The sequence below is a fragment of the Lysobacter dokdonensis DS-58 genome (genome assembly GCF_000770795.1).
GTDB lineage: Bacteria > Pseudomonadota > Gammaproteobacteria > Xanthomonadales > Xanthomonadaceae > Noviluteimonas > Noviluteimonas dokdonensis.
The window spans coordinates 114227-168854 of the sequence record NZ_JRKJ01000008.1 but is presented as its reverse complement, the minus strand read 5'-3'; the positions used below and the strand labels follow the sequence as shown (position 1 = coordinate 168854).

Sequence of the window (54628 nt, the reverse complement as noted above, 5' to 3'; positions counted from 1 at the left end):
GTCGGCGGACTGCCGGATGGCGTTCTCGCCCTCGGCGCAGAAGCTGCGTTCGTCGGTCAGCGCGTACTGGATGCCGTCCTCTTTCATGACGGCCAGGTCGTTGGCGTGGGCGGCCGGGGCGGTGAGAAGCGCCGCGAGCAGGAGCGTTCCGAAGATCCGTTGCATGCCGGGTTCCATTGTCCGAGGCCGCGACGATAGCGCACGATGCGCGCGATGTCCGAGTTCGACACCCGCCTGCTGTTGCAGACCCCGACCCTCGCGGTGCGCGAGGTCGCATGCGCCGGCACGCATCGGCATCTGAGCGAGGCCGAGCGTTCGGCCGTGACCGAGCTCGTGTTCCCGTATCGCGGGACCTACGTCGTGCATGTCGGCGACGAAGAAGCGGTGGCCGACGCGAGCCAGGTGTTGTTCTTCAATCGCGGCGAAAGCTACCGCGTGAGCCACCCGAACCCCGGCGGCGACGCAAGCCTCGTGGTCTCGGTCGACGAAGCGCTGCTGCGCGAGATCGCGCCGGCGCACCTGCTGCGCGAAGGCGATGCGCTCGCCTTCCGACTGCATCGCCTGCGCATCGACGCACGCGCGCAGGTGCTCGTCGCCCTGCTCCGCCACAGCCTGCGCGAAGGCATCGCCGAACCGCTCGAAGGCGAGAGCCTCGCGCTGACGCTGGTGCAGCGGGCGATCGGACCGCGAACGACGCATGCGGCGGCATCCAGCGTCGGGCGGCAACGCTTGGTGGATCGCGCGAAGCTCGTGCTGATGCGCGACCTCGCGCGGCGTTGGACGCTGGCGGGCGTGGCGTCGGAAGTCGGCGTGTCGCCGGTGTATCTCACGCAGAGTTTCCAGATGGTCGAAGGCATGCCGCTGTATCGCTATCAACTGCGTCTGCGGTTGGCGCGCGCGCTCGACCTGCTGAGCGAAGTCGATGACCTGACGACGCTGGGCCTGTCGCTCGGATTCTCCAGCCACAGTCACTTCAGCGCGGCCTTCCAGCAGGTGTACGGCCGCTCGCCTTCGGAATTCCGGCAAAGCGCGCTGCGTCGCTAAAGATTCCGAAAGCGCGGCAAGACCCCTGCGCGGTGCAATACGCCTACCCGCTACGGGTATGCCCACCGGAGATCACGATGTCCCCGCAAAAGACTTGCGCCGCCTGCGATTACCCCCTGGACGAAAACGCCATCCAGGTGAAGATCGGCGGCCAGACCGTCGAAGTGTGTTGCGAAGAATGCGCGACCAAGTTGAAGGAAGCGCACGTGTCGGCGAAGCAGGAAGGCTGACGTTCCGTTCGAGCCCCTCTCCTCCGGGAGAGGGGTCGGGAGCGGCCCACCTCACTCGGTGCGCTGTGCGTCCTTGTAGGCCTGCATGTCGCCTTCGAGGCGGCCGAGCACGGTGCCGAATTCTTCGCTGCGGTTGATGTCGCGCGTGCCGGCGAAATACTCGTCGACGACCTTGTCGCAGGTGGCGCCGTCCTGCTCGCCTTCCGGAAACCAGGATTCCATCGTCGCGATCGCGTCGGCCTTGGCCTGGGCCATGACGCCGTCGCGGTATTGCGTGCCGGCCGCTTCGCCCTGTTTCACCTGGACGATGGCGCGCTGCAATTGCACGTACGCCTTGGCCGCGCCCACCGTGTCCGAGTTGTGCTGCCACCAGCGGTTGCGGGCTTCGTCCGCGCGAAGGGCGTGGGCGATGTCCACGCCGCTGCAATGCTTGGCGAGCACGTTGGTCAGCATGGCGCGCGAGAGCGCGTAGCCGGCCGCGGCGTCGCGCGCGGCGTTGACGGCGGGCAGGAAGCCGCCGTCGCTGGAGTAACGGCTGTCCATCACCACTTCGGTGGTGTCGGCGGCAAAAGCCGTGCCGCCCGTGCAGAGCAGCGCCATCGCAAGAACCAATCCCCGTTGCATCGTACTTCCCCGGTGGCTTCCCCAAGCCGTTGACCGACGTTATCGCGCGAAGTTCACGCGCACAACACGCTTTTGATGCGTTGTGCGTATTCAGTGTGCAAGCGGCCGCAGTTATCCTTCCTGATACTGGAATCCGGAGGCATGCATGGACACCTACTTCCACAATCCGCGTTGCACGAAGTCCCGTGGCGCGCTCGCCCTGCTCGCCGAACACGGCGTGCAACCCGACGTCGTCGCTTACCTCGACACACCGCCGAGCGTGGACGAACTGCGCGAGATCGTCCGCAAGCTCGGCCAACCCGCCCGCGCCCTCGTGCGCACCGGCGAGGAGGCCTACAAGGAACTCGGGCTGGCCGATCCGTCCGTCACGGACGAGCAACTCATCGCCGCGATGCACGCACATCCGATCCTCATCGAGCGCCCGATCTTCGTCCGCGGCGACCGCGCGGTCATCGGACGCCCCATCGAGAACGTCCTGCAGCTCCTCTGAGCGGGTGTAACCTTCCGAGCATGTGGGTCAGCCTCCTAATCGCCGCGGGGTTCGTGCTGGTCGCCTTCCTGGTCGCCGCCCTGCCCGCCGCGTGGATGCGCCGGCGCCACGGCGCGGAGCACGTCGGGGAAACGCGGGATCTCGCGCGCGACATCGCCAATCGGCTGGGCGTGTTGCACGGGTTGATCCTCGGCCTGGTCTTCGGGCACGTGGTGGCGCAGGCGAGCGACCTGCGCGCGGTGCTGCGCACCGAGGCAGCCGCCGTCGAACACGTGTACTACCTCGCCCGCGATTACCGCGCGCCCGCGGTGGAAACGGCGGCCGCGCGTTACATCGACGCGGTGGTCGACCAGGACTGGCCCGCGCAGGAGGCCACGGGCGAAGTGAGCGGCGCCGGCTGGGTCGCGGCGCGCGCCTTGCAGGCGGCCGTGCTGTCGCTCTCGCCCGGCACGGGCCGCGAATCCGCGCTCGTCGAGGCGATGCAATCGGATCTGTGGACCATCGAGCGGCAACGCCAGGTGCGCGGTTACCAGTCGGCCTCGCGCGTGCCCTTCGAATTCTGGTTCGCGGCCATTTCCGGTCTCGCGCTGATCGGCGGCCTGACATTCATCTACTCGACGTCGCGCACGCACCTGGCGATCGTCGGCGCGTACGCGATCTACTCGGGGCTGGTGCTGTACATGATCTTCGACCTCTCGCGTCCGTTCGCGGGGCTGTTGACGGTCGGGCCCGAGGCCTTCGAACAGGCCCGCGGCGCCATCCGTTCCGGACTCTGATGGCCATGGACGACCTCGACAATCCCATCCACGCCGCATTGCGCACCTTGCACCACGGCATCGCGGTGCAATCGGGCGTGGCGTTGCGTTACCCGTCGGCGTACGCGCCTTTCCTCGCCGTGCCCGACGAAACCAGCGACATCGACGATGCGTTCGACGCCCTCATCGCACCGGTCGAAACCGTCTACCTGCTCGGCAAGGCGCCCAGGCACGTGCGCGGGACCAAACTGCACGAGTACCCGCCGCTCGCGCAGATGGTGTGCGACGCGCCGCTGCCCGCCGTCGACGGCCCGCCGATCATGCCGCTCGGCATCGAGCACCGCGACGACGTGCTCGCGCTCACCGCGATCGTCTACCCGCACTACTTCCGCCCGCGCACGATGGAGATGGGCCGCTACTACGGCATCTACGAAGGCGGCCAGCTCGCGGCGATGATCGGCGAACGCCTGGGTTCCACCACCACGCGCGAGATCAGCGCGGTGTGCACGCACCCCGACTGCAACGGCCGCGGCTACGCGCGCCGGCTGATGGCGTTCCTGACGAATGATCTCATCGCCTCGAACATCCAGCCCTTCCTGCATGTCAGCCACGAGAACGAGCGCGCGAAGGAAATGTACGAGCGGGTCGGGTTCCGCCTGCGGCGCGACATCGGGTTCTGGTCCATCCGGCACGACAGCTAGATCGATTTGCCGATCCGCATCGCGCTGACCTTCGCCGGCGCATCGAACGTATCGCTACGCGCGTCGTGCCAGAATTGCTTGAACACCGCGTGTTCGGGCACCTTGCTGAGCAACTCGCCGGGCGTGAGGAAGCGGTAGATCGCCGCGAGCGAACGCACTTCGATCGGCGAGACACGGCGCAGGATGTGTTCGGGCCCGAGCTGGCTCGGATGTTCGAGGCCCGCGGCGCACAGCAGGTCGCGCAACGCGTGCATCGTGTTCTGGTGGAAGTTGTGGACGCGCGTGGCCTTGTCGGCGAGATCCAGCGTCTTGAAGCGGCGCGAGTCCTGCGTCGCCACGCCCGTCGGGCATTTGTCCGTGTGGCACGACAGCGACTGGATGCACCCCAGCGCGAACATGAAACCGCGCCCGGCGTTGCACCAGTCGGCACCCATCGCCATGGTCTTGGCCATGTCGAAGGCGCTGACGATGCGGCCCGCGGCGCCGATGCGGATCTTGTCGCGCAAGTCCAGGCCAACGAGCGTGTTGTGCACCAGCATCAACGCTTCGTGCATCGGCACGCCCACGTGGTCGATGAACTCCGAGGGCGCCGCGCCCGTGCCGCCTTCGGCGCCATCCACGACGATGAAATCCGGTAGCAACCCGGTTTCCTGCATCGCCTTGGCGATGCCGAACCATTCCCACGGGTGCCCGATCGCGAGCTTGAAGCCGGTGGGCTTGCCGCCGGAGAGCTCGCGGAGCTTCGCGACGTATTCCAGCAAGCCGATCGGCGTGGAAAACGCCGAGTGCTTCGCCGGCGAAACGCAATCCACGCCCGGCGCGACGCCGCGCGTGTCCGCCACTTCCTGCGTCACCTTCGCGCCCGGTAGCACGCCGCCGTGGCCGGGCTTGGCGCCCTGCGAGAGTTTCACTTCGATCATGCGCACCTGCTCGCGCTGCGCGTTGACCGCGAACTTGTCGGGGTCGAAACCGCCTTCGGCGTTACGGCAACCGAAGTAACCCGAGCCGATCTCCCACACCAGGTCGCCGCCATTCTCCAGGTGATACGGCGAAATCGAGCCTTCCCCGGTGTCGTGGTAGAACTTGCCGCGCCGCGCGCCTTCGTTCAATGCCCGGATCGCCGCGGCGGACAGCGCGCCCCAGCTCATCGCGGAAATGTTGAAGACGCTGGCCGAATAGGGCTTCGCGCAATCGGGACCGATGTCGATGCGGAAGTCGTCGGACGCGATCGACGCCGGCGACAGCGAATGGTTGATCCATTCGTAATCGACGTCGTAGACGTTATGCAGCGTGCCGAAGGGACGCGTGTCGCGCACGTTCTTCGAGCGCTGGTAGACCAGTGCGCGCTGCTGGCGCGAGAACGGGGTTTCGGCGATGTCCGATTCGATGAAGTACTGGCGCATCTCCGGGCCGATGGATTCCAGGCCGAAACGGAAATGCGCGAGCACCGGGTAGTTGCGGCGCAGGGTGCTCTTCTTCTGCAGCAGGTCGGTCGTGCCGATGGCGGCCACGCCGGCGGCGATGATCAGCGCCCAGGCCCAGGTGGGGTCGCGCAGGGTGGCGACACCGAAGATCACGGTGAGGATGAGGCTGGCGATGTAGAGGAAGTAGCGACTCATGCAGCGGTTCGTCCTCCGGTATTACAGCCGTGCGTCCACCGCGTCCTTCGGGAACACGCCCTTGATGTCGTAGTAAACCGTGCGCGCGTGCCCCAGCCGGTGCAGGCCTTCGACGCCCATCGCCTTGAAGTCATCATGCGCAACGGCGATCACGACCGCGTCATAGGCGCCCGCGACTGGGTCTTCCACCAGGCGCACGCCGTATTCCTGCATCGCTTCGCGCGGGTCGGCCCACGGGTCGTGGATGTCGACCGTCGCGCGGTAATCCTCGAGCTCGCCGGCCAGCTCCACCACGCGCGTGTTGCGCAGGTCGGGGCAGTTTTCCTTGAACGTCAGGCCGAGCAGCAGGATGCGCGCGCCAGCCACCGTGAGGCCGCGCTGCACCATCAGCTTGACGACTTCCGCGGCCACCTGCTGTCCCATCGCATCGTTGATGCGGCGGCACGCGAGCAGGATGTCGGGGTAGTAGCCGTGCGCCTGCGCTTTCTGGATCAGGTAATACGGGTCCACGCCGATACAATGCCCGCCGACCAGGCCCGGACGGAACGGCAGGAAGTTCCATTTGGTCTTCGCCGCTTCGATGACTTCGGTGGTGTCGATGCCGAGACGATGGAAGATCAGCGCGAACTCGTTGACCAGCGCGATGTTGACGTCGCGCTGCGTGTTCTCGATCACCTTGGAGGCTTCCGCCACCTTGATGCTGGAGGCCTTGTGCGTGCCGGCGGTGATGATCGTGGCGTACAGCGCGTCGACGAAATCCGCGGCGTCGGGCGTGGAGCCCGAAGTGACCTTCGGGATGTTCGCCAGGCGCCGTTCGCGATCGCCCGGGTTGATGCGCTCGGGGCTGTAGCCGACGGTGAAATCGTGGTTGAAGCCCAGGCCGGAGGCGCGTTCGAGTTCGGGAACGCAGATCTCTTCGGTCGCGCCGGGGTAGACGGTGGATTCGTAGACGACGACGTCGCCGCGCTTGAGCACCGCGCCGATCGCGCGGCTGGCGCTGATCAGCGGGCTGAAGTCGGGCCGCTTGTGTTCGTCGATGGGCGTGGGGACGGTGACGATGAAGACGTCGCAGTCCCGCAAGTCCGCCGGTGATGCGCTGTAACGCAGGCGCACGGCCTGCGCCAGTTCATCGGAGGTGACTTCGCGGTTGTTGTCGCCCTGCCCGCCCTGCAGCGCGCCGATGCGGGAGGCGTCGATGTCGAAGCCCAGCGTGTCGTGCGCACGCCCGAACGCCACGGCGAGCGGCAACCCGACGTAGCCAAGGCCGATGACGGCGATGCGCGCCGATGCCACGTCCCGCATGGAATGCCCCCGTTGGATTGCGGGCGGGAGTTTGGCACGCGGCCCCGGTCAGGGAAACAGGCCGTCCGCGGGACATGCGAGGGGTTCGATCAGTTGTGCGCCCTGGTTGCGCACGTTGCCGACCGCCGCGCCGACTTCATGGAACACCAGCGCCGGCTCGGGCACGGCGTGCGCGATGGCCATCGCCTGCTCCGCGTCGCCGTGCAGCCAGTCCTGCAGGACCTCGGGCGGGAGGATCAGCGGCATGCGGTCGTGCACGGGACGGATGACCGGATCGGCCGCGCGCGTCACGATGCTGTAAGTCAGCAACGACCCGCCGGCGCCGTCCGACCGCGTTTCCCACACGCCGCCGAACAACATGACCGGCGACTCCGCCAGGCGGATCCAGTGCGGGCGTTTCTTGCCGTCGATGACCGGCCACTCGTAGTAGCCCGATGCGGGGACGATGGCGCGGCGTTGCTTCCACGCGCCGCGAAAGGCGGGCTTTTCCGCTACCGATTCCAGGCGCGCATTGATGGTGGCGAAGGCGAGCTTGGTGTCCTTCTGCCAGGGCGGCAGCAGGCCCCATCGCATCTCCTGGACGAGGCCGCCGTCGCCGTGGGCGACGATGACCGGATGCGGATCGGTCGGTGCGATGTTCCAGGCCGGCGCCGGATCTTCGGCCGGCACGACCAGGTCCAGCATGTGCGAGAACTCGCGCACCTGCTGCCACGTGAAGTCGCGGGTGAATCGGCCGCACATGCCGTGATGCTAGCGCACGCGCGCGCCGATCATCGCAAACTCAATGTTTGCGGTCCCCTTTGTCGCCCTGCCCCGGCTCGGATTCGTGCTCGGCGTGCTGGCGCTGGTCCTGCGAGAGCGAACGCCCGAGATCGTCGGATTCGGCGAAACGGCCCTTGTTGTCGCGCCGCTGCAGGCGCTTGTCGCCCGGATTCGGTTCGTTGAGTTCACGCTTGCCCGCCATCACGATCTCCTTCGCGTGCCTTGGATAGCGTCCAGATACCGCGCCCACGCGTGCACGATCCGTGACGGAATGAGCCTCACCGAATACCGCCGCAAGCGGCACTTCGAGAAGACACGCGAGCCCGCGCCGGAGGCCGATTCGCGCGTTAAAAAATCGCGTGGCGGCAAATTCGCGAAGGTGCCCGAAGTGCACCGGCCGATCTTCGTCGTGCAACTGCACCATGCCTCGCGCAGGCATTACGACTTCCGCCTGCAGGTCGGCGACACGCTGAAGAGTTGGGCCGTGCCGAAAGGCCCGAGCTACGACCCCACGGTCAAGCGCATGGCGGTGGAAGTCGAAGATCATCCGCTGTCGTACGCGACGTTCGAGGGCGACATCCCGGAAGGCGAATACGGCGGGGGCCACGTGGCGCGTTTCGACGAGGGCGTGTGGACCACGCCCTACGATCCGGAAGCGCAGCTCGCCAAGGGGCATCTGCGCTTCGAACTGTTCGGCGAGAAGCTGAAAGGCGAATGGCACCTCGTGCGTTCGGGCAAACCCGCACGGCAGTCGCAGTGGTTGTTGTTCAAGGAGAAGGACGCCTACGCGGGAAAGGTGGAAGCCGACGATCTGCTGGACGACGTTACGCCGCCCGGCGGCACGAAAGCCGCGAAGAAGGCCGCGAAGAAAGTCGCCAGGAAGGCCGTCAAGACCATCGCGCCGAAGCGCACGCGCAAGGTCGACTGGGCCGCGAAGGCGCGCAAGCTCACGGGTGCGAAGACGGCGAAGCTGCGCAACGAGGCGTTCCCGCCGCAGCTGGCGAAACTCGGCGATGTCGCGCCCAACGGCGCGCAATGGATCCACGAAGTGAAGTGGGACGGCTATCGCCTGGTGGCCACGATCGTCGACGGCAAGGTGCGCATCTGGTCGCGCAACGCGATCGAATGGACCGACAAGGTGCCCGAACTCCGCGCCGCGCTCGAACAACTCGGCGTGCAAAGCGCCGCGGTCGATGGCGAGCTCATCGCCGGCCGCGGCACGCAGGCGGATTTCAACCTGTTGCAGTCGACGCTCTCCGGCGAGGAACAGGGCGGGCTCGCATACGTGCTGTTCGATCTGCTGCACCTCGACGGCGTCGATGTGCGCAAGGCGCCGCTGGTCGAACGCAAGGCGCTGCTCCAGGACTTGCTGGGCAAACCGACCCCGCACCTGTCCTTCAGTTCGCACGTGCCGGGGGACGAAGGCGCGGCCGCGTTCGCGCTCGCGTCCGAGCAACAGTTCGAGGGCATCATTTCCAAGCGCGCGGATCGGCCGTATGTCGAAGGGCGCAGCGATGACTGGCGCAAGACCAAGCGCCTGGACTCCGACGAGTTTGCGGTGGTCGGTACGACGAAGGGTCAAGGATCGCGCACCGGCTTCGGTTCGTTGCTGCTTGCGCGGCCGGACAAGGAACATGGCTGGGTGTACGCGGGTCGCGTCGGCACGGGGTTTTCCGGCGAGCAGTTGCGCGAGCTGTCCAAGCACATCGGCGACATCGGGTCGTCGAAGCCGACCGTGCACGTGCCGGTCGCGCTGGACGCGGAACTCAAGCGGGCGACGTGGTTCAAGCCGCTGTTCGTCGTCGAGGTGTTCATTCGCGGGCTCGGCAACTCGGGAATCCTGCGGCAGCCGTCGCTGAAGGCGGTACGCTTCGACAAGGACGTCGGCGACCTGCGCGATTCGGATCGCGGCCCGGCGAAAAAAACGACGGCGGCGAAAAAGACCACCGCGCGCGAACGGGTCGCCGCCCCCGAAATCCGCCTGAGCAGCCCGACGAAGATCATCTTCCCCGACCGCAACATCACCAAGCGGCAGGTCGCGGATTTCTACAAGGCGGTTGCGCCGCGCTTGTTGAAGGAAGTCGCCGGGCGGCCGCTGTCGGTGATCCGCTGCCCCGATGGCGTCGGCAAGGCGTGCTTCTTCCAGAAGCACCACACGGCGGGGCTCGATCGCGTGCGCTTCGTGCGCCTGAAGGAGGAAGCCGGCGTCAACGCGAATTACCTGGTCGTCGACGATGTCGAAGGCCTGATGGAACTCGTGCAATTCAACTCGCTCGAGTTCCATCCGTGGGGCGCGCATGCGGACGATCCGGATCGCGCCGACCGCGTGGTGTTCGATCTGGATCCGGGGCCGGGCGTCCCGTTCGCCGAAGTGAAGCGCGCGGCCGCGCACGTGCGTGACCTGCTGGAACAACTGAACCTCAAGTCCTTCTTGCGCGCGACCGGCGGCAAGGGCCTGCACGTCGTGGTGCCGTTGAATCCCGCGAACGACTGGACGCTCGTCAAGAAATTCGCGAAGAGCTTCGCCGAAGCGCTCGCCGGCTCCGACCCGGACCGCTATCTCGCCACGGCCACGCTGAAACTGCGGCCCGGCAAGATCTTCGTCGACTACCTGCGCAACGGCCGTGGCGCAACCGCGGTGGCGTCGTATTCGCTGCGCGCGCGGCCGGGCGCGCCGGTGGCGGTGCCGCTCGCGTGGCCGGAATTGAAGGACCTCAAGCGCGGCGATGCGTTCGACATCGACAAGACGCTCGCGCGCATCAAGCGCCAACGCAAGGACCCGTGGGCGGGAATCGACGCGTTGCGTCAGGATCTGTCGGCCTGGGGCTGATCGCTGAACGTCGCCTGCGCGCGGAATGTGACGAAGCCAACGGAGTTAATTTTCCCCCGTTGACCCGGGCCCGCATGCGGTGGAGGCTCCGGCCGATTCGTCACGGAAGCCGAACGCCATGCGTCTTCGCGCCCTCGCCTCGTCCACCCTTCCCCTCGCGTTGTGCATGGCAGGCGCCGCGCACGCGCAGTCGTGCCCCGCGGTCAACGCGCCGCTGCAAGGCGCGCCCATCGCAGCGCCCTTGCCCGTGTTCCCCGCCGACAACTGGTGGAACACCGATATCTCGGGCGCGCCGGTCGACGCCAACTCGGCGAACTTCATCAACTTCATCGGCGCCGCGCGCCGCCTGCACCCGGATTTCGGTGGCGAGGCCGACCTCGGAAGCCAGGAGGTCTACGGCTTCCCGTACATCGTGGTCAACGGCGCGCAGGCGAAGTTGCCGGTGACGTTCGACTACTGGGACGAAAGCGACGGCGTGAACATGTCGAACGGACAGGGCGTGCCGTTCTATCCGATTCCCTCGCAGGTGACCTCGCAACAACATTGGATGGAGGGCGGCGCGCCGGGCAGCATCGACCAGCGCGACGACAACGACCGCCACATCCTCATCGTCGATTGCACCAACCGCACGTTGTACGAGCTCTACAACGCCTGGTACTCGAATTCGCAACAACGCTGGTACGCCGGCTCCGGCGCGTTTTTCGACCTGCAAAGCAACGCGCGCCGCCCCGAAAGCTGGACGTCCGCCGACGCCGCGGGCCTGGCGATCTTCCCGGGTCTGGTGCGCTACGACGAAGCGGCCAACCCGAACGTCGCGGAGATCGGCCATGCCTTCCGCGTCACCGTGCGCACGAGCAACGGCCATGTCTACCCCGCTTCGCACACCGCGGGTGGCACGAGCGGTGCACTGCCGATGGGCGCGCGCCTGCGCCTGAAGAAGAACGTCAACGGCACGGACCCGGCCACGCGCACCACCGACCCCGTCGCGCGCAAGATCTTCCGCGCGATGCAGACCTACGGCCTGATCGTCGCCGACAACGGTTCGGACATGTATATCTCCGGCACGTTCGACGTGCGCTGGAACAATGGCGCGCTCAACCCGGCCTTCAACGGATTGCAGGCGAGCGATTTCGAAGTGGTGCAATTGGGGTGGAAGCCGGTGGCCGGTCCGTCGTTGTCGATCGACGATGCGTCGGTCTCCGAAGGCGATGCGGGCACGAAGGTATTGCGATTCACGGTGCGCTTGTCCGCGGCGGCGACCTCGAACGTCACCGTTTCGTTCGCCACGTCCAATGGCACCGCGCTCGCGGGCAGCGATTACGTCGCGGCGAATGGTTCGCTCACGTTCGCGCCGGGGCAAACCACGCGCACGTTCGACGTCGCCATCAATGGCGATCTGGCGCGCGAGGCGAACGAAACCTTCCAGGTCGCGCTGTCGAACCCCAATGGCGCCACGCTCGCCGATGCGACCGCGCTCGGTACGATCCTGACCGACGACGGCCCGCGCACCGGTGGCCCCGGGCAGAAGACGCCCGTGCCGCCGACGCCGAAGACGGCGCCGAACGCGCCGTCCAAGCCGATTCGCATGGGTGAGCATCGGTATACACGCTACCCGGAGCGCACGACACGTGGTGAGTAATGTTCACCGTGACACCCAACGTCATTCGTGGTGACGCGCATTGACACCCATTTCACACCCCTGAATAGGGGGCCTAACTGAACCGTTTTGCGGCTTTTCTGTGATCTACGTCACAGTTTTGCGTGCCAACTGGGACGCAGTCGTCGTTTTGATTGCGAGCGGATTCGTCCTTCACTAGGTTTTAACCCCGGCGGCACCCCTCGGTGACCGCAATCGTCAAACCTTGGGGACTTACCAAATGCGTACCGCTCTGATCGCCTGCGCCGTGACCGGCGTGCTCTTCGCCTCTTCCGCCCAGGCCGCCACGGCCCCGGCGGCCTCGCTGCCGGTGACCGCCAACGTCGCCGCCACCTGCGTCGTGACCAGCACCACCGCCGTTGCCTTCGGCGCGTACGACCCGCTCGCCGCCACGCCGCTCAACGGCGCCGGCACGATCTCCGTCCGCTGCACCAAGGGCACCAGCGCCGATATCGCGCTCGGCGTCGGCGCGAACGCCAGCACGGCGTCGTGCACCACGCTGACCCGCCGCATGACCAACGGCACCGACTTCCTCGGCTACGGCCTGTACAGCGACACCGGCCGTTCCACCGTGTGGGGCTGCGACACGACCAACGACATCACGCGTTCGTCGACGAGCTCGATCACGCCGGCCATCCTGAACGTCTACGGCCAGATCCCGAACGGCCAGGACGTCGGCGTCGGCAGCTACACCGACTCGGTCGCCATCGTCGTCACGTTCTGATCCGATCCATCCGCCCCGCCGCAAGGCGGGGCTTTCGGTTGACCCTCGCATGTCCGCATTCCGTTTGCGCACCCGCGCGGCGGCGGCGCTCGCGCTCGGCCTGGGCGCGAGTCTCGCCCTGCCGGCGATCGCCGCACAATTCGCCCTGAGCAACACGCGCATCCACCTGGATCCGGCGCGCGCGACCGAGACGGTCGTGCTCACCAACCAGGAAGCGCGCGCGGTGACGTTCGAAGTCCACGCCAAGCGCTGGACGCAGACCGCCGACGGCGAATGGCAATTGGCGCCGACGCAGGACCTCGTGGTCCACCCGCTGATCCTGCGGATGCCCGCCGAAGGCGAAGCCCGCCTGCGCGTCGGGACGCTGTCTCCGACGGTGACCACCGAACAGACTTACCGCCTCGAATTGCAGGAACTGCCCGACGGCTCCAAGGCCAAGGCGGGCGAAGTGCGCCTGCTCACCACGACCAGCCTGCCGGTGTTCGTGCAGGTGCCCGGCGCCGAATCGAAACTGGCCCTCGCGGTGAAGTCGGTCGACGCCAGCGGCCTGTCGATGTGGCTGTCGAATTCGGGCACGGCCTACGCGGCACCGAACGAAGCCAAGCTCCGCGTCCTCGACAAGAACGGCAAGACGGTGCATGACAGCCTGCTGTCGACGGGCTATGTCCTGTCCGGCTCGCGCATTCCCGTGCGCGCCACGTTGCCCGCGGCCGCCTGCGCGCGCGCGGCGAAGATCGAACTGACCTTCGAGCGCACCGCGCCCCTCGTGGCGTCCGTCGATCCGGGTAGCCGGAAATGCGCGCCCTGAAGGTCCTTGCGATCGCGGTGGCATTCGCGATCGCGCAGCCCGCGCATGCGTTGCCGGGCGACGAAACCCTGTTGCTCGATATCTGCATCAACGCGCGTTGCGTCGGCGTCGCCGCCGTCATCGCGCGCGGCGACGACGTGCTCGTCGACATGGCCGCGCTGCAGGCCGCGCAGCTGGACACCACCGGCGTCACGCCCGAAGTCCTCGGCGAGCGCACGTTCGTCTCGCTCAAGCAACTCAACCACGGCAGCACGTTCAAGCTCGATCGCAACCTGCTGCGCCTGGACCTGAAACTGCGCGCCGACCGACTGCCGCGCCAGCGCGTGTCGATGGGCACCCGCGCGCAGGCCGATGCGGGCTTGCAGCCGTGGAGTTCCTTCCTCAACTACGCCGCGTCGATCGACGACGACGGCAACGGCCTGCTGTTCCTCGATGGTGCGATCGGCCGCGGCAACGCCGCGCTGCGCAGCACGGGGCAGTGGGACGAACGCGCCGGGTGGCGTCGCGGCGTCACGCGCTTCGAGTGGGACCAGCCGGGGTCGCTGCGTCGGTGGACCGTCGGCGACCAGTTCGCCGTCGCGCGCGACCCGCTCGGCGGGGGCGGACTCATTGGCGGCTTCGGCGTCGAGCGCGCGTTCGACACCGACCCCTATCTCGTCACGTTCCCGCAGCCGTATTACTCCGGCGTACTCGAAAGCCCCGGCACCGTGGAGATCTACGCCAACGGCGCGTTGGTCGGCCGCCGCGATGTCGGCGCGGGCCCGTTCACGCTCGACGAACTCGGCATCTCGCCTGGCCGCAACGACGTGCGCGTGATCGTGCGCGATCCGTTCGGCAATCGCAGCGAACTGGCGACGCGCACCTACTACGTCGGCAGCCCGAGCCTGCTCGCGCCGGGCCTCGACGAATATGCGGTGCGCATCGGCGCGCCGCGCACGAACACCATCGGCGGCGACTACGAGGACAACCTCACCTGGCAGGCGTGGTATCGCCGCGGCCTGTCGGATTGGTTGACGCTCGGCGGCCGCGTCGAGGGCGACGACTTCGTGCGCAACGCCGGCGCGGACGCGGCGATCCGGACGCCGTTCGGCGAATTCGCGCTCGCCTACGCAGGCAGCGACGGCGACGGCGTCGGGCGTGGCACCGCGCACGCGGTGAACTACTCGCTCGCGTTCTCCGAGTGGTCGCTGGGTTTGGGCTCGACGCGGGCCGGTGCGAACTACCGCAGGCTGGCGGACGACGCCGGCCTCGTGCTCGGCGCGCTCCGCATCGACGACTACGCATCGCTCGCGTTCACGCCGGGCAACCGCATGACGCTGACCTTCAACGCCGGCCGCCAGCAACGCGATCGCCTGCCGCTCGAGCGCACGTGGGGCGCTACCGCGTCGATGCGCGTGTGGAAGCGCGGCGAGCTGTTCCTGACGGCGCAGCACCGCACGTCGGACCTGTTCGAAGACACCTCGGTCCAGCTCAGCCTCAACTTCACGCTGGACGATCACTCGATCACCGCGAGCGCACGCCAGCGCGACAACGGCACGACGACGACCAACGGCTACGGCGTCGACGTCAACCACTCGCGCCCGGCCGGCACCGGCTGGGGCTATTACGGCAACGCGCAGCGCGATGGTGATTTCGATTCTGCCTTCGCCCACGTCGAGTACCAGGGCGTGCATGCGCGCTTCGCCGCCGAGGGGCAATCCTTCGACGGCCGCACCAGCGGCAGCGTGTACGCCACCGGCGCGCTCGTCGGCATCGGTGGACGCATGTTCCTGACCCCGCCGGTGGAAAGCGGCTTCGCGCTCGTCCGCGTGCCGGGCATGGCGAACGCGCCGATCCTCCGCGAGAACCAGGCGATCGGCCGCACCGACGCGCATGGCGACCTGCTCGTGCGCGACCTGCTGCCCTTCCAGGCGAACCAGATCGCGATCGACGAAGCGCACATGCCGGCGACGTGGTCGGTGGCCGTGCCCAAGCGCAACGTGGGCGTGGCGCGCAACACCGGGTCGATCGTGTCGCTCGAAGGCACGATCGTCCAGGCGGTCACCGGCCGCCTGCACTACGCCGGCGGCGCCCCGGGCGACGCCCTGCAGGCGCCGAACGGCGTCGAATCGGTGATCGGCACCGACGGCATGTTCTACCTGGACAACCTCGCGCCGGGACGCGCTGCACTTCGCGTCACGACCGCCACCGGTACCATCGAATGCACCCTGGACGTGCCCGCGGCGAATTCGGCGGGCGTGCTGGATCTGGGCGACGTCACTTGCGGAGCCGGGCAATGACTCAACGCGTGTTCCTCGCACTGTTGCTGGGCCTGCTGTGGTTCGCGCTGCCCATGGCCGCGCGCGCCCAGACGTGCACCGTCAACACCAGCAGTGCAGTGAGTTTCGGCAACTACGATCCGACGCGCGTCCCCCCGACCGACATCACCGGGAACGTGCAGGTCCGCTGCTTCATCGAAAACGTCACGGTGACGGTTTCGCTCGCCCCCGGCGGCAGCAACAACTTCGCCAACCGCCGGATGGACGGTTCGTCGGGCGATACGCTCAACTACAACCTGTACAAGGACGCCGCGCGCAGCATCGTCTTCGGTTCCGGCATCGGCCAGACGCAAACGATGACGTGCACCACCGGCTCGAACAACAGCGGCTGCACGGGCACGTGGTTCATCATCAGCACGGCCAATTTCCCGATCTACGGGCGCATTCCGGCCGGCCAGTACGTCGGGATCGGCACCTACCAGGACGACGTCCCGATCACGGTGACCTTCTAGGGAAGGCCACCGCGTCGCGCCTCACGGCCCTTCGTACCAAGCCCCCGCCTCCACGTACCCCGACGTCAGCGACGTCAGCGCGCGCGTGTCGGCGTTGATCATGCGCAGCGCGAAGAGCGGTTGCGTCAGGCTCGAGTCGGTATACGTGCGGCGATTCACCAGCACGTGCACGTTGTCCCTCGACCACTGCGCGGCGGTGTAGGCGTGGTCGGCTACGCGCGAGTCGGTGATGCGGCGCACACCGGCGCCGTCGGCGTTCATCACGTACAGCGGCTCGTAATAGCGCGTTTGCGGCCCGACTTCGTAGATTTCGCCGGTGAAGGCGATGCGCTTGCCGTCGGGCGAAAACAGCGGCGCATGGCCGCGGGTGGGCAGCACCTTCGCCGCGCCGTTGGTGAAGTCGACCAGCGTCATGTCGTTGGCGACGATGTCGGCGTAGATGCCGCGCGCGCCGTCCGGCGAGATCGTCAGGTCGAGCTGCGTTTCCATCACGATGTCGCTGAGCAGCTTCGCCGAACCGGTGGCCACGTCGACGCGGTAGGCCTGCGCGTGCCACACCGGCTCCAGCCGCCCTTCTTCGTACCCGGCGCCGACGAACAGGCGCGTGCCGTCGGCCGACCACTTCGGCTGCGCGAATTGCGTCGGCGCGGAGACGCAGAACAGATCGCGTCGGTTGCGGCCGGTGGCATCCACGACCGACAGGCACTGCCCGACGGAGTTCTGGGAGACGAACGCGATGCGGCCGCCCGGGCCGTACGCAGGCTTCGAGAAATTCCCGGTGCCGTGGATCAATGCGTGCGGCCGTTGGTTGGTGACCGTCGAAACGACTTGCAGGGTATGGCGCTGCCCGTCCCGCACGCGCTGCACGCCACGCTCGAACACCAGGCTCTTGCCGTCGGGCGCCCAGGTGACCGCCATGTCGAAGACGCTGTCGGTGTCCGTCGTCAGTGCGCGCACCTTGCCGGTGCCGACATCAAGCAGCCACAGGCTGCGGCTGCGCGGAGCTGTCGTCGGCGTTTGCGTCGTGCGCGAAAACACGATCTTCCCCGCCGGCGTCGCGGCCTGGACCGACAACGATGATGCGACCGAAACGGTGGCGACCACGGCCGCGGCTGCCGCGCGGCGAATGGGCTGCGTATTCATGAATCCCCCTACGTTTACTGCTGTGGAATGCAACTCCACAGTGGGCGCGGGGTTCTCAAGGACAGGTGAAAGCGGCGCGTGTTCAGCCCTTCCCGCACGAACCCGTCAGTGCGTGCTTTCGCGAATCGCTTCGATTTCCGACTCCATCAATTCGTGGCGCTCGGACAGGTTGAGCATCTCGAGCAGCAACTCGGCGCCGACCGACTGCGCGCGGACCAACGTCTGGCGGCAGTGCGCCAACCGGCGGGCGATCTCGGCGTTGCTCAGGCGGTCGGCATGCGCCAGCAGTGCGTCGAGATCCTCGACGGCATCGGCGATGTGCTCCATGACGTCGAGAGCAGCGGGTGAAGGGCGTGCCATCGTCTGGCCTTCCGTGTGCGACGTGTTGACCCCGACCCTGCGCGTTCGTGCATCAAGGGTAGGTCAATCCCGCGTTTCCGCTCGCGCCCGGTTCATCGTTGCAACGGATGCGCGAACAGGGGTCTGCCCGCCTTCACGCCATGCGCCACACGCGTAGTGGACCGACAGCACTACCAGCCACGACACCCAAAGCGACCACAGCGTGTGCGACAGGAAATGCGCGCCGCGCATCTGCTGCACCCATCCCAGGGCAAACGCCCACGCCAGCGCGACCAGGCCGATGGCGATACTCACGCGCGGGCGTTCGGGGTATCGCAGCCACGCGGCGGCCAGCAACCACGATCCACTGGACACGAATGCGGCGGGAAAACATCGCCCGATCGGAACACCCGTCGGTGGCTCCCGCAGCAGATCGAAATACGCGGCATGGCCGCCGAAGTCCGCCACGTCCCACGGGCAATGCATCGGACTGAACCGATGCAGCAGGCCGATCACGACGGGCACCGCAACGAACGACACCGCGATGCACCACAGGCGTCGACGGTGCGTGCCGAGGAACCCATCGCGCGCCCGGTTCGCACGCAAGGCGATGCACCAGGCCAGCACGCCGAGGACGATCTCGAAGACCTTCAGATATCGGTGGATACCGTACTTGGTGATCCACGCGTAGCGCCATGGCCAGGTCCGATGGACCGGGTCGTACCACGCAGATGCGAGTCGCAGGTCGACCTGTGTCAGATGGAATGCGACGAGCAACGCGATCGCCGCCAACCCAAGCAAGGCCAGATGCATCCGATAAGGGCGTGTGTTCACGGGCCCTGCCCGCGCTCGACGCGGAAGAAGACGCGATCGCGCCACGGGGTCCCGAGGGCGTGCGTGCGAAATCCTCGGGTCTGCAGGTCCCGACGCGCGGCGTTCCATCGATGCGACTCCACGATCCACACCGTACGCAACGGATCCGGATCCTCGGCGAGCTCGCGCGCCGCGGATTCGTCGAACGCCGGGTCGATGCGCGCCTCGTCGGGCGCAGCGACGGAGGCAAGGCTCACCTGCTCCACTTCCGCGTCCAGGTGCACGCGCAGACCGTAGCGCGCCGCGTCGTCGACGAAGACGACCTGGTCGATCGGTCCGGGTGCGCGCGTGCGGATCGCGTCGGCCCATGCGCGGGCATCCTGCGGCGCTTCGATCGACGCACCGACGATGCGCAACCCGATCAACACCGGCACCCACACCATCAGCATGTTCCATGGCATCGGACGCATGCCGGCCCGCGGCAACACGGTGGCGATGGCGATCGGCGCGAACAAGGGCAGCAGATACAGCGGAAGGCGCGAACGCGCGATGCAGAACACGACCAGCGGCAGGACGATCCAAGCGGCGACGAACCGATCGTGCGCCGTCGGCAATCGGCCGCGCAGCCATGCGACCACGGACAACGTCCACGGGAACGTGCCGATCATCAACGTCGGGATGTAGACCTCGGCCCACCCGTACCACTCCCCGTGCCGCCGGAATTCGTCGGTGGCAACGCGATCGATCACCTCCTTACCGAGGAAATACGGCACCAGGTGCGGATTGCGCGCGGAAACCGCGACGAACCACGACAGCGCCAGCACGGCGAAGGCCGCGAACCCGGCGACGTGGAACACGCGTCGCTCGCGCGGCGACTTCCATTCGGCGAGCGCGATCGCGAGCATCGGCAACAGGCCCGGCGGCCCCTTGGTCAGGAACGCGAGTGCGAAGGCGATCCACGCCACCCACCACCAGCGCGCACGCCCATCGCCCCACCGCAATTCGACGTACGCCCACATGCCGAGCGTTTCGAACGCGGCAAGGAGGAAATCGGTGGTCACCAACTGCGATGCGATGGCGGGCAACAGCATCGTCGCGAAGGTCAGCGCCGCGCGCGTCTCCTGCCCGGGCGCGAGCCGCCTTGCGATGCGCGCCACCATGCACGTGCATGCGAGGTACGCCAACGCGCTCGGAATTCGCGCGCCCCACGTCCCGAGGCCGAACGCGCCCATGCTCGCGGCCACGGCCCAGTATGTCAGCGGCGGCTTGGTCCAGTGGCCGACTTCGTGTTGCCGATGCGGCACCAGCCAGTCGCCGCTGGAGAGCATGTTCGCGGCGATGTTGGTGTACCGCCCTTCATCCGGATCCCACAGTCCGCGGCTGCCGAGGAATGCGAAGGCCAGCGCGAGCATCGTCGCGACCAGCAGCGCGCGGCGGCCGGACTGCGTGTGCCACGACGCGTGCATGTGCGCTACCGCGCGGCGCGTTGGGGGAACAACGCGATGCAACCGGCGATGGCCGCGGCGATCACCAGGGAGGCGGTGTAGCGGCTCAGGTCCAGGCCGCCGTGCGCGACCGGTTTGTCGAGGAAATCCCCGACCACCGCGCCGAGCGGCCGCGTGAGGATGAAAGCCGCCCAGAACAACGCGACGTGCGACACGCGCGACTTGAAATACAACAGCGCGACGACCGCGAGCGCACCGCCGAAGACAACGACCCCGCCGAGGTAGCCCATGCCCGCGGTATCGGCCACCCAATCGCCCAGCGCCGTGCCGAGCGTTTGCGAGAACATGATCGTGACCCAATAGAACCCTTCGGACTTCGCATCGCCCACGCTGTCCACCGCGATGGTGCCGAGCGTGCGGTGCCATGCGAACAACGACGCGAGCACGAGGCATGCGAGCACGCTGGCGCCGCCGGTGTAGCCGATGCCGAGCGAGCGGTCCGCGTAGTCCGCGAGCGTCGTCCCCACCGTCGTGCTCGCCACGATCGTCGTCCAATAGACGATCGGATGGAAATCGCGTGCGCGGCTCTGGGCGTAGACCGCCGCCGCGAAAATGGCGGCGAAGATCAGCGTTCCCGCGAGGTATCCCAGGCCCATCGACATCGTGACCGCATCGCCGGCGGTCTCGCCCAGCGTGGTGGCCAGGATCTTGACCAGCCAGAAGCCGGCGGTGACTGCCGGGACTTTGCTCGACGTGCGTTCGTTCATGGCTGCGTCCTTCGCTCGATGATCGACAACGCACCGCTCACCCCGGCCGCGACGAGCAACCCGGCGCACGCCGCCGCGACCACGTCCGTCGGCCAGTGCACGCCGAGCACCAGCCGCGACAAGGCGACCAGCGCCACCCACGCGATCGCCAGCAGCACGGATGCACGCGCCCATGCCGGCCGCAGTCGCGCGACGACCAGGCACGCCGCCGTCGCGACCGCCGCGGCGCTCAACGTGTGACCGCTGGGGAAGCTGGATCCCCAATACCACTGCGTGTCCCACAGGTCGGGGCGCGCGCGGCCGAACGCGGTCTTCGCGACATACACCACCATCGAAGCGCCGCCCGCGGACAAGGCGAGCAGCAGCGCTTCCTGCCGATGCCGCGCGATGGCCAGCGCCATGGCGAGCAACGCGACTGCCGGCAGGAGCACTCGTGCAGATGCACTGAGCGTCACGACGTCGAACACCGCGCGCCACGCCGACGACACGCTGTCGTGGATCGCCACCAGGATCTCCCGGTCGACGCGCGTGCTTTCGTTGCCCAGGACTTCCTCGGTGACTTGCGACAGCACGACGGCCGCCGCGACGCATACCCACGCGAAGCGCCTGCGGATCATCCCGCCGCTCGTGGGCGCGGTTGCGTCCGGCGGACCTGGGCCGTGGGCGTCGGCGCCTCGGCCGGGATCTCGCGCGGCGGGGGCGCGTTGTGCATCCACTTGCGCATGCCGCCGTCGCGGAACGCGTGCGCGGCCGTTTCGTAGAAGCTCACGGCCTGCAACGTCGCGGCCGGATCGTCGGCGATCGCAGGCTGCGCGAGGTCGGCGCGCATCGCCGGCAGGAGCGTCGCCACGCGGCGATGCGGCGCCAGTTGCACGAGTCGTTCGTCGCCCAGGTAACCGAGCAGCTGGTACGTCCCCACGAACGCACGCGCCGGCGCGCGTTCGAACACGTCGACACCGTAGAAGCGGCTGTCGTAGTCCATCCCGAGCAATCCGAGCACCGTCGGTGCGATGTCCACTTGCCCCATCAATCCGTCGAACCGGCCCGGCGCGACGTGCCCCGGTGCATACACCCACATCGGGATGCGATAGCGGAACGCCGGCAGCGCGGCCTTGCCCGCGCTCATTGCGCAATGGTCGGCCGTGAAGACGAATACCGTGTCCTTGAACCACGCGTGCGTCCGAGCGCGCGCCAGGAAATCGGCGATGGCCCAGTCCGTGTACAGCACGGCGCTCTGGCGGCGCTTCTGCGGCCACGGGCCGCGGTTGGCGGGGAACGTGTACGGCCGGTGGTTCGAGGTGGTCATCAGATGTGCGAAGAACGGCTTGCCGGCGGCATGCACGCGGTCGAATCGATGCAACGCGAGCATGTACAGGTCTTCGTCGGCGACGCCCCAGATGTTTTCGTGGTGGATGTCCTTCGCCGGGATTTCGGTGCGGTCGTGCACGCCGTACCCGTTGCCGGCGAAGAACGCGTTCATGTCGTCGAACGCGCCGTAGCCGCCATAGAGGAATTCGGAGTCGTACCCCTTCTCGTTGAAGACCTCCGCCAGACTGAAGAGCCCGGTATTGCCGGGACGCTTGACGATGGACTCGCCCGGCGTCGGCGGCACCGAGAGCGACAACGCTTCGAGCCCGCGCACCGTGCGCGTGCCCGAGGCGTACAGCCGGCTGAAGACGAGGCTGTCCTTCGACAGGGCATCCAGGTGCGGCGTGAGCGAATCGCCGCCGGTGTAGGTGCCGCTGTAATCGGCAGACAGGCTTTCCACGCTCACCAGCACGACGTTCAACCGCCGCTCGGGCCGCGCGTTGTGGATGTGGCGGTCGATGCCGTGGGACGAGAGGAATGTCGCGTCGGGCGTCGCCAGGGCGCTTCGCACCTGCGCCAGCGCTTCGTCGGCCGGCACGGTGCGGTAGAAGCGATCGTAATCGAGCGACGCGTTGCGGTACGCCGCGAAGAATTGGTGGATGCCGTTGCCCGCCAGCTCGTCGGCGTAGCTGTTGCGGCCCGAATCCTTCATCTCGCCATCGACGAGCCACGCACCGGCGAGCGTGGCGAACAACCACGCTGCGACCAGGGCGCTGCGCCGCGCGAACGGCATCGTGTCGACCACGGCACGCCGGGCACCGCGCGTGCACCATGCCAGTCCGACTGCCGCTGCGATCAATGCGACCAGGATCTTCCCGACCGGATACGACTGCCGGATGTTGCCGAGCACCTCGGTCGTATAGACGAGGTAATCGACGGCGATGAAGTTGAACCGCGCCTGGAACTCGTCCCAGAACGTCCACTCGGCCACCGCGACGAACAGCAGCACGCCGAGCATCGCGAAGCACAGCGCCTCCACGGTCCACCGCCCGCGGCGCTTGGCCAGCCAGCCCTTCGGCAACAGCCACAGCAACAACACGAGCGGCCACGCGAAGTAGACGAACGTCAGCACGTCGTAGCCGAAGCCGATCGCGAACAGGCGGAGCTCGCCGGGCACGCCGTCGAAGGCAGCGATGCCGGTCTTCAGTCGCAACGCGAGCCGCGTGAGGGTGGACACGAAGAGGAAACAGGCGCCGAGCCAGGCGAGCGGGCGCAGGCGGGCGGGGATCGAACTCCAGGACGACAAGGGAACTCCGGCAACGTGTACGACTGCCGACAGCCTCGGCGCGCACCGCGTAATGCGGCCTCAGCCCTGCCTCAGCCGTTCGTTAACACGCCGTCATCCCGCCATGGCACGCTGCGCGCCATGCCCCCGCCCCCCTCCGCCGGCATGCGCGTCCTGCTCGTCGAGGACCAGCACGACATCGCCGCCAACATCTGGGATTTCCTCGAACGCCGCGGCTACGAAGTCGACCATTGCGGCGACGGCGCGACCGGGCTGGCGCATGCGCGACGGGGCGGTTTCGACGCGATCGTCCTCGACCTCGGCCTGCCCCGCCTCGACGGCCTCGACCTGTGCCGCGCCTTGCGCGACGCCGGCGACGGCGTGCCGGTGCTGATGCTCACCGCCCGCGACACGCTCGACGACGTCCTGCGCGGCTTCGAACACGGCGCCGATGACTACATGGTCAAACCCTTCGCGCTGAAGGAACTGGATGCCCGCCTGCGCGCCCTCCACCGCCGCGCAGCGCCGGCCGCCGACACGACCGTCGGCACGGTCCTGTCCTACGATGCCGGCACCATGACCGCCCTGCGCGAAGGCCGCCGCATTCCACTGACCCGCCTGCAGGGCCGGTTGCTCGAGACGCTGTTGTCCGAGTCCCCGCGCATCGTGCCGCACGAACGCCTGCTGCGCGCCGCGTGGGGCAACGACACCGCCGACATGGGCGCATTGCACACGCAGATGTATGAACTGCGCGCGCTCGTCGACAAACCCTTCGGGACGCCGCTGATCCGCTCCGTGCGCGGCGTCGGCTACCAGGTGCCCGGCGCATGAGCGCACGCACGCCCGCATCGTTGCGCCGCCGCGTGACCCTCGCGTGCGCCGCGCTCGGCCTGGTGATGACCTTGCTGTTCGCCGCCGCGGTGATTGCGATCACCGAGGATTACGAACACGTCATCGCCTCCGAAGTGCTGCGCGGCCAGGCCGAGGATTACAGCCTGCGCATCGCCAATCGCCTGCCGGTGGAGCTGCCGCGCACGCAACGCCTCAGTGGCTGGCTGGCGAAACCCCCGGACGACCTCGGACGCTTCGGCCTCGGCGTGCACGAAGACGAGCGCCACGAAGGCATCCATGTCGGCGTTTTCGACACGGCCGCCGGCCGCATGTGGTTCACCATCGACCTGGGCGACATCGAACAACTCGAAGTGCACCTTCGCCTGTTGCTGGCGGCGATGGTGGTCCTCGGCGTGGCGCTCGCCGGCTGGCTCGGATGGCTCTTCGCCGGCCGCGCGCTCGCGCCGGTGCGCGCCTTGTCGCAGGCGGTCGATCGTCTGCCCGTCGCCCCGCAGCCCACGCGCCTGCGCGATGGCCTGGCGGATGACGAACTCGGGCACCTCGCGCGCGCGATCGACGACTACCAGGCGCGCCTGGTCGACGCCGACGATCGCCAACTCGCCTTCTTCGCCGATGCCAGCCACGCGTTGCGCACGCCCATCGCCGTCGTGCAGGGCGTGACGGAAGTGATGCTGGACATGCCGGCGCAGGACGACGCGGACGCCGCGCGCTTGCAACGACTGGATCGCGGTGCGCAGGAACTCGGCGAACTGGTCGAACTGTTGTTCGGCGCCGCGCGTCGCGCGCCGGTGAAACGCGAAACGATGGACACCGCCACGTTGCTGTCCGAAGCCCTCGCGCCGTGGCCCGAGCGGACGACCATCGACGCCACCGGCGCATTCGACGTGGCGCATCGCGAAACCGTGCTGCTGCTACGCGCGCTCGTCCGCAAGTACTTGCGCGACGCTCACCGCATCGTGGCGAGCCGCAGCAACGGTCAACTGATGCTCGTCGATGCCGACGCGGTCCATGACGACGCGCCGCGTCGCAGCGACGCCGGCGCGCTGTCGCCGCTGCTGGCGCGCGCGGCCGAACGCGCCGGCTGGATGCTCGAAGCCGTCGCGGGCCGCGTGGTGCTCACGCACGCGGGCTGATCACGGACGCGCGAGGCGCGCGAACTCGTTGCGCGTCGCCAGCTCGATCCCGTCGGCCAAACGCGTTTCTTCCGCGGCGAGCGCGCGTGCCTCCTGCGCCAGCCGGTTGTATTCGGCCAGGTCCGCGTCGTCGCGGAACAGCGGCCCGCGGTTGTCGAAGGAGATGCGTCCCTCGCGTGAGGAGAGGAACGTGACCAGCGCGTACAACGCATCGGCCTGCGTGCGCTGGTTCTCGCGCATGCGCTGGGCGTGGGCGTCGATGCGTTCGAGCGCTTCGCGCACTTGCTTCGTGCGCTCGCCGCCCGAGCGCGCGTCGACTTGCCGCAGCAATTCCATGTCCGATGCGTTGCGCGCGGCGGCCAACTCCGCGCACGCGGCGCGGAAGCGATCGACCGCATCGCGCGCTTTCGACGCGCCCTCCGGTTCCGCGATCCGCTTCGGATCCATCGCCGCCGAGTGCACGGCCACCTTGCGACGGTACTCGCGCAAGGCTTGCCGATCGCGCTCGGCGGCCGACCACAGGGCGGAGGCGACGTTGGAGACCACCACCGCCTGCGCCGCATCCTCGCGGCTGCGCGCCTCGCGCATCGAGGCGGACGTGGCCGCCAGCGCCAGGATCCCGAGCCCGACCACGAACACCCCCACGCTCCACGCGACCTTGCGCGCGGATCCCGCCACAGTCCCTGTCGCCGCCATTGTCCTCGCCCTCCCCCAGGGTCGTCCCGCGATCCTAAGCGGCCGTTGGGCGAAAGGCCAATTGCGTGCGCTTCCGGTCACTGGTCTGCTGGCCCCTCCCTTCGCGCGCGGGGCACATCGCCATGGCCAGGTCACTGAGAGGATTCGTCGTCGTGTTGCTGATCGCGAGCGCGCCGCTGGCCGCGCAACAGATCGCCACGACCGCCTCGGAACGTTTTGCGCGCCTGGACGTGAACCACGACGGCGGCCTGAGCAAGTACGAAGTCGACGCCGACGTGTTCATCGCCGCGCTCGACAACGACGGCGATCACCTGGTCAGCCCGTCCGAACTCCTGCCGTTGCTCGGCGCCGATGCGACCGAGGCCACCGCGCTCGACCGCGTGCGCGTCGCCGACCGCAACGCCGACGACAAGCTCGACGTGAACGAGCTCGATCGCGGTTCGGAAATGCGCTTCAAATGGATGGACGAGAACGGCGACGGCAACGTCGACCCGCAGGAACTGGCGGCGCGCTTCGGCGTGAAGATGGTGAACTGACGGTCGCCGTCGACGACGGGGTCAGCACCCCGTCGTTTCGTTCGTCGCCGCTTCCCCGACCAACTCGCCCTCGCCTGCCTTCGACGAGAGATACAACGTCGGCTTCGAGACATTGCTGCGCGACGCCGTGTCCATGATCAGGTCGAGCGCGCCATCGCGATCCAGGTCGCCGGCGAACAACAGCTTCGGCGCCTTCTCGTCGGCGATGACGGGCGCGGGATTTGCGGCTTCGCGATAACCGTCCATGCGCAGCAGCACTTGCTGCTTCGCGCCCTCCTGCAGGCGCACCTCGCACTTCACGCGCAACTGGCCGCCGCGTTCGCCGTCGTCGACGCACACCGTGCGCACGTCGAAGCGGCGCTCGCCGAGCGGCAAGGCATGTTCGGCCGCATTGCTGTCCGCGATCGGCGCCACCGGCACCGCGCCTTCGGCCAGGCCCTTTCCGCGCACGAGCATCATCGCGTCGGGCACGGTCGCGGCGACTTCGGTTTCTTCCTCATCGCCTTCCGTGATCTTGCGCACCTGCACCTTGGTCGCGACCAGCGCGGCATCGTCGCCATCGAGCCGCAACGCCAGCCACGCCTCGCCATCGCGCGCCACGGCAGAGTTGCCGTGGAAGGTGCCGAGCGGCTGCAATGCCGTCGCATCGACGCTCATCGTGGCCGCCAGCGCCGCCGAAAACACCAGTCCCGTGATCATCGCCGCCGTCCGTTTCCGAGCCGCATTTTCAATCGCAACGCGGTGCGCGGGAGGAACCGGACGTGAAAAAGACGTCGATCCGGCGCATGCGAAACTCCGCGCCATGCACTACACGAGCGGACAATCCGTGTTGCCCGGCGACCGCGTCGCCGCCGACGGCCTGAAAGGCAAGGTGGTCGCCGTCATCGACGACAACCTCTACGCGCCCGACTATCCCGCGGCCGAGTGGTCCTACCTGGGCGAAGGTTTGATCATCGAAACCGAAGAAATCGGCGTGCTGCACTTGCCGACGATGGGCGAAGACATCGTGTTGATCGCGCGCCTGATGGACACCGCGCACGGCTGATCACTTCGCGCGGATCATCTTCTTGAGGGTCTCCGAGTGCAGCGCGATGTGCGCCGCTTCGTCGTCCTGCGAAGCAGAACGCAGCAGATATTCGCGTTCCTCGAGCACGCGCAGCGCCTTCCACAACGCATCTTCCGCGCGCGCCGCCTGTGCATGCAGGAGCGACTGCAGGGAATACGCGTGGCCGGTGTGGCAGCGATAACGCGGCGGATGCTTGCCGGAGAGCGACCACAGCACGCCGCTGCAGTCGGGGCAGACGATCTTGGACGGCACGCCGATATTGTCGAGGTCGTCCATCGGCTCCGGTTCGCCCACCGACAAGCGATGCTCTTCGAGCAACGGCGGCGGAATCTCCTGCGCCATTCCCGCCGGCTCCCGCATCAACGACACCAACGTGTCGGCGAGCGACGCGCGCGTGACCACGCGGTCGCACGCCACGTGGTCCAATGCGCTGCGCGGCATACCCGGTTCCTGCGCATCCTCGGGATCCTGCACGACGGCGAGGCCACCGCACGCCTTGATCGCCAGCAAACCGGCGGTGCCGTCGTCGAGACGTCCGCTGAGGATCGTGCCGATCACGCGCGGCCCGTGGGCGATCGCGGCCGAACGAAAGAGCGGATCGATCGCCGGGCGCACGTGATTTTCCTTCGCATCGTGCGTGAGCCGGATGTGGTTCCCGACGAGCAGCATGTGCCGATCCGGTGGCGCGACATACAGCGTGCCGCGTTCCAAGACTTGGCCGGACGTCGGGTGCACCGCCGGATTGCTTCCGGAATCACGCAGCAATTCAGGCAGGTAACTGCGGTGCGCGCCGATGTGCTGGACGATGAGGATGGCGCCCGGGAACCGCGCGGGAAGCGCGGCCGCCAGCTCCAGCAGCACCGGGATCCCGCCCGCCGACGCACCGATGACCACGATATCCCGCAGCGGGGAGGCTGATCCCTTCATGCGCTGGATGTTCTGCGGCGCTGCGTGACAGGCCGGTCGTCGCGCGGCCCATCCGCCATGTTCACGCGGGCGATGGCCTCCTATGCGGCGCAGGTGGAGGAGACGGATGCAGCGTGACGACGACAGGCGGCTCGACATTGCGCAACCCGGCGACGGGCAGCGCCTCGACGACTTGCGCGGGATCGCATGGCGTTTCCTTCGCACCACGCCGATGCACGCCGCACTCGTCATCGAAGTCGACGGCACCATCGACTGGGCCAATGACGCCGCGTATCACATCTTCGGCGACATGGAACTTGTCGGCCGCCAACTTGCCACCTGCTTCGTGCCCGAGGACCAGGCCGGCGGCGTCCCGGAATTCGAAACCGATGTCGCGCGCGCGACGGGCTTCATGGAAAACGACCGCTGGATGCGCCGCGCCGACGACTCCCGTTTCTGGGCCGAGGGCGCGACCGTCGCGTTGCGGGACGATGGCGGCGAACTGCTGGGCTACCTGAAGATCCTGCGCAACCGCACGACGCACAAGATGGCGACCGAGATGCTTCGCAACCAGGTCACGCAGAGCGAAGCGCAGGCCGCGCATTGCGAGGGCGCGATGATCACGCTCGCACACGAGCTGCGCAATCCGCTCGCAACGATGATGGCGTGCGCCGACCTGCTCGACCGCCTGCCGCCGGACGATACGCGCATCGATTCCACGCGCGCGATGTTGCGCCGCAGCCTGGGCTATGCCGCGCGCATGGTGGACGACCTCGTCGATTCGACGCGCGCGGCCACGGGACGCTTGTCGCTGCGCACCGAACCGCTGGAAGCAGGCGACATGTTGCAGGCGGCCATCGCGACGGCCAAGGAACGCGCACCGGCTCGCGCACCGCGCGTCTCCCTGATCCTGCCGGCGGCGCCCGTGATGATGGAAGCCGATCCGTTGCGCATGCAGCAGGTGTTCGTCAACCTCGTCGGCAATGCGATCCGCTACACGCCCGAAGACGGCCGCATCTGGGTGACCGCCGTGCAGCAAGGCGAGCAAATCCTCGTCAAGATCGAGGACACCGGCATCGGCATGACGTCCGAAGTGCTGGACCACATCTTCGAGATGTTCAGCCAGGCCCGCGAGACCTCATCGCAAGGCGGCCTCGGCATCGGGCTGACGCTGGTCAAGCAGATGGTGCAAATGCATGGCGGCAGCGTAACCGCGCAAAGCGACGGGCCGGGGAAAGGCAGCAAGTTCATCGTGACCTTGCCGATGCGACAGGTGGAAGACGCCGCGCCGGTGACGGAGTCCTGAGGCGACCTCAGGCGGGCAACTTCGACTTCCGTATTATTCTTCGGGGATGAAGCGAGCATTCCTGGCGACGATCTGTGGATTGATGTTGTGCGTGGCAGCGTGCGCGGACAGCCGGACCCGCGATACGCCACCGTCGGCGTCCGCCCTCGTGTCGTTCGAATTCCTCGGATGCGCGGGCGACTGGCCAAGCGACGCGCCGTTCCATTCGACGGTCCGGCGGTTGACGCGCGACAACCAGGTTACCTTTCTCGTCCGACACCCCGACACGTGCGGGTTGAACGCGGCGCGCAACCCGACGTTCCGCTTGCAGGACGGCGTGCTGCAACTGGACTACGACCTCTATTCGCCCGATGGCTCGATCGTCATGTGCGATTGCGAGTACTTCGCGAAGTTCACGTTCGACGAATCGATGATGATGATCCGGCAGGTGCGTTTCGAGGACGAGAAGCCGCAGAACGTCTGGTCGGAATGAGCGCGGCGGGCTACTCGCCCGCCGACGGCGCCAGGCGACGAATCACCTCTTCCAACGATGCGACCCGCGCTTCCAGCTCGGCCATGCGCTCGCCCATCGATCCGCCGCCACCCGGCCCGTCGCTCTCGACCGCGCCGCGCAATGCCTCGACATCGACCGGCCCGCTCAGCAAGTGCGTGTAGCGATCCTCGCGCTGCCCGCCCATCTTCGGAATGCGAACGACGAGCGGCGCTTCGCGTTCCTGCAAGCGATCGAGTGCGTGCTGCAGGTCGTCCTGGCTGGCGAACGTCGTCATGCGGTTTGTGCGCAGGCGCACTTCGTTCGGCGTCTGCGGCCCGCGCAGCAGCATCAGGCCGATGATCGCCAGTTGCGGCGGCGTCAGGCTGTAAACCTGCGCGGCCTTGTGTTCGAAGCGCAACGAACGCGCCGAATGCGCACCGCGCACCAACCCGCGCTCCTCCATGCGGCGCAGCGCGTGGGCGACATCGCCCAGCGTGAGCTCCATCAGCGGCTCGCGATTGGTCTTCTGGTTGGAAGCCACCTGCACCGCGTTCTCGGTCAACGGGTATTGATCGGGCGTGGTGGCCTGTTTCTCGATCAGGCAACCGAGCACGCGCGCTTCGGTGGGGTTCAACAGCGGGAAGGGCGATGGGGAATCGTTGGTCATGTTCGCCAAGTTCGGTCAGGCGTGGTGCCCGGAGTGGGGATCGAACCCACATGACCTTGCGGTCGAGGGATTTTAAGTCCCTTGCGTCTACCAGTTTCGCCATCCGGGCCGGGCGCGGCGCAGCATATCGCGATCTGCGCTAACCTCCGCATCGGCCGGCTGGGGAGCCGGGATTCCGGGAATCTTCGATGAGTGAAGTCGTTGCGCGGCAACCGAACACCGCGGCCAAGGCCGCGTGGATCTGCCTGGTCATCGCCTGGGTGACGTTCCTCCTGCCCGTCCCCTTCATCGGGATGCTGGGTTGGGCGCTGAACCTGGTGGCCTTCATCCTCGCCATCGTGGCGATGAACAAGGGCGGCGCGATGTCGGGCTTGTTCCAGTTGCTCGCCTCGCTGCTGGTCTCGCCGTTCGTCTACCTGATCGGGGTGATCTTGTTCCTCGGCACGCTCGACAGCGCGCCGGATTGGTCGGAGATGATGCGCGACCACGCGTCGTTCTCCAGCTCGGGCAACAACGCGGCCGAAGAAGCCAATCGCGCCGCGGGCGAGGCAGACATCGCCGCGATCGAAGCGATGGCCGATGCGGCCTCGGGTGCGCCGCCCGCGCAGGCGTCGGTGTCGGTGCCGGCGAGCGCTTCGACGCGCTGATTCCGGGGGCTTCCTATAAACTGCGCGACTGTTTTCCGGAGTCGCGATGGAAGCTTTCCTCGTTTCGACCGGCGTCGTCGCCCTTGCGGAAATCGGCGACAAGACGCAGTTGCTCGCCTTCGTCCTGGCCGCGCGCTTCCGCAAGCCGTGGCCGATCATCGCCGGCATCTTCGCGGCCACGATCTTCAACCACACCGCCGCCGGCGCGCTCGGCGCGTGGCTGATGCATGTCATCGGCCCGGATGTGCTGCGGTGGATCCTCGGCCTGTCGTTCATCGGCATGGCCGCGTGGACGTTGATCCCCGACACGCTCGACGACAAGGACGCGCAGGCGAAGAAACATTGGGGCGTGTTCGGCACCACGCTCGTCGCCTTCTTCCTCGCCGAGATGGGCGACAAGACGCAGTTCGCCACCATCGCGCTGGCCGCGAAATACGCCGCGCCGGTGGAAGTCGTGCTCGGCACCACGCTGGGGATGATGATCGCCAACGTGCCCGCCGTGTTCCTCGGCGACAAACTGCTCTCGCGCGTGCCGATGCGGCTGGTGCACATCGTCGCGGCCGGGCTGTTCGCGGTGTTGGGCGTGCTGACGCTGGGCGGCGTGGGCGCGCGTTTCGGCTTCTGAAACGGCCGCTTGCGGCGGCTCAGTAGTTTTGCTGGCCGCGGTCGGTTGTTTTGCTGAGGCGCCGCCGGGGCGCCACGAACAGACTGACGCTCCCGTCCCTTCGGGAGGCCGCCATGTCCCCGCGATTGCTGCTGCTGGTGGTCGTCGCCCTCGCCTGCGCCTCGTGCAAGAAAGACGACGCGAAAGCGCCTCCCACCGCCACGCCGGCACCCGCCGCGACAGGGGCCGCCGCACCGTCGCCGGCCGCGACGACCGCCGCCGCGCCTGCTGCACCCGCCGCGCGCGACCGTGTGTTCACGCAGGAAGAGTTGGCGCAGATGGTCGCGCCGATCGCGTTGTATCCCGACCCGTTGCTTGCGCAGGTGTTGATGGCCGCGACGTATCCCGGTGACGTCGCCGACGCCGCGGCGTGGTCGAAGGAACACCCCGATGCGAAAGGCGACGACGCGGTGAAACTCGTCGCCGATGAACCGTGGGACCCGAGCGTGCAATCGCTCGTCGCCTTCCCGCAGGCGCTCTCGACGCTCGGCCAGGATCCGGCATGGGTGCAACGCCTGGGCGATGCCTTCCTCGCCCAACCCGACAATGTCATGGACGCCGTGCAGCAGTTGCGGCGCAAGGCGAAGGACGCGGGGAACCTGGCGACCAACGAATATCAGAAGATCAGCACGCAACCGGCGCCACCACCTTCGGAACCGGCGCCGGTGTACGACGACAGCGGCTCGGGCGCGATGGTCGCAGCCGCGCCGGCGGCATCGACCGACGTGATCGTGATCGAATCGGCCGATCCACAAACCGTGTACGTGCCCGCGTACAACCCCACGACGGTGTACGGCACGTGGTCCTATCCCTCGTATCCCCCGCCCTACTATCCGCCGCCGTCGTACTACTACCCAGGCAGCGCGCTCGCGCGTGGGCTCGCGTGGGGCACGGGCGTGGCGATCGCCGACTCGTTGTGGGGTGACATGGACTGGAACGACCACGACGTCGACATCAACGTCAACAGTTACAACAGCATCAACACCAACCGGCAGATCAACGCGAGCAATCGCAACTGGCAACACAACAGCCTGAATCGCGACGGCGTGCCCTATCGCGACCAGGTGAATCGCGACCGGCACGCCAATCGCCTGCCTGATTCGGCATCGCGCGACCACATGCGCGGCGACGATGCGCGGCGCGCGCAAGCACGGCAGTCGATGGAACGCCGCGGCATGGAGGCCCCCGCGCGCACGAATCGCGAAGCGCAGCAGCGCGCGCAAACCGCCAGGCGTGAAGTGGAACAGCGCGGCGGCGCCGATGCAGCCCGGCGCGGTGGTGATGCCGCGCGGCAACATGCGGGCGCAGGCGCGAATCGCGACGCCGCGCGACAACATGCAGGCGCAGCCGGCAACCGCGACGCCGCACGCGAACGCGCGGCCGCAAGTGCCCAACGTGCGGGTGGCGCCGATCGCGCCAACGCCGCCAATCGGCAGCAGCACGCGGGTAATCGTTCGGCGCAGAATCGCCAGCCCCAGCAACATCGCCAGCAAGGCGCGAACAACCACGCCTCGCGCGATGCCGCACGCCAGCAGATGAGCCATCAGCAACGGCCGCACAACGACGCATTCGCCGGCGCGCGCTCTCCGCAGCAATCGCACGCGGCCTCGCAACGCGGACGCGCGAGCCAGGCGCAGGCGCGACAGGGAGGCGGCGGGAATCGCCAGGCCTCGCACCAGGTCAATCGCCAACCGCGCGGTGGTGGCGGCGGGCAACAACGCCAGGCCGCGCAACGCGCGCCGAGTGGCGGGCATGCCGGTGGAGGACGCCGTCGATGAACAGATCGCTCCCGTTCGTCTCGCTGATCGCGCTGGCATTCGCGACGCCCGCGTTCGCGCAACAAGCCTTCCCGTCGCCCGACTCCGCCGGCGACGCACTCGTCAAAGCCCTGGGCACGAAGGAAGCCGACGCCATGCAACTGGCCGCGCTGCTCGGCAAGGATTGGCGCACCTACATCCCGACCGGCAGCGTGGACCGCACCGACGTGGATGCATTCCTCGCGAAGTACAAGGAACGCCACGCATGGACCGACATCGATGCCGAACGCAAGATGCTCGCGGTCGGCGCCGACAGTTGGACCTTGCCCGTGCCGTTGCGCAAGGACGCGAAAGGCTGGCACTACGACCTCGCCGCGGGCGCCGATGAGATCCGCGCACGTCGCGTCGGCCGCAACGAAATCGACGTGATCGAAGCCCTGCGCACGTACCACGATGCGCAGAACGACTACGCCGAAATCGATCGCGACGGCGACGGCGTGCTCGAATACGCGCGCAAACTCGTGAGCACCGACGGCCGCCACGATGGCCTGTATTGGGCCGACGACGACAGCGGCGAGATCAGCCCGCTCGGCCCGTTGTTCGGCGACGACACGCCGAAATCCGACTGGCACGGCTACCGCTACCGCATCCTCGAATCGCAGGGTGCTTCGGCCCCGGGCGGCGCGTACAAATACACGCTCGGCGACAACATGAGCCGCGGCTTCGCCCTGGTCGCATGGCCCGTGAAGTACGGCGACACCGGGCTGAAGACCTTCATGATCAGCCACGACGGCGGCGTGTTCGAACGCGACCTCGGCAAGGACACCGACAAGACCGTGGCGAAGATGAAGACCTTCGACCCCGACAGCGGCTGGCAGGCGATCGACGAGCCGAAGCCTTGACTTGTGGCACTGTCCGGACGGAGGCGCCGATGGCCTGATCGCGCGTCACCGCTTCCGACCGGACCGCCGCATGCGCCTTTCGCTCACCCCGCTCCTCGCGCTCACCCTGTTGTCCGCGCCCGCATTCGCGCAGAGCGCGCCGCACGCCGAACCGCCGTCTAACCCGGTGGTCACGCCGATCCCGCCTGCGAAGGACGCCGACACCACGACGATCGACGGCCTGATGGCCGCGTTGTACGACGTGATCTCCGGCCCGCCCGGCCAGGTGCGCGACTGGAACCGCATGCGCTCGCTGTTCGTGCCCGGCGCGCGGATGATGCCCGTGGGCGGTAAGTCGAAGGACGCCGTCGGCATCCGCCTGCTGACCGTCAACGACTACGTCGCCTCTTCCGGCCCGCTGCTGCTGGAGAAGGGGTTCCACGAACGCGAACTCGCACGCAGGACCGAGCAGTTCGGCAACATCGCGCATGTCTTCAGCACATACGAAGCGAAGATCGAAAAAGACAACGTCACCCTGCGCGGCATCAACACCCTGCAGCTGATGAACGACGGCAAGCGTTGGTGGATCGTCTCGCTGATGTGGCAGGCCGAAACGCCGGACCTGCCGTTGCCGAAGGCCTACCTGCCGGCGAAGTAACCCCTACTTCGCCTTCTTCTTCGCGTTATGCGCCGCGGCCGCGCGAACCAGCGCGGCCAACGCCTTCTCGTCGATCGCCTCGCCGTCCTTGATGTCGATCGCGCGGCGTGTGTTGCCTTCCAGGCTGGAATTGAACAAGCCCTTCGGATCCGGCAGCGCGGCGCCATTGGCGAACGTCAGCTTGACGTGCTGTTTGTAGACCTCGCCGGTGCAGACGATGCCCGCGTGCGACCACACCGGAACGCTCCACTTCCATTCTTCGACGATGCCCGGGTCCGCCGCGCGAATGACCGCACGCGCTTGCGCGAGCGTCTTCCCGCGCCAGTCGCCGAGCTCCGCGATGCGCGCGTCGATCAACTTCGACGCCGCTTCGCCGCTTTCCTTCACTCCACCAGCCTTGCCCATGCGTGCACCTCGTGTCGGATGGCTACATCTTGACGCCCGGCAAACGACCCGCCTGCTTCACCCATTCGGTGAGCTGCGCGGCGTCGAAACCGGAAGGATCGATATGGAGATAACGGACGTCGGGCATCTTCGATTCGACGGGCGGCATCGGGTTGAGCGATGACCCGCGGAAGAACGCGACCTTGATGTAACGCTCGAAGCAATGCAGCGACAAGAACCATCCCTCGCGATCGGGCGCGCCGTAGAACGGCGAATTCCACTTCACTGCTTTGCGAACGCCGGGGAGGGTGTGCTCGATCAGCGCATCGATCTCGCGGCCGATCTCCTGCTTCCACTCGGGCATCGCCGCGATGTACGCCTGCACGGGCGCGTCGCCCTCGCCTTTCGGGATCTGCGGATTGCCGCCGGACAGCAGCGTGACCTGGGACTTCGACAAGGTGGGGGCTCCCTGGCGTCGTGGACCGGGAGCTTACACGACCTGCGTCAGCCGCCGCCGCGCACCTCGATCACTTCGAGATCCTTGTGCGCTGGCCCGTCCAGCAAGCGCCCGTCGGCGCGGAACCGGCTCCCGTGACACGGGCAGTCCCATGTGCGTGCGTCGCCGTTCCATGCGACCCGGCATTTCAGGTGCGGGCATACCGGCGAGAGTGCGACGACGCTGCCGTCGTCGCGGCGATGCACCGCCAGGGTGTGGCCATCGATCTCGATGATGCGACCTTCGCCGGCGGCGATGTCCGCGAGCGCCGTGTGGTCGACGTGCTTCAGGCGGTCGCCCACCATGTGCTTGACGACGGTCGCGTTCTCCTCGGCCCACCCCTTCGCCGATTTCACCGGCGTGACGCGCGCGGGGCGAAGCAGCGCGAAGTCCGCGACATCGCCTTCGACGATCTGTCGCGACAGTGCATGTGCGGCAACCGTGCCCCACGTCAATCCATCGGCGCCGAAGCCCGTCGCGATGAAGACATTGTCGTGCGCGCTGCGGCCGATGTAGGGCAACCCGTCGGCGGAACGGAATTGCTCCGCGGACCACGCGTGCGTGAATTCCTCCACGCCGAAATGCCGCATCGCTTCGCTGCGTAGGCGCGCCAGATGGTTGCCTTCTCCGGGTTCACCCGTCGTGTGCTTCTCGCCGACGGCGACCGCGTGCAAGACGCCGCCAACGCGCGTGGCGCGCAGCGACAGGCCGGTGTCGCGCAACCAATGGATGCCTTCGAATGCGCGCCCGCCGGGCGCCGGCGCGGCGATGCCATATTCCGTCGACGCTTTCATCTCCGCCTGCACGAGGTTGAAGCCGACGGGCGAGTGCGTCGCGAGCACGATGGCATCGGCGACGAGTTCGCCCGCGTCCGTCTTGACCAGGCCCTTCGACGCATCGACGTCGAACACGCGACTGTCCTCGAACAATCGGGCACCCTGCGCTTGCAATCGCGCGGCCAGACCGGCCGCGTACGCATACGGATTCACCTGCGCCTGCCGATCCATGCGCAATGCGCGTGCCATCCCGAACGGCGCATTGCCGCGCTCGTGCCATTGCGGGTGCAGGCCGGCGGCGGAAGCGGCGTCGAATTCGGATTCGAGCTTCGACAGGACGTGCGCGCCCTCGCCTTCGCAACCGATGAAATGCGGAACGCGCTTGAACTCGCACTCGATGGACAGCTCGGCGGCGATGCGTTCGATGAGATCGACGCCCAGCAACCGCAACGCGACCACCTGCCCCACGATCTCCGCGCTCCATTTTTCGCGCAAGGCGTGCAGCCCCTGCCCGACCGTCCCGTAGAGGTTGCCGGTGGAACGCCCGGTGTTGCCCGCGCCGAAGCGATCGGCCTCCAGCACGGCGACACGCCGCCCCTGCGACGCCAGCAACCATGCGGTGGTCAACCCGGTGATCCCGCCACCGACGATGGCGATGTCCACTTTCACGGAGCCCTGCAGTTGCGGACATGCGGGCGTCGCGCGGACGGCCTCCTGCCACACGCTCTTCATCGGCGGGCTCCTTGCCGGGCCTCCCTGTGTACGCCACGGGCCGTGGTGGTCGCGTCGTCAGTGCTGCTATAACGACCGCCGGAATGGGGGAAAACGACGATGCGTCCCGAGAACCTCGACCGCGCTGCGCGACGACGCTTCCTGCTGGCCGCCGTCGCGTCCATTGCGACCTTGCTCATCGGCCTGCTCGTGTACTCGTCGGCGGTCGCCACCGCATCGCTGCGGTTCGGCTACTGCGGCCCGTCGTCGCTCGATCATGCGCAGGCCGCATGCCGTGTCGGCACGAAGCTGCTGTTCTTGTCCTACGTGCTGTTCGTCGTCGCGCTGGTGCTGGCCGCGGTGGCGATGTGGTTGCGGCGGTCGATCAACAAGCGCAAGTCCTCCACGAAGCCACGATAGGCCGCCTCCTGTTGCGCCGCAGGTTGGCGCAGCACCCACGCCGGATGTACGGTCGCGAACGCGCGGGCGCCGCTCGACAAGCGCTCCCACTGGCCGCGTTGCTGCATCAGCTTGAAATCCGCGCCGAGCACGCTGCTTGCGGCCGTGGCGCCGAGGCACACGACGGTGTCGGGCTGCAGGAGTTCGAGTTCCCGCGCCAGCCATTGCCGGCAGGCGCGCGCGTGGCCGGGTTCGGGGGCCTTGTGGAGGCGATGCTTGCCGCGGCGTTCGAATCGGAAATGCTTCACGGCGTTGGTCAGGTACAGCGTATCGCGCGCGATGCCGAGTTCGTCGAGCGCGCGTTGCAGCAGCTTGCCCGCGGGACCGACGAAGGGACGGCCGCTGAGGTCTTCCTGGTCGCCGGGTTGCTCGCCGACGACCACGATGCGCGCGTCCGTCGGGCCTTCGCCGAAGACGGTTTGCGTCGCCGGCCCCCATAGCGGACAGGCACGGCAATCGCGGGCGTGCGTGCGCAACGTGTCGAGGTCGCCGGCGGGCGTGTCCACGGCCGGCACCGCTTCGGGAATGCGGCGGCGCGGCGGTTGCGGCATGCGCTCGGCCATCGCTTCCACGCGCGCACCGGCTTCGCGCAACAACGTCGGCAGCACGTGCGCTTCGGGCAAATGCTTCCAGTACTTCTGCGGCATTTCCTGCCGCATCATCCGCGGGTTGAGGCGCGCGGGGTTGAAGATGTGGGCGTAATACGTGCGCCATAGCGATTCCTGCGCGTCGTCCGCCGGTGCGTCGCTGCGGACCGCGCCGGGCGCGAACACGAGCGCTTCGCCGTTCCAGTGCACGCTGCGGTACGGCGTGAGGATCGACCAGCGCATGCCGGCGAAACGCCGTTCGAAGAAGCCGGAGACGCGGTCGACGATGTGGTGTTCCGGCTCGAACCACGCGATGAACGCGCCTTCGACCCCTGGCACTTCGCGGAAGCGCACGAACGCCTTCATCTTGTGGAGATCGCGTCGCACGGACTGGTCGAGCGTCATCGCCCGGTGCGTGTCGATGTCGGTCGCCAGCGTGCACAGGTGACGCTCACCGTTCGCGATGCGCCAGGCCATGCGGTACAGCAACGCGGGAGCGTCGGCGTCGCGGTGGCAGACCACGCGCGCGGCGAGGTCGAAGAAGTCGCGCGGCATTGCCGGCACCTCGCGCACGGGTGACGCTGATTCGATGGCACGACCTGCGAGCAGGCCACCCTGCGCATCGCCGTGCCAATCGATCGCGTCAGGGGCGATGTTCGCGCGCAACGCCAACCGCGCCTGCGCGCGCCAAGCATCGAAATCCCAGACGGGATCGACCGTCGCGGACCACCGCGCGCTCATGCGGCGAACAGATCCGCTTGGCGCGGCTTCGGCGCAAGGTGCGCGCGCAAGGCCGACGGATCGTCCAACTTGCGATGCGGATGGTGGTCCAGCAGCGACACGAACGGCAGCACTTTCGCCAGCGGCGCACGCAGGCGCGACAGATCGGCGACCCGCAACCGCCCGTGCCGGCGCGATTGCACGATGCGCGCGACGTTGCGCGTCCCCAGCCCCGGAACCCGCAACAGCATCTCCTTCGGCGCGGTGTTGAGATCGACCGGGAAACGCTCCGGATTGCGCAACGCCCAGGCGAGCTTGGGGTCGATGTCGAGATCGAGCATCGTGTTCGCCGACTTGGTGGCCGCCGGCGCGATCTCGTCGACGCCGAATCCATAGAATCGCAGCAGCCAATCCGCCTGATACAAGCGATGCTCGCGCTGCAACGGCGGCGCCTGCACCGGCAACTTCGACGAGGCATCGGGGATCGGGCTGAAGCCGGAGTAGTACACGCGGCGGAGTCGATAGTTTCCGTAGAGGTTGTCGCTGGCCAGCAGGATCGCGCGGTCATCCGCAGCATCGGCGCCCACGATCATCTGCGTGCTCTGCCCCGCGGGCGCGAACTTCGGCGGCTTGGCTCCCCTCGCCGCCTTGCGTGCTTCCTTGCCTTCTTCGATGCGCCAGCGCAGGTCGCCCATCGCGCCGCGGATGCGCGGGAGGTTCTTTTCAGGCGCGAGCGCGGAAAGCCCGGTTTCGGTGGGCAACTCGACATTGATGCTCAACCGATCCGCGTATCGGCCCGCGGCCGCCAGCAACTCGGGCGCCGCATCGGGGATCGTCTTGAGATGGATGTAGCCGGCGAACCTGTGGTCCTCGCGCAGGCAGCGCGCGACTTCCACCAGTTGCTCCATCGTGTAATCGCTGTTGCGGATGATCCCGCTGGAGAGGAACAGCCCCTCGATGTAATTGCGCTTGTAGAAGTCGAGCGTGAGCCGCACGACCTCGTCGGTGGCGAACCGCGCGCGCCGCACATTGCTGGACACGCGATTGACGCAGTAGGCGCAATCGAAGATGCAGAAGTTGGTCAGCAGGATCTTCAGCAGCGACACGCAGCGCCCATCGGGCGTGTACGAATGGCAGATGCCCATGCCCTCGGTGCTGCCGATGCCGCCGGTCTTCTTCGAATCGCGCTTGCCGGCGCCGGACGACGCGCACGAGGCGTCGTACTTCGCGGCGTCGGCGAGGATGCCGAGTTTGGTGAGAGTGTCCATCGCGCGCGAGGGTGCGCGCGATGGGTCTCAATCCGTGAGATGACGGATGAATGATTCAGGCGATGCGTGAAGGCGTCGCCATCGCACTACCAGAAACGCCACCACGCCCTCGCCCGCTTCATGCGGCCGCGCACGACATTGGCCTTCACCTTCTGCGATTGCAGCGAGATCGGCGCGTTCGGATTGCGGGTCGGGCAATCGGTGCGGTAGTGGATCGTGTAGGCGCGGTAGGCGTAACCGATATCGAGGCAGCCATCGCCGTTGAAGTCGGCCAGGTGCACGTTGCCGGGCTGGGGCTGGCGGTTGCCGTATGCGGCGTAGCGCAGGATCTGCGGCGGCTGCAACCGGCCGTCTTCCTGCAGGAAGATGTGCGGCATGGACGCGAGGTTCATCATCAGGTCGTCGTCGCCGTCCCCATCCAGGTCTGCCGCCTTGATGACGTAAAAGTTCGCGGTGCCGCCGACCGGAATGCGGAAGCTGTCGTGCGTGACATAGCGTCCATCCGGGCCGGGGTGCAGGAACCGGAACAGGAACCCGATGTCGACCGTGTTCGGGCCCGTCTGGATCTGCGAGTACTCCGCGACGACCAGGCTGCGCACGCCGCCGAAGACGCCGGAGGTGATCGCGTAGGGCCACTGCCAGTAGCCGGGCGTGTAGGCCGTCCACGGTTGCCCAAACAACCCGGTCGCCGGATTGGCCAGCGCGACGCCGACGTTCGACGAGCCCATTTCGGTACCGAGCATGTCGAGGCGGCCGTCGCCATCGGCGTCGGCGAGCTCGAACGAGTCGAGGCTGTACATCGGCCTGTAAACCGGCGCATCCAGTGTCAGGGTCCCGCGCCCTCGGAAGATCGCCACGCCCAGCCCTTTCACGCGCAACAGCACGTCGGCGAATCCGTCGCCGTTGAGGTCCCGGATCTCCGTCTGCACCAACCCGCGTCCTTTGAGCGGATAGTCGAACTGTGCGACTTCGCGATAAGGCCCGCTGGGCGTACGCACCAGGATCGCCATCTTGTCGTTGGGGCGCTTGAGCACCATCTCGGCGATGCCATCGCCGTCGAGGTCGCCGAACCCCAGGCTCTCCGGTTCGTATTCCCCACCCTCGAACATGCCGGAAAACTGGCGCGCAACCTGCATCGAACCATCGGGTTGTTGTTCGTAAAGCCAGAACTGGGGATCCAGCGACCTGCCCTCTACCGGCGCGCGCGCGAACATGAGCAACATCACGTCCATGCGCCCGTCGCCGTTGGCATCGGCCACGCGCGCCGAGGCGGCATCCCGGCTGAGCTCCGCATTCTGCTGATAAGGCAGCTGGATGCCGTCGGCATTGAAGAGCGTCGCCGACGCATTCGCCGAGAACAGGCCCGAGGCGAGCACCAACATCGCAACGAGGGGACGCATGTTCATCGGCGAATCCCCGTGGGAACCGTATCGGCGCTGCCGGTCACGTGCCGCCAGTACGCATCCACTCTGCTGCGATTGTTGAGGGGGTTGCCGTCGCCGCCTTCGTCGAGCAGGAAGGCGATCGTGTGCACTTGCGCCTCCTTGCCTGCGGCCATGGACAGATTGAAGACGAACTCACGGGTCGTTCCCGCGGCCATGTCGAACACGCAGTCGAACATGCGACGCGGCACATCCGCCGGTCGCTCGACGCATCCCTCCGGCGGCCGCACCTGGAATCCCAACGGCGTGGGGTCCTTCACCGCGGGCGAGATGTTCACGCGCATCGTGCGCAGGGCGAGCGCCTTCGTTCCGCGCACGTGCGCGACCGAGACGACGGCCTTGTTGGCGCGCACATCGGTCGTCACGGCCAGATCCCCGACTTCGCACCCGACGCCGCGATACAGATTCATATGGTTGTGGTCGGCCATGAGCTCGTTCGCCGTCAACAGGTCGGGGCAACCGTCGTTGTTGAGATCGCCGGCTCGCGCGGCGAACAAGGGCCAGCCCGCATCGATCAACGCACTGCCCTGGAAGACGCCGGGCTCGATCTGCCGATAGACGAACATCGCGCCGGTGCCGGGCCCGTTTTCACCGCCGAATGCGAAGTCCGCCAGGCCATTGAGGTCCATGTCGACAATGGCCGGCATGCCCACGCGCAGGAAGGGCGTGAGGGTCCCGACGTGTTCGAAGTGATACGGCGCCGTCTGCAACGCGACTTCGATGGTGAATCCATCGGCGTCACGGCCGCCGAGCAGCGCGTCCGGCAAGCCGTCTCCGTCGATATCCCCGAAGACGTTGGCGGTTTCGCCCACCGTCGGCATGGTGCGCAGCTGTCCCCAGGGTTCCTGGCGGAACAGGCACTTCGTCGGACACAAACCGGAGAAGGCGTCGAAGTACCCGTCGGCATCCAGATCCACCTGGTACTGCGAAACCGCCGCCTTCGACGTGGCCGTCATGCCGCGCTGATCGGTGATGCCGGAAAATGCGAATCGGGCGCTGGTGTATCCGCGCAGCCAACCGACCGACTTCTTGCCATCGGGCAGGCGGTCGTTCGCGCGCGCATACGCGATCTTGTAGCGGAAGGTCACTTCCGGCTTGGAACTGTCGGAGTCTTCGAACACCTCCCACAAATCGTCGCGGCGGTCCTGGTTGACGTCGAGGACGCCGAATCCGATCCCCCAGCCAAGGAAACCGAAATTCTCGACATGCACGAGCGTGTTGGTGTCAGCGCGATACTCGAGCATCCGATACGACCAGTCCGGATGATTGAAGCTGGTGCGCATGACGATCTCGAGGCCCGGATCGGGTGTGATGTTCGCCAGTGCCAACTGTTCGAAGTGGCAGTCGTCGATCTCGTAGGTCGCGGGCCACGAGAACCCATCCGGCGTCTGCAACGTCACCGACACGCCGCACTTCCACAGGTTGAACATGCCGTACTGCGTGACGATGTCCAGGAGGCCATCGCCGTTCATGTCGGCCAGCAGCGATCCGCGCGCATCGGGCCCCACGTAGATGGCGATCGGCTTTTCGAGCCGCCATTCGGCGCGCGCCGTATGACTGGACACGCATCCCGACACGACCGCGGCAAGCGCGATCCAGTGTTTGAGTGACATTCGGATTCCCCCCGGTTCCGTCGCGCAGTTTATCGCGCCTTCGAGCCCCCGACCGCCCGCCACCACGCGTCACGCGGCCACCGACATTGGCATCGCGCGCAAGACCAGCCATGGCTGTTCGTGCAGTCGCGGCGTTGGCATACTCCGATGCGCCCGCAACGGGCCACCAGGGGACACAATGAAACGTCATGCCATCCACGCGGCGCTTAGCGCCTCGTTGCTCTTGCTCGCCGGCTGCGCGCCGGGGTCGTATGCGGTCAAGGATCCGAGTCCGTCGAACGTTCCGTACGCCACCACGTCCGCGGCGACGACCACGCTGGGCATCCACCATCAGTCGGCCGGCGCCGCCCCGTTCTTCAGCGGCAGGCTGCCTGCGACACTCGATTACTCCGGCAAGCCGCTGCAGCCCGCGGCGTTCCTCGAGAAGTCCCTCCAGGCCGAATTCGCCGCACGCGGCTTGCCGATCACGGTGTCGTCGGCGTCGGATGCGACGACGTTCCCGCGCCTCGATGTGGCAGCGTTCAACATGAAGAACTGGCGCACGAACGCGTATACGCCGTTCATCACCTTCACCAGCCTCAGCACCGACCTGGAAACCGCGACGGGCAAGAAGCACATCGCGGTGTTCGTCAAGCGCGGCAAGGTGCCGGTGTGGTCGTTCGACGAAATCGTCGAGCCCACGTTGAACGAACCGCTGTCGCTGGCCGTCAAGGAACTGGCGAGCAAGGTCGCGTTCGAGCTGTACGGCGCGAAGGCCTCCGATGAAGCCGTCGACGCGCTCGCCGACAAGGTGACGCACGCGAAGGACGACAACTACCTCGACGTCTACGCCCTGGGCTTCACCAACAACGCGCGCGCCATCCCGACGCTCGCCAAGCTGACCACCGCCGACGCCGAATACGTGCGCATGGCCGCGATCTCCTCGCTCGGCAATCTACGCGCGGTGGATCAGTTCGACCTGCTCAAGAATCTCTCGACCAGTGCCAATCTCTGGCAGGACCGCGCGATGGCGATCAAGGCCATCGGCGACCTGGACACGCCGGAAGGCCGCGCGTATCTCGGTGAACTGAAGACCCGGATGCAGAGCTCGAAGGAAAACGAAGCGAAGTGGACTGTGGACCTGATCTCGCTGTACATCTGAAGATCGGAACACGACGCCCCGCATGGTGCATGCCATGCGGGGCGTTTTTCATTCGTCGGACGATGGCCGAGACTCCATGTAGTTCGCGAGCCGTTCGGGATCCTGCGGGATCGGCTTGGCCGGGTCGATCTGGATGACGGCCGCGCCGGTGCGTGCCAGCGTCTTGCGCCCGCGGGCGAAGTGGGCGTCGTCCATCACCAGGTAGATGCGCGATCGCGCGAGCATCTCGGTCTTCAGGCACTTCGATTGCGCTTCGATCTTCGCAACCAGATCGTCCTGCGAGGACGAGGCGAACATCTGCGTGCCTTCCCAGCGTGTCCTGCACAGGGCCTCGTGGACCCATTCGACGGATTGCGCGTAGTCGGCCGCATCCGAAGCGCGCAGCACGGTCGTCTCCGGATAGCCGTCCGCCCCCTGGTCGTCGATCCGGAAGAACGCCTCGACCATGTATAGGCTCAGCGCAAGCTCCGTCGCAGGCTCGGGAAACCGCAGGGGCTCGATGAATTCCTTGCGCCGCTTCGCTTCGAGTGCGCGTTGGTGCGTCCGGACCGTCCTCGACGTTTGCAGCGCCTGGTCCCATTCCGCGCCGGAGGGCGGGATGACCCTGCCGGCCGCCAGGTCGAAGACCACGGGAACGAAGCGCGCGTCCTCCGCGAATGGCGAGCCCTCCTCGGAAGGGACGAGCACGGCGATGGAGACGCGCTTGCCGTCCGGCAACGCGGTCGCCTTGCCGCGCCAATGCAGCGAACTCACCGTGCGTGGCAGCGCGCGCACGTAGTCCTTCGGCAGGAAGTCGTCGAGTGCGTACGACGCAGTCACGGCGCCCTTCGCGTCGTAGAGCACCACGACGTCCTTGCCGAACCCCATGCTGTGCCAGTTGTCGAGCGTCATCGCGACGCCGCCGGGGAGCGCGATGGCTTCGACCGGTGCGACGTCGTTGCGCAACTTTTCGCGCCAGACTTTTTGCCACGTCGTGCCGACGCGATGCTCCATGGTGCCGACGGCGCTGGTCTGCTTGCTGCCGGGGACGCCGCCCGGCGTGTCCTTACCTGCCGCGGCGTCCTGGAAATACTCCAGCGGCCCCGCGATGTCGCGCGGCTCCACGGTGAGCCGCCAATCGCCATCGGCGGAAACGTACTGCGTGGTCCTCGCGGGGGCCCACGAGTCGGCGAAGGCCATTCCGGCGACAAGCGCGCCGACAAGCACGCCGGCCCACGGCAAGATTCGGTTGCGTGTCATGTCGGCTCCCCTGCAGATCGCAGGACGATACCGTATTGGCGCTTGGTCGGGATTCGGTTCGCGTCCTCGCTTCACCCGGCCGGAACGCCTCCGGTTGCCCGTAGCAAGTAGGGGCACCGTCGCTCCCTGCATCCCCATGGATATCGCGTCGCTTTCGCAATTCGCGCAGATCATCGGCAACCTGGCGGTCGTCGTCGCACTGTGTTTCGGCGCGGCGCAGATCCGGCAGTTTCGTCGGCAGCGGCTCGACGCGGCGGCGAGCGAACTGATGCGCTCGATCCAGGACCAGCAGTTCACGCGAGCGTTCCGCCTGATCTACCCGTTGCCGGTTGCGGTGCCTGCCGACGACCTGCGTGCGTTGGGTCCCGAGTACGAAGACGCCGCGCTCGCGCTGGGTGCGCGCTTCGAAAGCATGGGCCTCCTCGTCTATCGCGAAAGCCTGCCGATGGACATGGTCGAGGAAATCATCGGCGGCGCCGTCGTGCTGCTCTGGCAGCGGCTCAAGCCGTGGGCGGAAGCGAACCGCCGCGAGCAGAACCACCCGTTGTTGTTCGAATGGTTCCAGTGGCTCGCCGAGCGATTGGAAGAACGGGGGCGCCCGAGCCAGACGCCCGCGTTCGAACGCTTCCGTGATTGGAAGCCGAGGCGGTAGTCGGTCCCTGCAAGAAGAATGGGGCACGCTTGCGCGCAGGTCAGAATTGAACCGGGGTACGCGGCACCCGTACTCTTACCAAATGGGGATCCAATACAAGCCAGAGCTGGACGGGCTGCGGGCGCTCGCGGTTCTGGCCGTCGTCGTCTTCCACGCCCGCGTTCCCGGATTCAACGGGGGCTGGATCGGGGTGGACGTGTTCTTTGTGCTCTCGGGCTACCTGATTACGCAGGTCCTCCTCGCGAACCCGGACTTGCCGACGTTCTACTGGCGGCGGTTCAAACGCCTGGTGCCGCCTTTCGCGCTAATGCTTGCGGCGTATCTGTGGGCGGCTCCGAAAGTCGAGCCGAACCACCCACACTGGCGCGATGCGCTGGCGGCGTTCTTCCATCTGAGCGACTACACGCTTCCGCTCTACCAGTTCCCTGACTACCTGCGGCACACGTGGTCATTGGCGATCGAAGAGCAGTTCTACTTGCTCTGGCCGCTGATCCTGTTGCGCAAGAAGCCGGGGTTCACCGTGCTGATCGCCGCATGGGCTGCCTTGACCGTCTGGAAGTTCCAATGGGGTTGGTCAGCGGCCTACACGCGCTTTGACACGCATTGCACGGGCCTCGTCTTGGGCTGCGCGCTGGCGATGCTCCCGCGCTTCAACCTGCCCACGTGGCCATTCCTACTCGGCCTGCTGGGGTGCGTGCTGGTGTTCAAGTTCAACGATGCGAGCAGCCACGAAACCGGCGTCATCGTCGTGGAGCTGTTCACCGCCTGCATTCTGCTCGGCAACGCGCCGAAGTGGCTGTCGGCTCGGTCCCTCGTGTATCTCGGGAAGCTGTCCTACGGCATCTACCTCTGGCACTTCGCGCTCGCCTACTGGATGCACAAGCAGGGGATGCGCTGGGACTTCGTGCTGGCCGCCTCCACGCTGTTTGGCGTCGGCATGGCGGCGCTGTCGTATCACACGCTTGAGGCACTATTCCGGTCAAACCGCCCTGCACTCGATGCAGCTGCCCGCCATGGTGAGGGTGACCACGTCGCTGGTTTCCAGCCCCAATTGGAACGAGAGCGTTCCTGATGTAATGGTGCACGCAAAGGAGATGGCGAAGCCGACCCGCTGAACCTGCGGAGACGTGCTTGTCAACCGAGCTTGGGAGATGTCGATTTTGATTACGGGGCCACCGTTGCGATCGACCGAGCCATGGCCCTAACCGACGAGCAAATCGAACAGATCAGGCAAGCTGCGATCAAGGCACATGCCGAAGGTCGTCCCTTGTTTCCGCCCAAACCAAGGTCGCCCCGCGTGTCGCGTTGGACGAAGCGCGGGAGGGATGCTCTACGCCTTCGGAAAGCAACGACTGCAGCGGCGGCGCCGGACAACTGCCGGACAATTGAAATCACCAGGCCGAAAACAACAACGCCCCGCACGACAAAAAGTCTTGCGGGGCGCGCGTTTGAATCTGGAGGCCGAGGTCGGAATTGAACCGGCGTACGCGGATTTGCAGTCCGCTGCATAACCACTCTGCCACCCGGCCGGATGACGTACGGATTGGACCACATCCGCCTGAAACAACGAAGCCCCGCGGACGGGGCTTCGTCTTAGAAACTGGAGCGGGAAACGAGACTCGAACTCGCGACCCCGACCTTGGCAAGGTCGTGCTCTACCAACTGAGCTATTCCCGCGTTGAGCCCGCCATTTTACGGGCCAATCATTGGGTGTCAACACCTGCGTGCGCTTGTTCGCGCAATGCGGGCCATGCGGCGCGCAGGTATTCGAAACCGCTCCACAACGTGAGGATCGCCGCGACCGCCAGCATCCACTCGCCCACGCTGAACACCGGGATGCCGAGGACGGGCGCCTGGTATAGCAGCAGCGTCACCGCGACCATCTGCACGATCGTCTTGATCTTGCCCACGCTGGCCACGGCCACTTTCTTGCGCTGGCCGAGTTCGGCCATCCATTCGCGCAGCGCCGAGACGGCGATTTCACGGCCCACGATCACCGCGGCCCAAAGCGCCATCCACTTGGTGGGATGGCTCTGCACCACGAGGAACAGGGCCGTGGCGACCATCAGTTTGTCGGCCACCGGGTCCAGGAATGCGCCGAAGGCTGAATATTGGTTCCAGCGGCGGGCGATGTAGCCGTCGAGCCAGTCGGTCGCCGATGCGAAGGCGAACACGAAGGCGGCGGCGAAATTGGTCCACTTCCAGGGCAGGTAGAAGACCGCCACCAGCACGGGGATCATCACGATCCGGGCGATGGTGAGCCAGGTCGGTACCGTCATCTTCATCAATCGCGTCCTGCTTCCATGGTTCCTGCCGCCGGCATCGGCAGCCCGTGCAGCGTCGCATAGATTCGCTCGGCGAGCGCGAGGTTGATGCCCTCCACGCGCGCGATCTCCTCCGCCCCCGCCTGCTTCAGGCCGCCCAGGCCGCCGAAATGCTTGAGCAGGCTCGCGCGGCGGCGCGGGCCGATGCCCGGGATGTCTTCCAACCGGCTGGTGCTGCGCGCTTTCTGGCGCTTGCCGCGGTGGCCGGTGATGGCGAAGCGGTGCGCTTCGTCGCGGACCTGCTGCACCAGTTGCAGCGCGGGGGATTCGGGGCCGGGGCGCAATTCGCGGCCGTCCGGGAGAATCAGGGTCTCGTGGCCGGGGCGGCGTTCCTCGCCCTTGGCGACGCCGACCACGTACACAGAAGAAACGCCGAGGTCCTTCAGCACCGCATTCGCCTGCGCGAGCTGGCCCTTGCCGCCGTCGATCAGCAACACGTCGGGCAAGATCCCGTCCTCTTCCACAGCGCGGCGGAAGCGGCGCTCCAGCGCCTGGTGCATCGCCGCGTAGTCATCGCCCGGCTCGATGCCGGTGATGTTGTAGCGGCGGTACTGGCTGCGCACCGCGCCGTTCTCGTCGAACACGACCTGGGAGGCCACCGTCGCCTCGCCCATCGTGTGGCTGATGTCGAAGCATTCGATGCGCTTGGGGGCTTCGGCCAGCGAGAACATCTCCCGCAAGGCTTCCGCGCGCGCGCTCTGCGCGGCGTGACTGGCGAGTTCGGTCGCGAGGGTGAGCTCGGCGTTGCGCTTCACGAGATCGACATACCCTGCCCGCTCGCCGCGCACGTTGCACTTGAGCGTGATCTTGCGGCCGGCGGTTTCCCACAGCGCGACTTCGATCAGCTCGCGATCGGGCACGTCGCGATCCAGCACGATTTCGCGCGGCGGCGGTTGCTCGCCGTAGTACTGCGACACGAAGGCCGACAACACTTCTTCCGGTGGCGCGCCGTTGGTCTTCGGGAAGAACGCGCGCGTGCCGAGGTTGCGCCCGTCGCGGAAGGCCAGCAGCAACACGCACGCCGAAGCGCCCTGCATCGCGACGGCAAGCACGTCGAGATCCGCGGCCTGGCCGTCGACGTATTGGCGCGCCTGCAACTTGCGGATCGTCGTGACGAGGTCGCGCAGGCGCGCGGCTTCCTCGAAGTCGAGGCGCTGGCTGGCCGCTTCCATCGCACCGGTGAGTTCGTTGCCGAGCTCTTCGCTGCGGCCGTCGAGGAACAACGACGCGCGACGCACCGCATCGGCGTAATCGCGCGCCGGCGCAAGGCCGACGCACGGCGCGCTGCACCGCCCGATCTGATACTGCAGGCACGGCCGCGAGCGGTTGCGGAACACGCTGTCCTCGCAACTGCGCAACTTGAACAGCTTGTGCATCGAGTTGAGCGTTTCGCGCACCGCGGCGGCGCTGGGATACGGGCCGAAGTAACGCCCCGCCAGCGCGCGCGGCCCGCGATGGAACGCCAGGCGCGGCCACGGTTCCTGCGTCAGCAGCACGTAGGGGTAACTCTTGTCGTCGCGCAGCAGCACGTTGTAACGCGGCTGCAGCGACTTGATCAGCTGGTTTTCGAGCAACAACGCTTCGGCGTCGGTGCGTGTGACGGTGACTTCCATCCGCACGACCTGCGCCAGCATCGCCATCGTGCGCGTGGCCTTGGGGGTCGCGTTGAAGTAGCTGCCGACGCGGTTCTTCAGCGCGCGCGCCTTGCCGACGTACAGCACGGCGTCGTCCTTGCCGTACATCCGATAGACGCCGGGCTGCGTGCCCAGCCCGCGGGCGAAGGCCTTTCCGTCGAATGGAGCTTGCTGCGGGGCGTGCGTCGTCACCGGACCATTATCGGGGCGGCCGGGTCATTCCCCAATCGGCACATGCTGAACCGCGCCGGTTTTCGGGTCGACGCGGAGCACCGCGTGCGCATCCGTATCGGCAATCCACACCGCACCGGCGCCGACCGCCAGGCCCGAGGGGCCGTGCAGCGGTTGCGGCAGCATGTGCGTGGTGAGGTCGCCACCGCCCAGGCGCAGGCTGCGCAGGCGGTCGTTGCCGGCATCGGCGATCCACAGCAGCGGGGCGTCGGGGTCGAGCGCGATCGCCTGCGGTTCCTGCAATTGCGCGATGTTGCGCGGCCCATCGACATGCCCGAAGGCCCACGCGCCCTGCCCGAGCAGCGTTTGCACCGAGTGGTCGCCCAGCTTGAGCGAACGCACCGCCGAGCCCGCGCTGTCCAGGACGTAGATGTTCTGCTGCACGGCCGCGAGCGCGACGGGTTGCGCGAACGCCGCCGCCGAGCCCACGCCGTCCTTCACGGCCAGCTCGCCCGAACCCGCGCGGAACGTGAGCAGCGCGCGCCCGAGGTCGTACGTCCAGAGTTTGTTGTCGCCGGTCAGCGCGATGTGCAGCTGGTCGTTGGCGACGGCCACCGCGCGCGGCGCATCGAGGCGCACTGACGAGGAATCGTGCACCGGCCCTTCGGTGGGCGTGCCGCGCCGGCCGTTGCCGCACAGCGTGGTGGTGTCGCCGCTGCGCAGGTTGATGCGGCGCACGGCGTGGTTGCCCGTGTCGGCGACGTAGAGCATGTCGCGTTGCAACGCCAGGCCATGGGGGCACTGGAACGACGCGTGCCCCGGATCGCCATCGAGCAGGTTGGCATCGCCGGTGCCGAACACGCGCAGGATGCGGCCGGCATGGCTGCATTCCAGCACGCGATGGTGGCCGCTGTCGGCGACGTAGAGATATTGCGGCGTGACCGCCAGGCCCGTCGGGAACATCAGCGGCATCGCCGGTTCGCGCACCTTGCGCACCTGCACGCCGTCGTCGTCCATCGTCGGCGTGCCGGCGAGCGCCTGCAGGCGTTTGTCGATGTCGAGCAAGGCATCGCCGCCTTCGAGGCGGGCCTGCACCTGCCCATCGCTGTCGATCAGCACCACGGTCGGCCAGTTGCGCACGCCCCACTGTTGCCAGGCGACCCAATCGGCATCCATCGCCAGCGGCAAGGTCACGCCGTGGCGGTTGGCACGCTTGAGGGTGCGGCGCGGATCGCGCTCGTGATCGAAGCGCGGGACGTGGACGGCGAACGCGCGCAGGCGGCCGGGATGGCGCAGGCGCAATGCCTGCAGATCGTGCAACGCCTGGAGGGACCACGCCGACCCGATATTGACGAAGGCCACGGCCGTGAGCCAGCCACGCATGTGCGCCGCCGAGGGCGGTGCCGCGTTCAACCAATGCAACGAATCAGGAAACCCCGGCACCAACGTACGTCCCATCCCCACGACTCCAGACCATCGAAACGACCCCACGCGTGCCCAAGTCTACGGGTGGGTGCGACGCAGCATGCGTGATTCGGGTCGAAGGTTCACGTGCGGGATGCGAACCGGGCTTCGGCCCGGGCGAGGTCTTCGGGCGTATCGACGCCGGGCGGAAACGGTTCCGGCGACAACGCGACCGCGATGCGGAAGCCCGCTTCGAGGACGCGCAGTTGTTCCAGCGATTCGATGCGCTCCAGCGTGCCCGGCGGCAGCGCGGTGAATCGCTGCAGGAAGCCGGCGCGATACGCGTAGATCCCGATGTGGCGCAGCCAAGGGCCGCCGGACGGCATCGCGGTGCGATCGGTGGCGAAGGCGTCGCGCGGCCACGGGAGCGGCGCGCGGCTGAAGTACAGCGCGTGGCCCTGCGCGTCGCGCACGAGCTTCACGGCGTTGGGGTCGAACAGCGTGTCGACGTCGTCGATGGGCGTGGCGAGCGTGGCCATTTCGGCCTTCGACTGCGCGAGCGTCCGGGCCGCCGCCTGGATGCCGGCGGCCGGCGCGAAGGGTTCGTCGCCCTGGAGATTCACGACGATCGTGTCGTCCGACCAGCCGGCGATGCGCGCGCATTCGGCGAGGCGATCGGTGCCGGAGGCGTGATCCGGCGAGGTCATCGCGATGCGAACGCCGCTGCCCGCCAACGCATCCGCAATGCGCTGATCATCGGCGGCGACCCACACTTCACGCGCCCCGGCCGCGAGCGCACGGCGGGCGACGTGCAGCACCAGCGGTTCACCGCCGATGGTGCGCAGGGGTTTGCCCGGCAAACGCGAGGCCGCGTAACGCGCGGGAATGGCGACCACGAACTCCGTCATCAGGCGTGTCCCTTCGGCGGGAGTTTGTCGAACAACGCGATCCAGAAAGCTTCCGGCAACTCGGCGCGCACCGGCACGGAGAAATACGCCGCGTCCGCGAGTTCGCGGCACTTCACCGCGTCCTTCTCGGTCATGAGGATCGGCAGACGGCTGCCGAACTCGAAATCCGCCGGCACGTACGCATGATGGTCGGCGAATGCATGCGGCACAACGGCGATGCCGTGCGCGCGCAGCATGTTGAAGAAGCGGTCCGGGTTGCCGATGCCGGCGACGGCGTGGACGCGTTGACCAGAAAACGTCGACAGCGATTTCGGGCGCCCGCCTTCGATGGGTTCGGCGTCGCCCGGCACCAGGCGCATCGGCCATTCGCCGAAACCGGCGGGCGCGTCGTCGCTGCCCACGTTCACCACGCGGAAGTCGCATTCGTCGGCGCGCTGCACGGGTTCGCGCAACGGGCCGGCAGGGATCAGGCGGTTGTTGCCGTGGCGGCGCAGGTCGACGACATCGATCTCGACATCGCGCGCGAGGCGGTAATGCTGCAGGCCGTCGTCGCAGACGACGATGTCGCAACCGGCCTGCGCCAGTTCGCGCGCGGCGGCCACGCGGTCGCGGTCGACGCGGACTTTCGCGCCCGTGCGCAATGCGATGAGGACGGGCTCGTCGCCGCCTTCATTCGGCGCGGTGCGTGCGTCCACCCAGCGCGCGGTCTTGGGGTCGTCGCGGCCGTAACCGCGGCTCGCGACGCCGGGGTTCCAACCGGTTTCGCGCAAGCGTTCGATCAGCGCGATGGTCAGCGGCGTCTTGCCCGTGCCGCCGACGGCGACGTTGCCGACGACGATGACCGGCACGCCCGCGCCCTGCGCCTTCAACCAACCGCGGCGGTACCACTTGCGGCGCATCCCGACGACGCCGCCGTAGACGCTGCTCAGCGCACGCGCACCGAGCGGCACCGCGGCATCGGAGTACCACCAGTCCGGTGGGCCGCCTTTCTTCATCCTTCCGCCGGTTGCTCGCGGAACTGCATGCGATGGAGGTGCGCGTA

The 54628-nt window shown here is 67.3% G+C and carries 57 protein-coding genes and 3 tRNA genes (2 of these 60 cut by a window edge); 26 read left to right on the top strand and 34 right to left on the bottom strand.

The window, feature by feature from the left end:
- Nucleotides 1-165: the beginning of a hypothetical protein gene (locus LF41_RS07995; protein ID WP_152599942.1), read on the bottom strand. 231 nt of this gene lie to the left of the window's left edge; 165 of the gene's 396 nt are visible here — the first part of the coding sequence; the start codon lies at nucleotides 163-165; its stop codon lies beyond the left edge, outside the window.
- 48 nt (nucleotides 166-213) lie between these two features.
- Between LF41_RS07995 and LF41_RS07990 the strand changes: the two genes are divergently transcribed.
- Nucleotides 214-1044, top strand: a complete 831-nt coding sequence (locus tag LF41_RS07990) for a helix-turn-helix transcriptional regulator (RefSeq protein ID WP_036168550.1) — start codon at nucleotides 214-216, stop codon at nucleotides 1042-1044.
- Nucleotides 1045-1121: 77 nt separating this feature from the next.
- A complete protein-coding gene (locus tag LF41_RS17115) occupies nucleotides 1122-1274 on the top strand; it encodes a hypothetical protein (RefSeq protein ID WP_202594027.1) in 153 nt (50 codons plus the stop codon).
- Nucleotides 1275-1325: 51 nt separating this feature from the next.
- Here the strand turns inward: LF41_RS17115 and LF41_RS07985 are convergent, their stop codons facing one another.
- Nucleotides 1326-1874 (bottom strand): hypothetical protein, encoded by a 549-nt coding sequence (locus tag LF41_RS07985; RefSeq protein WP_036168303.1) that lies wholly within the window; start codon nucleotides 1872-1874, stop codon nucleotides 1326-1328.
- 169 nt (nucleotides 1875-2043) lie between these two features.
- Here LF41_RS07985 and arsC point away from each other — a divergent pair, with 169 nt between their 5' ends.
- The 3 genes from arsC to LF41_RS07970 are packed head-to-tail and all read left to right on the top strand — an operon-like array spanning nucleotide 2044 to nucleotide 3844.
- A complete protein-coding gene (arsC, locus tag LF41_RS07980; protein ID WP_036168301.1) occupies nucleotides 2044-2388 on the top strand; it encodes an arsenate reductase (glutaredoxin) in 345 nt (114 codons plus the stop codon).
- 20 nt (nucleotides 2389-2408) lie between these two features.
- Complete coding sequence (locus LF41_RS07975) at nucleotides 2409-3164, top strand: bestrophin-like domain (RefSeq protein WP_036168298.1); 756 nt, start codon at nucleotides 2409-2411, stop codon at nucleotides 3162-3164.
- Nucleotides 3164-3844: a GNAT family N-acetyltransferase gene (locus tag LF41_RS07970; protein ID WP_036168548.1), complete on the top strand. Its 681-nt coding sequence runs from the start codon at nucleotides 3164-3166 to the stop codon at nucleotides 3842-3844. Before LF41_RS07975 ends, LF41_RS07970 begins: the two co-directional genes overlap by 1 nt.
- Here LF41_RS07970 and LF41_RS07965 read toward each other — a convergent pair.
- From LF41_RS07965 to LF41_RS07950, 4 genes are read right to left on the bottom strand one after another with little or no spacing between them, the layout of a single operon-like run.
- Nucleotides 3841-5463: an FMN-binding glutamate synthase family protein gene (locus LF41_RS07965; protein WP_036168295.1), complete on the bottom strand. Its 1623-nt coding sequence runs from the start codon at nucleotides 5461-5463 to the stop codon at nucleotides 3841-3843. The genes LF41_RS07970 and LF41_RS07965 overlap by 4 nt on opposite strands.
- A 21-nt stretch (nucleotides 5464-5484) precedes the next feature.
- Complete coding sequence (locus tag LF41_RS07960; RefSeq protein WP_036168292.1) at nucleotides 5485-6765, bottom strand: nucleotide sugar dehydrogenase; 1281 nt, start codon at nucleotides 6763-6765, stop codon at nucleotides 5485-5487.
- A gap of 48 nt (nucleotides 6766-6813) precedes the next feature.
- On the bottom strand, nucleotides 6814-7506 hold the full coding sequence (locus LF41_RS07955; protein ID WP_036168288.1) for an SOS response-associated peptidase: 693 nt from the start codon (nucleotides 7504-7506) through the stop codon (nucleotides 6814-6816).
- A gap of 40 nt (nucleotides 7507-7546) precedes the next feature.
- Entirely contained in the window at nucleotides 7547-7729 is a 183-nt protein-coding gene (locus tag LF41_RS07950) for a hypothetical protein (RefSeq protein ID WP_036168286.1), read from the bottom strand.
- 69 nt (nucleotides 7730-7798) lie between these two features.
- Between LF41_RS07950 and ligD the strand changes: the two genes are divergently transcribed.
- From ligD to LF41_RS07920, 6 genes are all read left to right on the top strand, one after another.
- Nucleotides 7799-10357 carry a DNA ligase D gene (gene ligD, locus LF41_RS07945; RefSeq protein ID WP_036168283.1) on the top strand — a complete coding sequence of 853 codons (2559 nt, stop codon included), beginning with the start codon at nucleotides 7799-7801 and terminating at the stop codon, nucleotides 10355-10357.
- A gap of 118 nt (nucleotides 10358-10475) precedes the next feature.
- Nucleotides 10476-11996 (top strand): Calx-beta domain-containing protein, encoded by a 1521-nt coding sequence (locus LF41_RS16130; RefSeq protein WP_152599941.1) that lies wholly within the window; start codon nucleotides 10476-10478, stop codon nucleotides 11994-11996.
- 238 nt (nucleotides 11997-12234) lie between these two features.
- Nucleotides 12235-12738 carry a Csu type fimbrial protein gene (locus LF41_RS07935; protein WP_036168279.1) on the top strand — a complete coding sequence of 168 codons (504 nt, stop codon included), beginning with the start codon at nucleotides 12235-12237 and terminating at the stop codon, nucleotides 12736-12738.
- Nucleotides 12739-12787: 49 nt separating this feature from the next.
- Nucleotides 12788-13546, top strand: a complete 759-nt coding sequence (locus tag LF41_RS16125; RefSeq protein ID WP_052116236.1) for a fimbrial biogenesis chaperone — start codon at nucleotides 12788-12790, stop codon at nucleotides 13544-13546.
- Nucleotides 13534-15825 (top strand): fimbria/pilus outer membrane usher protein, encoded by a 2292-nt coding sequence (locus tag LF41_RS07925; protein ID WP_036168276.1) that lies wholly within the window; start codon nucleotides 13534-13536, stop codon nucleotides 15823-15825. The genes LF41_RS16125 and LF41_RS07925 overlap by 13 nt, the downstream gene beginning before the upstream one ends.
- Nucleotides 15822-16316, top strand: a complete 495-nt coding sequence (locus tag LF41_RS07920; protein WP_161786938.1) for a Csu type fimbrial protein — start codon at nucleotides 15822-15824, stop codon at nucleotides 16314-16316. The genes LF41_RS07925 and LF41_RS07920 overlap by 4 nt, the downstream gene beginning before the upstream one ends.
- Before the next feature lie 21 nt (nucleotides 16317-16337).
- Here the strand turns inward: LF41_RS07920 and LF41_RS07915 are convergent, their stop codons facing one another.
- The 7 genes from LF41_RS07915 to LF41_RS07885 all read right to left on the bottom strand — a co-directional run bounded on the left by LF41_RS07915 (nucleotide 16338) and on the right by LF41_RS07885 (nucleotide 23437).
- A complete protein-coding gene (locus LF41_RS07915; protein ID WP_036168271.1) occupies nucleotides 16338-17459 on the bottom strand; it encodes a TolB family protein in 1122 nt (373 codons plus the stop codon).
- A gap of 105 nt (nucleotides 17460-17564) precedes the next feature.
- Nucleotides 17565-17819: a hypothetical protein gene (locus tag LF41_RS07910; RefSeq protein WP_152599940.1), complete on the bottom strand. Its 255-nt coding sequence runs from the start codon at nucleotides 17817-17819 to the stop codon at nucleotides 17565-17567.
- A 63-nt stretch (nucleotides 17820-17882) separates the two neighbouring features.
- Nucleotides 17883-18632 (bottom strand): phosphatase PAP2 family protein, encoded by a 750-nt coding sequence (locus LF41_RS07905; protein ID WP_152599939.1) that lies wholly within the window; start codon nucleotides 18630-18632, stop codon nucleotides 17883-17885.
- Nucleotides 18629-20077: an ArnT family glycosyltransferase gene (locus tag LF41_RS07900; protein WP_036168267.1), complete on the bottom strand. Its 1449-nt coding sequence runs from the start codon at nucleotides 20075-20077 to the stop codon at nucleotides 18629-18631. Before LF41_RS07900 ends, LF41_RS07905 begins: the two co-directional genes overlap by 4 nt.
- Before the next feature lie 5 nt (nucleotides 20078-20082).
- Nucleotides 20083-20823 (bottom strand): COG4705 family protein, encoded by a 741-nt coding sequence (locus tag LF41_RS07895; protein WP_036168266.1) that lies wholly within the window; start codon nucleotides 20821-20823, stop codon nucleotides 20083-20085.
- Nucleotides 20820-21440 carry a phosphatase PAP2 family protein gene (locus tag LF41_RS16120; RefSeq protein ID WP_052116234.1) on the bottom strand — a complete coding sequence of 207 codons (621 nt, stop codon included), beginning with the start codon at nucleotides 21438-21440 and terminating at the stop codon, nucleotides 20820-20822. The genes LF41_RS07895 and LF41_RS16120 overlap by 4 nt, the downstream gene beginning before the upstream one ends.
- On the bottom strand, nucleotides 21437-23437 hold the full coding sequence (locus tag LF41_RS07885) for an LTA synthase family protein (RefSeq protein WP_052116233.1): 2001 nt from the start codon (nucleotides 23435-23437) through the stop codon (nucleotides 21437-21439). Before LF41_RS07885 ends, LF41_RS16120 begins: the two co-directional genes overlap by 4 nt.
- A 120-nt stretch (nucleotides 23438-23557) precedes the next feature.
- Here LF41_RS07885 and LF41_RS07880 point away from each other — a divergent pair, with 120 nt between their 5' ends.
- On the top strand, nucleotides 23558-24247 hold the full coding sequence (locus tag LF41_RS07880) for a response regulator transcription factor (protein WP_237577684.1): 690 nt from the start codon (nucleotides 23558-23560) through the stop codon (nucleotides 24245-24247).
- Entirely contained in the window at nucleotides 24244-25401 is a 1158-nt protein-coding gene (locus LF41_RS07875; RefSeq protein WP_036168260.1) for a sensor histidine kinase, read from the top strand. The genes LF41_RS07880 and LF41_RS07875 overlap by 4 nt, the downstream gene beginning before the upstream one ends.
- On the opposite strand, the gene LF41_RS07870 is transcribed toward LF41_RS07875, so the two are convergent.
- Nucleotides 25402-26079: a hypothetical protein gene (locus LF41_RS07870; protein WP_036168258.1), complete on the bottom strand. Its 678-nt coding sequence runs from the start codon at nucleotides 26077-26079 to the stop codon at nucleotides 25402-25404. It abuts the gene before it with no gap.
- Between the two features lie 140 nt (nucleotides 26080-26219).
- Between LF41_RS07870 and LF41_RS07865 the strand changes: the two genes are divergently transcribed.
- Complete coding sequence (locus tag LF41_RS07865; protein WP_152599938.1) at nucleotides 26220-26633, top strand: EF-hand domain-containing protein; 414 nt, start codon at nucleotides 26220-26222, stop codon at nucleotides 26631-26633.
- Between the two features lie 21 nt (nucleotides 26634-26654).
- On the opposite strand, the gene LF41_RS07860 is transcribed toward LF41_RS07865, so the two are convergent.
- On the bottom strand, nucleotides 26655-27332 hold the full coding sequence (locus LF41_RS07860; protein ID WP_036168252.1) for a hypothetical protein: 678 nt from the start codon (nucleotides 27330-27332) through the stop codon (nucleotides 26655-26657).
- A gap of 103 nt (nucleotides 27333-27435) precedes the next feature.
- On the opposite strand from LF41_RS07860, the gene LF41_RS07855 reads away from it, so the two are divergent.
- Nucleotides 27436-27678: a hypothetical protein gene (locus LF41_RS07855; RefSeq protein ID WP_036168249.1), complete on the top strand. Its 243-nt coding sequence runs from the start codon at nucleotides 27436-27438 to the stop codon at nucleotides 27676-27678.
- Here the strand turns inward: LF41_RS07855 and LF41_RS07850 are convergent, their stop codons facing one another.
- Nucleotides 27679-28626, bottom strand: a complete 948-nt coding sequence (locus LF41_RS07850; RefSeq protein ID WP_036168247.1) for a chemotaxis protein CheB — start codon at nucleotides 28624-28626, stop codon at nucleotides 27679-27681.
- Between the two features lie 106 nt (nucleotides 28627-28732).
- Here LF41_RS07850 and LF41_RS07845 point away from each other — a divergent pair, with 106 nt between their 5' ends.
- Together LF41_RS07845 and LF41_RS07840 are read left to right on the top strand one after the other, a co-directional pair.
- On the top strand, nucleotides 28733-29911 hold the full coding sequence (locus tag LF41_RS07845; RefSeq protein WP_036168244.1) for a PAS domain-containing sensor histidine kinase: 1179 nt from the start codon (nucleotides 28733-28735) through the stop codon (nucleotides 29909-29911).
- 46 nt (nucleotides 29912-29957) lie between these two features.
- Entirely contained in the window at nucleotides 29958-30383 is a 426-nt protein-coding gene (locus tag LF41_RS07840) for a hypothetical protein (protein ID WP_152599937.1), read from the top strand.
- Between the two features lie 10 nt (nucleotides 30384-30393).
- Here the strand turns inward: LF41_RS07840 and LF41_RS07835 are convergent, their stop codons facing one another.
- Both LF41_RS07835 and LF41_RS07830 read right to left on the bottom strand, forming a co-directional pair.
- Nucleotides 30394-31050 (bottom strand): YceH family protein, encoded by a 657-nt coding sequence (locus LF41_RS07835; protein ID WP_036168240.1) that lies wholly within the window; start codon nucleotides 31048-31050, stop codon nucleotides 30394-30396.
- A 22-nt stretch (nucleotides 31051-31072) separates the two neighbouring features.
- Nucleotides 31073-31159, bottom strand: a tRNA-Leu gene (locus tag LF41_RS07830).
- A 79-nt stretch (nucleotides 31160-31238) separates the two neighbouring features.
- On the opposite strand from LF41_RS07830, the gene LF41_RS07825 reads away from it, so the two are divergent.
- From LF41_RS07825 to LF41_RS07805, 5 genes are all read left to right on the top strand, one after another.
- Complete coding sequence (locus LF41_RS07825; protein ID WP_036168238.1) at nucleotides 31239-31697, top strand: hypothetical protein; 459 nt, start codon at nucleotides 31239-31241, stop codon at nucleotides 31695-31697.
- 46 nt (nucleotides 31698-31743) lie between these two features.
- A complete protein-coding gene (locus LF41_RS07820) occupies nucleotides 31744-32322 on the top strand; it encodes a TMEM165/GDT1 family protein (protein WP_036168236.1) in 579 nt (192 codons plus the stop codon).
- A 113-nt stretch (nucleotides 32323-32435) separates the two neighbouring features.
- Entirely contained in the window at nucleotides 32436-34139 is a 1704-nt protein-coding gene (locus LF41_RS07815) for a DUF3300 domain-containing protein (RefSeq protein ID WP_052116232.1), read from the top strand.
- The gene (locus LF41_RS07810) at nucleotides 34136-35020 is read left to right on the top strand and encodes a DUF2950 domain-containing protein (RefSeq protein ID WP_036168233.1); all 885 of its coding nucleotides are present in this window, start codon (nucleotides 34136-34138) and stop codon (nucleotides 35018-35020) included. The genes LF41_RS07815 and LF41_RS07810 overlap by 4 nt, the downstream gene beginning before the upstream one ends.
- 70 nt (nucleotides 35021-35090) lie before the next feature.
- Entirely contained in the window at nucleotides 35091-35657 is a 567-nt protein-coding gene (locus tag LF41_RS07805) for a hypothetical protein (RefSeq protein WP_036168230.1), read from the top strand.
- 3 nt (nucleotides 35658-35660) lie between these two features.
- On the opposite strand, the gene LF41_RS07800 is transcribed toward LF41_RS07805, so the two are convergent.
- Genes LF41_RS07800 through LF41_RS07790 form a run of 3 tightly spaced genes read right to left on the bottom strand, consistent with a single transcriptional unit; the run spans nucleotide 35661 to nucleotide 38045 of the window.
- Nucleotides 35661-36062, bottom strand: coding sequence for a DUF1801 domain-containing protein (locus tag LF41_RS07800; protein WP_036168227.1), 402 nt, complete (start codon nucleotides 36060-36062; stop codon nucleotides 35661-35663).
- Between the two features lie 22 nt (nucleotides 36063-36084).
- Complete coding sequence (locus tag LF41_RS07795; RefSeq protein WP_036168224.1) at nucleotides 36085-36498, bottom strand: DUF1801 domain-containing protein; 414 nt, start codon at nucleotides 36496-36498, stop codon at nucleotides 36085-36087.
- Between the two features lie 47 nt (nucleotides 36499-36545).
- Nucleotides 36546-38045, bottom strand: coding sequence for an FAD-dependent oxidoreductase (locus tag LF41_RS07790; protein ID WP_036168221.1), 1500 nt, complete (start codon nucleotides 38043-38045; stop codon nucleotides 36546-36548).
- A gap of 99 nt (nucleotides 38046-38144) precedes the next feature.
- Here LF41_RS07790 and LF41_RS16730 point away from each other — a divergent pair, with 99 nt between their 5' ends.
- Nucleotides 38145-38444 carry a hypothetical protein gene (locus LF41_RS16730; RefSeq protein WP_152599936.1) on the top strand — a complete coding sequence of 100 codons (300 nt, stop codon included), beginning with the start codon at nucleotides 38145-38147 and terminating at the stop codon, nucleotides 38442-38444.
- Here LF41_RS16730 and LF41_RS07785 read toward each other — a convergent pair.
- From LF41_RS07785 to LF41_RS07770, 4 genes are all read right to left on the bottom strand, one after another.
- Complete coding sequence (locus tag LF41_RS07785; protein WP_036168219.1) at nucleotides 38348-39811, bottom strand: UdgX family uracil-DNA binding protein; 1464 nt, start codon at nucleotides 39809-39811, stop codon at nucleotides 38348-38350. The genes LF41_RS16730 and LF41_RS07785 overlap by 97 nt on opposite strands.
- The gene (locus LF41_RS07780; RefSeq protein WP_036168216.1) at nucleotides 39808-41058 is read right to left on the bottom strand and encodes a putative DNA modification/repair radical SAM protein; all 1251 of its coding nucleotides are present in this window, start codon (nucleotides 41056-41058) and stop codon (nucleotides 39808-39810) included. The genes LF41_RS07785 and LF41_RS07780 overlap by 4 nt, the downstream gene beginning before the upstream one ends.
- 86 nt (nucleotides 41059-41144) lie before the next feature.
- Entirely contained in the window at nucleotides 41145-42464 is a 1320-nt protein-coding gene (locus LF41_RS07775; protein ID WP_036168213.1) for an FG-GAP repeat domain-containing protein, read from the bottom strand.
- Complete coding sequence (locus LF41_RS07770; RefSeq protein ID WP_036168211.1) at nucleotides 42461-44113, bottom strand: FG-GAP repeat domain-containing protein; 1653 nt, start codon at nucleotides 44111-44113, stop codon at nucleotides 42461-42463. Before LF41_RS07770 ends, LF41_RS07775 begins: the two co-directional genes overlap by 4 nt.
- Before the next feature lie 178 nt (nucleotides 44114-44291).
- On the opposite strand from LF41_RS07770, the gene LF41_RS07765 reads away from it, so the two are divergent.
- A complete protein-coding gene (locus LF41_RS07765; RefSeq protein ID WP_036168209.1) occupies nucleotides 44292-45254 on the top strand; it encodes a HEAT repeat domain-containing protein in 963 nt (320 codons plus the stop codon).
- A 48-nt stretch (nucleotides 45255-45302) separates the two neighbouring features.
- Here the strand turns inward: LF41_RS07765 and LF41_RS07760 are convergent, their stop codons facing one another.
- Nucleotides 45303-46493 (bottom strand): hypothetical protein, encoded by a 1191-nt coding sequence (locus LF41_RS07760; protein WP_036168206.1) that lies wholly within the window; start codon nucleotides 46491-46493, stop codon nucleotides 45303-45305.
- A gap of 136 nt (nucleotides 46494-46629) precedes the next feature.
- Between LF41_RS07760 and LF41_RS07755 the strand changes: the two genes are divergently transcribed.
- Nucleotides 46630-47145 carry a DUF4760 domain-containing protein gene (locus tag LF41_RS07755; RefSeq protein ID WP_036168204.1) on the top strand — a complete coding sequence of 172 codons (516 nt, stop codon included), beginning with the start codon at nucleotides 46630-46632 and terminating at the stop codon, nucleotides 47143-47145.
- An 82-nt stretch (nucleotides 47146-47227) separates the two neighbouring features.
- On the top strand, nucleotides 47228-48217 hold the full coding sequence (locus LF41_RS07750; protein ID WP_052116230.1) for an acyltransferase family protein: 990 nt from the start codon (nucleotides 47228-47230) through the stop codon (nucleotides 48215-48217).
- A 383-nt stretch (nucleotides 48218-48600) separates the two neighbouring features.
- Here LF41_RS07750 and LF41_RS07745 read toward each other — a convergent pair.
- The 8 genes from LF41_RS07745 to msbA all read right to left on the bottom strand — a co-directional run.
- Nucleotides 48601-48674, bottom strand: a tRNA-Cys gene (locus LF41_RS07745).
- A 72-nt stretch (nucleotides 48675-48746) separates the two neighbouring features.
- Nucleotides 48747-48822 (bottom strand) — tRNA-Gly (locus tag LF41_RS07740).
- 26 nt (nucleotides 48823-48848) lie between these two features.
- The gene (gene pgsA / locus LF41_RS07735; RefSeq protein ID WP_036168202.1) at nucleotides 48849-49430 is read right to left on the bottom strand and encodes a CDP-diacylglycerol--glycerol-3-phosphate 3-phosphatidyltransferase; all 582 of its coding nucleotides are present in this window, start codon (nucleotides 49428-49430) and stop codon (nucleotides 48849-48851) included.
- The gene (gene uvrC / locus LF41_RS07730; protein ID WP_036168200.1) at nucleotides 49430-51295 is read right to left on the bottom strand and encodes an excinuclease ABC subunit UvrC; all 1866 of its coding nucleotides are present in this window, start codon (nucleotides 51293-51295) and stop codon (nucleotides 49430-49432) included. Before uvrC ends, pgsA begins: the two co-directional genes overlap by 1 nt.
- Before the next feature lie 24 nt (nucleotides 51296-51319).
- Complete coding sequence (locus LF41_RS07725) at nucleotides 51320-52732, bottom strand: nhl repeat protein (RefSeq protein ID WP_036168197.1); 1413 nt, start codon at nucleotides 52730-52732, stop codon at nucleotides 51320-51322.
- An 89-nt stretch (nucleotides 52733-52821) separates the two neighbouring features.
- A complete protein-coding gene (kdsB, locus tag LF41_RS07720) occupies nucleotides 52822-53586 on the bottom strand; it encodes a 3-deoxy-manno-octulosonate cytidylyltransferase (RefSeq protein ID WP_036168195.1) in 765 nt (254 codons plus the stop codon).
- A complete protein-coding gene (gene lpxK / locus LF41_RS07715) occupies nucleotides 53586-54581 on the bottom strand; it encodes a tetraacyldisaccharide 4'-kinase (RefSeq protein WP_036168192.1) in 996 nt (331 codons plus the stop codon). Before lpxK ends, kdsB begins: the two co-directional genes overlap by 1 nt.
- Nucleotides 54578-54628, bottom strand: the final stretch of a protein-coding gene (gene msbA, locus LF41_RS07710; RefSeq protein WP_036168190.1) for a lipid A export permease/ATP-binding protein MsbA. 1707 nt of this gene lie beyond the right edge of the window; only the last 51 of its 1758 coding nucleotides appear in the window; its start codon lies beyond the right edge, outside the window — the gene reads right to left on this strand; its stop codon occupies nucleotides 54578-54580. Before msbA ends, lpxK begins: the two co-directional genes overlap by 4 nt.

What these genes read in the sequence shown, in the direction of transcription:
- LF41_RS07990 (WP_036168550.1), top strand. Translation starts at nt 214, where the DNA reads ATGTCCGAGTTCGACACCCGCCTGCTGTTGCAGACCCCGACCCTCGCG.
- LF41_RS17115 (WP_202594027.1), top strand. Translation starts at nt 1,122, where the DNA reads ATGTCCCCGCAAAAGACTTGCGCCGCCTGCGATTACCCCCTGGACGAA.
- LF41_RS07985 (WP_036168303.1), bottom strand. Translation starts at nt 1,874, where the DNA reads ATGGCGCTGCTCTGCACGGGCGGCACGGCTTTTGCCGCCGACACCACC.
- arsC (WP_036168301.1), top strand. Translation starts at nt 2,044, where the DNA reads ATGGACACCTACTTCCACAATCCGCGTTGCACGAAGTCCCGTGGCGCG.
- LF41_RS07975 (WP_036168298.1), top strand. Translation starts at nt 2,409, where the DNA reads ATGTGGGTCAGCCTCCTAATCGCCGCGGGGTTCGTGCTGGTCGCCTTC.
- LF41_RS07970 (WP_036168548.1), top strand. Translation starts at nt 3,164, where the DNA reads ATGGCCATGGACGACCTCGACAATCCCATCCACGCCGCATTGCGCACC.
- LF41_RS07965 (WP_036168295.1), bottom strand. Translation starts at nt 5,463, where the DNA reads ATGAGTCGCTACTTCCTCTACATCGCCAGCCTCATCCTCACCGTGATC.
- LF41_RS07960 (WP_036168292.1), bottom strand. Translation starts at nt 6,765, where the DNA reads ATGCGGGACGTGGCATCGGCGCGCATCGCCGTCATCGGCCTTGGCTAC.
- LF41_RS07955 (WP_036168288.1), bottom strand. Translation starts at nt 7,506, where the DNA reads ATGTGCGGCCGATTCACCCGCGACTTCACGTGGCAGCAGGTGCGCGAG.
- LF41_RS07950 (WP_036168286.1), bottom strand. Translation starts at nt 7,729, where the DNA reads ATGGCGGGCAAGCGTGAACTCAACGAACCGAATCCGGGCGACAAGCGC.
- ligD (WP_036168283.1), top strand. Translation starts at nt 7,799, where the DNA reads ATGAGCCTCACCGAATACCGCCGCAAGCGGCACTTCGAGAAGACACGC.
- LF41_RS16130 (WP_152599941.1), top strand. Translation starts at nt 10,476, where the DNA reads ATGCGTCTTCGCGCCCTCGCCTCGTCCACCCTTCCCCTCGCGTTGTGC.
- LF41_RS07935 (WP_036168279.1), top strand. Translation starts at nt 12,235, where the DNA reads ATGCGTACCGCTCTGATCGCCTGCGCCGTGACCGGCGTGCTCTTCGCC.
- LF41_RS16125 (WP_052116236.1), top strand. Translation starts at nt 12,788, where the DNA reads ATGTCCGCATTCCGTTTGCGCACCCGCGCGGCGGCGGCGCTCGCGCTC.
- LF41_RS07925 (WP_036168276.1), top strand. Translation starts at nt 13,534, where the DNA reads ATGCGCGCCCTGAAGGTCCTTGCGATCGCGGTGGCATTCGCGATCGCG.
- LF41_RS07920 (WP_161786938.1), top strand. Translation starts at nt 15,822, where the DNA reads ATGACTCAACGCGTGTTCCTCGCACTGTTGCTGGGCCTGCTGTGGTTC.
- LF41_RS07915 (WP_036168271.1), bottom strand. Translation starts at nt 17,459, where the DNA reads ATGAATACGCAGCCCATTCGCCGCGCGGCAGCCGCGGCCGTGGTCGCC.
- LF41_RS07910 (WP_152599940.1), bottom strand. Translation starts at nt 17,819, where the DNA reads ATGGCACGCCCTTCACCCGCTGCTCTCGACGTCATGGAGCACATCGCC.
- LF41_RS07900 (WP_036168267.1), bottom strand. Translation starts at nt 20,077, where the DNA reads ATGCACGCGTCGTGGCACACGCAGTCCGGCCGCCGCGCGCTGCTGGTC.
- LF41_RS07895 (WP_036168266.1), bottom strand. Translation starts at nt 20,823, where the DNA reads ATGAACGAACGCACGTCGAGCAAAGTCCCGGCAGTCACCGCCGGCTTC.
- LF41_RS16120 (WP_052116234.1), bottom strand. Translation starts at nt 21,440, where the DNA reads ATGATCCGCAGGCGCTTCGCGTGGGTATGCGTCGCGGCGGCCGTCGTG.
- LF41_RS07880 (WP_237577684.1), top strand. Translation starts at nt 23,558, where the DNA reads ATGCCCCCGCCCCCCTCCGCCGGCATGCGCGTCCTGCTCGTCGAGGAC.
- LF41_RS07875 (WP_036168260.1), top strand. Translation starts at nt 24,244, where the DNA reads ATGAGCGCACGCACGCCCGCATCGTTGCGCCGCCGCGTGACCCTCGCG.
- LF41_RS07865 (WP_152599938.1), top strand. Translation starts at nt 26,220, where the DNA reads ATGGCCAGGTCACTGAGAGGATTCGTCGTCGTGTTGCTGATCGCGAGC.
- LF41_RS07860 (WP_036168252.1), bottom strand. Translation starts at nt 27,332, where the DNA reads ATGATCACGGGACTGGTGTTTTCGGCGGCGCTGGCGGCCACGATGAGC.
- LF41_RS07855 (WP_036168249.1), top strand. Translation starts at nt 27,436, where the DNA reads ATGCACTACACGAGCGGACAATCCGTGTTGCCCGGCGACCGCGTCGCC.
- LF41_RS07850 (WP_036168247.1), bottom strand. Translation starts at nt 28,626, where the DNA reads ATGAAGGGATCAGCCTCCCCGCTGCGGGATATCGTGGTCATCGGTGCG.
- LF41_RS07845 (WP_036168244.1), top strand. Translation starts at nt 28,733, where the DNA reads ATGCAGCGTGACGACGACAGGCGGCTCGACATTGCGCAACCCGGCGAC.
- LF41_RS07840 (WP_152599937.1), top strand. Translation starts at nt 29,958, where the DNA reads ATGAAGCGAGCATTCCTGGCGACGATCTGTGGATTGATGTTGTGCGTG.
- LF41_RS07835 (WP_036168240.1), bottom strand. Translation starts at nt 31,050, where the DNA reads ATGACCAACGATTCCCCATCGCCCTTCCCGCTGTTGAACCCCACCGAA.
- LF41_RS07825 (WP_036168238.1), top strand. Translation starts at nt 31,239, where the DNA reads ATGAGTGAAGTCGTTGCGCGGCAACCGAACACCGCGGCCAAGGCCGCG.
- LF41_RS07820 (WP_036168236.1), top strand. Translation starts at nt 31,744, where the DNA reads ATGGAAGCTTTCCTCGTTTCGACCGGCGTCGTCGCCCTTGCGGAAATC.
- LF41_RS07815 (WP_052116232.1), top strand. Translation starts at nt 32,436, where the DNA reads ATGTCCCCGCGATTGCTGCTGCTGGTGGTCGTCGCCCTCGCCTGCGCC.
- LF41_RS07810 (WP_036168233.1), top strand. Translation starts at nt 34,136, where the DNA reads ATGAACAGATCGCTCCCGTTCGTCTCGCTGATCGCGCTGGCATTCGCG.
- LF41_RS07805 (WP_036168230.1), top strand. Translation starts at nt 35,091, where the DNA reads ATGCGCCTTTCGCTCACCCCGCTCCTCGCGCTCACCCTGTTGTCCGCG.
- LF41_RS07800 (WP_036168227.1), bottom strand. Translation starts at nt 36,062, where the DNA reads ATGGGCAAGGCTGGTGGAGTGAAGGAAAGCGGCGAAGCGGCGTCGAAG.
- LF41_RS07790 (WP_036168221.1), bottom strand. Translation starts at nt 38,045, where the DNA reads ATGAAGAGCGTGTGGCAGGAGGCCGTCCGCGCGACGCCCGCATGTCCG.
- LF41_RS16730 (WP_152599936.1), top strand. Translation starts at nt 38,145, where the DNA reads ATGCGTCCCGAGAACCTCGACCGCGCTGCGCGACGACGCTTCCTGCTG.
- LF41_RS07785 (WP_036168219.1), bottom strand. Translation starts at nt 39,811, where the DNA reads ATGAGCGCGCGGTGGTCCGCGACGGTCGATCCCGTCTGGGATTTCGAT.
- LF41_RS07780 (WP_036168216.1), bottom strand. Translation starts at nt 41,058, where the DNA reads ATGGACACTCTCACCAAACTCGGCATCCTCGCCGACGCCGCGAAGTAC.
- LF41_RS07775 (WP_036168213.1), bottom strand. Translation starts at nt 42,464, where the DNA reads ATGAACATGCGTCCCCTCGTTGCGATGTTGGTGCTCGCCTCGGGCCTG.
- LF41_RS07770 (WP_036168211.1), bottom strand. Translation starts at nt 44,113, where the DNA reads ATGTCACTCAAACACTGGATCGCGCTTGCCGCGGTCGTGTCGGGATGC.
- LF41_RS07765 (WP_036168209.1), top strand. Translation starts at nt 44,292, where the DNA reads ATGAAACGTCATGCCATCCACGCGGCGCTTAGCGCCTCGTTGCTCTTG.
- LF41_RS07760 (WP_036168206.1), bottom strand. Translation starts at nt 46,493, where the DNA reads ATGACACGCAACCGAATCTTGCCGTGGGCCGGCGTGCTTGTCGGCGCG.
- LF41_RS07755 (WP_036168204.1), top strand. Translation starts at nt 46,630, where the DNA reads ATGGATATCGCGTCGCTTTCGCAATTCGCGCAGATCATCGGCAACCTG.
- LF41_RS07750 (WP_052116230.1), top strand. Translation starts at nt 47,228, where the DNA reads ATGGGGATCCAATACAAGCCAGAGCTGGACGGGCTGCGGGCGCTCGCG.
- pgsA (WP_036168202.1), bottom strand. Translation starts at nt 49,430, where the DNA reads ATGAAGATGACGGTACCGACCTGGCTCACCATCGCCCGGATCGTGATG.
- LF41_RS07725 (WP_036168197.1), bottom strand. Translation starts at nt 52,732, where the DNA reads ATGGGACGTACGTTGGTGCCGGGGTTTCCTGATTCGTTGCATTGGTTG.
- kdsB (WP_036168195.1), bottom strand. Translation starts at nt 53,586, where the DNA reads ATGACGGAGTTCGTGGTCGCCATTCCCGCGCGTTACGCGGCCTCGCGT.
- lpxK (WP_036168192.1), bottom strand. Translation starts at nt 54,581, where the DNA reads ATGAAGAAAGGCGGCCCACCGGACTGGTGGTACTCCGATGCCGCGGTG.